The 57,671-nt window shown below is 69.3% G+C and carries 41 protein-coding genes and 1 pseudogene; 9 read left to right on the top strand and 33 right to left on the bottom strand.

Features of this window, described 5'->3' with window-relative positions; all coding sequences use genetic code 11:
- Positions 1–282: 282 nt before the first annotated feature.
- The 18 genes from OG251_RS37475 to OG251_RS37560 form a co-directional block, all read right to left on the bottom strand.
- Positions 283–1,074 (bottom strand): alpha/beta fold hydrolase, encoded by a 792-nt coding sequence (locus OG251_RS37475; protein WP_326681730.1) that lies wholly within the window; start codon positions 1,072–1,074, stop codon positions 283–285.
- Positions 1,075–1,703: 629 nt separating this feature from the next.
- On the bottom strand, positions 1,704–2,471 hold the full coding sequence (locus OG251_RS37480; protein ID WP_326681731.1) for a thioesterase II family protein: 768 nt from the start codon (positions 2,469–2,471) through the stop codon (positions 1,704–1,706).
- Positions 2,468–3,718, bottom strand: coding sequence for a cytochrome P450 (locus OG251_RS37485; protein ID WP_326681732.1), 1,251 nt, complete (start codon positions 3,716–3,718; stop codon positions 2,468–2,470). Before OG251_RS37485 ends, OG251_RS37480 begins: the two co-directional genes overlap by 4 nt.
- Positions 3,715–4,029, bottom strand: a complete 315-nt coding sequence (locus OG251_RS37490) for an acyl carrier protein (RefSeq protein WP_326681733.1) — start codon at positions 4,027–4,029, stop codon at positions 3,715–3,717. The genes OG251_RS37485 and OG251_RS37490 overlap by 4 nt, the downstream gene beginning before the upstream one ends.
- A gap of 868 nt (positions 4,030–4,897) precedes the next feature.
- Positions 4,898–5,056, bottom strand: coding sequence for a hypothetical protein (locus tag OG251_RS37495; RefSeq protein WP_326681734.1), 159 nt, complete (start codon positions 5,054–5,056; stop codon positions 4,898–4,900).
- A gap of 338 nt (positions 5,057–5,394) precedes the next feature.
- Positions 5,395–6,912, bottom strand: a complete 1,518-nt coding sequence (locus OG251_RS37500) for an AMP-binding protein (protein WP_326681735.1) — start codon at positions 6,910–6,912, stop codon at positions 5,395–5,397.
- Entirely contained in the window at positions 6,909–7,709 is an 801-nt protein-coding gene (locus OG251_RS37505) for a phytanoyl-CoA dioxygenase family protein (RefSeq protein ID WP_326681736.1), read from the bottom strand. The genes OG251_RS37500 and OG251_RS37505 overlap by 4 nt, the downstream gene beginning before the upstream one ends.
- Positions 7,710–8,101: 392 nt before the next feature.
- Positions 8,102–8,356 (bottom strand): phosphopantetheine-binding protein, encoded by a 255-nt coding sequence (locus tag OG251_RS37510; protein ID WP_326681737.1) that lies wholly within the window; start codon positions 8,354–8,356, stop codon positions 8,102–8,104.
- A gap of 14 nt (positions 8,357–8,370) precedes the next feature.
- On the bottom strand, positions 8,371–9,957 hold the full coding sequence (locus OG251_RS37515) for an amino acid adenylation domain-containing protein (RefSeq protein WP_326681738.1): 1,587 nt from the start codon (positions 9,955–9,957) through the stop codon (positions 8,371–8,373).
- A 348-nt stretch (positions 9,958–10,305) separates the two neighbouring features.
- The gene (locus OG251_RS37520) at positions 10,306–11,082 is read right to left on the bottom strand and encodes a 2OG-Fe dioxygenase family protein (RefSeq protein ID WP_326681739.1); all 777 of its coding nucleotides are present in this window, start codon (positions 11,080–11,082) and stop codon (positions 10,306–10,308) included.
- Positions 11,083–11,140: 58 nt separating this feature from the next.
- Positions 11,141–12,130: an aspartyl/asparaginyl beta-hydroxylase domain-containing protein gene (locus tag OG251_RS37525; protein WP_326681740.1), complete on the bottom strand. Its 990-nt coding sequence runs from the start codon at positions 12,128–12,130 to the stop codon at positions 11,141–11,143.
- A gap of 111 nt (positions 12,131–12,241) precedes the next feature.
- Complete coding sequence (locus OG251_RS37530) at positions 12,242–13,531, bottom strand: MFS transporter (RefSeq protein WP_326681741.1); 1,290 nt, start codon at positions 13,529–13,531, stop codon at positions 12,242–12,244.
- Entirely contained in the window at positions 13,528–17,505 is a 3,978-nt protein-coding gene (locus OG251_RS37535; protein WP_326681742.1) for a non-ribosomal peptide synthetase, read from the bottom strand. Before OG251_RS37535 ends, OG251_RS37530 begins: the two co-directional genes overlap by 4 nt.
- Positions 17,506–17,515: 10 nt before the next feature.
- The gene (locus OG251_RS37540) at positions 17,516–18,286 is read right to left on the bottom strand and encodes a thioesterase II family protein (RefSeq protein ID WP_326681743.1); all 771 of its coding nucleotides are present in this window, start codon (positions 18,284–18,286) and stop codon (positions 17,516–17,518) included.
- Positions 18,283–18,555: an MbtH family protein gene (locus tag OG251_RS37545; RefSeq protein WP_326681744.1), complete on the bottom strand. Its 273-nt coding sequence runs from the start codon at positions 18,553–18,555 to the stop codon at positions 18,283–18,285. The genes OG251_RS37540 and OG251_RS37545 overlap by 4 nt, the downstream gene beginning before the upstream one ends.
- 112 nt (positions 18,556–18,667) lie before the next feature.
- Positions 18,668–19,648 (bottom strand): helix-turn-helix transcriptional regulator, encoded by a 981-nt coding sequence (locus OG251_RS37550; protein ID WP_326681745.1) that lies wholly within the window; start codon positions 19,646–19,648, stop codon positions 18,668–18,670.
- Between the two features lie 38 nt (positions 19,649–19,686).
- Positions 19,687–27,624 carry a non-ribosomal peptide synthetase gene (locus OG251_RS37555; RefSeq protein ID WP_326681746.1) on the bottom strand — a complete coding sequence of 2,646 codons (7,938 nt, stop codon included), beginning with the start codon at positions 27,622–27,624 and terminating at the stop codon, positions 19,687–19,689.
- Positions 27,625–27,641: 17 nt separating this feature from the next.
- The gene (locus OG251_RS37560) at positions 27,642–29,423 is read right to left on the bottom strand and encodes a condensation domain-containing protein (RefSeq protein WP_326681747.1); all 1,782 of its coding nucleotides are present in this window, start codon (positions 29,421–29,423) and stop codon (positions 27,642–27,644) included.
- A gap of 209 nt (positions 29,424–29,632) precedes the next feature.
- Here OG251_RS37560 and OG251_RS37565 point away from each other — a divergent pair, with 209 nt between their 5' ends.
- The gene (locus OG251_RS37565) at positions 29,633–31,024 is read left to right on the top strand and encodes a DegT/DnrJ/EryC1/StrS family aminotransferase (RefSeq protein WP_326681748.1); all 1,392 of its coding nucleotides are present in this window, start codon (positions 29,633–29,635) and stop codon (positions 31,022–31,024) included.
- A 98-nt stretch (positions 31,025–31,122) separates the two neighbouring features.
- Here OG251_RS37565 and OG251_RS37570 read toward each other — a convergent pair whose 3' ends face one another.
- The 9 genes from OG251_RS37570 to OG251_RS37610 form a co-directional block, all read right to left on the bottom strand.
- Complete coding sequence (locus OG251_RS37570) at positions 31,123–32,097, bottom strand: transketolase family protein (protein WP_326681749.1); 975 nt, start codon at positions 32,095–32,097, stop codon at positions 31,123–31,125.
- Positions 32,098–32,108: 11 nt separating this feature from the next.
- Positions 32,109–32,918: a transketolase gene (locus OG251_RS37575; RefSeq protein WP_326681750.1), complete on the bottom strand. Its 810-nt coding sequence runs from the start codon at positions 32,916–32,918 to the stop codon at positions 32,109–32,111.
- Positions 32,915–33,979, bottom strand: coding sequence for a M20/M25/M40 family metallo-hydrolase (locus tag OG251_RS37580; protein ID WP_326681751.1), 1,065 nt, complete (start codon positions 33,977–33,979; stop codon positions 32,915–32,917). The genes OG251_RS37575 and OG251_RS37580 overlap by 4 nt, the downstream gene beginning before the upstream one ends.
- Positions 33,976–34,797, bottom strand: coding sequence for a [LysW]-aminoadipate kinase (locus tag OG251_RS37585; protein ID WP_326681752.1), 822 nt, complete (start codon positions 34,795–34,797; stop codon positions 33,976–33,978). The genes OG251_RS37580 and OG251_RS37585 overlap by 4 nt, the downstream gene beginning before the upstream one ends.
- A gap of 19 nt (positions 34,798–34,816) precedes the next feature.
- A complete protein-coding gene (gene argC, locus OG251_RS37590) occupies positions 34,817–35,848 on the bottom strand; it encodes an N-acetyl-gamma-glutamyl-phosphate reductase (protein WP_326681753.1) in 1,032 nt (343 codons plus the stop codon).
- Positions 35,836–36,702, bottom strand: coding sequence for a RimK family alpha-L-glutamate ligase (locus OG251_RS37595; protein WP_326681754.1), 867 nt, complete (start codon positions 36,700–36,702; stop codon positions 35,836–35,838). The genes argC and OG251_RS37595 overlap by 13 nt, the downstream gene beginning before the upstream one ends.
- Positions 36,699–36,863, bottom strand: a complete 165-nt coding sequence (locus tag OG251_RS37600) for a lysine biosynthesis protein LysW (protein WP_073720752.1) — start codon at positions 36,861–36,863, stop codon at positions 36,699–36,701. The genes OG251_RS37595 and OG251_RS37600 overlap by 4 nt, the downstream gene beginning before the upstream one ends.
- Positions 36,864–36,948: 85 nt before the next feature.
- Entirely contained in the window at positions 36,949–38,388 is a 1,440-nt protein-coding gene (locus tag OG251_RS37605; RefSeq protein ID WP_326681755.1) for a helix-turn-helix domain-containing protein, read from the bottom strand.
- Positions 38,389–38,558: 170 nt separating this feature from the next.
- A complete protein-coding gene (locus tag OG251_RS37610; RefSeq protein WP_326681756.1) occupies positions 38,559–38,717 on the bottom strand; it encodes a hypothetical protein in 159 nt (52 codons plus the stop codon).
- Between the two features lie 293 nt (positions 38,718–39,010).
- On the opposite strand from OG251_RS37610, the gene OG251_RS37615 reads away from it, so the two are divergent.
- Together OG251_RS37615 and OG251_RS37620 are read left to right on the top strand one after the other, a co-directional pair.
- A complete protein-coding gene (locus tag OG251_RS37615; protein ID WP_326681757.1) occupies positions 39,011–39,175 on the top strand; it encodes a hypothetical protein in 165 nt (54 codons plus the stop codon).
- A 635-nt stretch (positions 39,176–39,810) separates the two neighbouring features.
- Positions 39,811–40,863: a helix-turn-helix transcriptional regulator gene (locus OG251_RS37620; RefSeq protein ID WP_326681758.1), complete on the top strand. Its 1,053-nt coding sequence runs from the start codon at positions 39,811–39,813 to the stop codon at positions 40,861–40,863.
- A 27-nt stretch (positions 40,864–40,890) separates the two neighbouring features.
- Here OG251_RS37620 and OG251_RS37625 read toward each other — a convergent pair whose 3' ends face one another.
- From OG251_RS37625 to OG251_RS37640, 4 genes and pseudogenes are all read right to left on the bottom strand, one after another.
- On the bottom strand, positions 40,891–41,376 hold the full coding sequence (locus OG251_RS37625) for a hypothetical protein (RefSeq protein ID WP_326681759.1): 486 nt from the start codon (positions 41,374–41,376) through the stop codon (positions 40,891–40,893).
- A 394-nt stretch (positions 41,377–41,770) separates the two neighbouring features.
- Positions 41,771–42,004: pseudogene (locus OG251_RS37630) on the bottom strand (hypothetical protein); the annotation flags it as partial.
- The gene (locus tag OG251_RS37635) at positions 42,001–42,159 is read right to left on the bottom strand and encodes a hypothetical protein (RefSeq protein ID WP_326681760.1); all 159 of its coding nucleotides are present in this window, start codon (positions 42,157–42,159) and stop codon (positions 42,001–42,003) included. The gene OG251_RS37635 and the pseudogene OG251_RS37630, both read right to left, overlap by 4 nt.
- Positions 42,160–42,667: 508 nt before the next feature.
- Complete coding sequence (locus OG251_RS37640) at positions 42,668–43,231, bottom strand: TetR/AcrR family transcriptional regulator (protein WP_326681761.1); 564 nt, start codon at positions 43,229–43,231, stop codon at positions 42,668–42,670.
- Between the two features lie 105 nt (positions 43,232–43,336).
- Between OG251_RS37640 and OG251_RS37645 the strand changes: the two genes are divergently transcribed.
- Positions 43,337–44,260, top strand: a complete 924-nt coding sequence (locus OG251_RS37645; RefSeq protein WP_326681762.1) for an NmrA family NAD(P)-binding protein — start codon at positions 43,337–43,339, stop codon at positions 44,258–44,260.
- A gap of 141 nt (positions 44,261–44,401) precedes the next feature.
- Here OG251_RS37645 and OG251_RS37650 read toward each other — a convergent pair whose 3' ends face one another.
- Positions 44,402–44,968 carry a dihydrofolate reductase family protein gene (locus OG251_RS37650; protein WP_326681763.1) on the bottom strand — a complete coding sequence of 189 codons (567 nt, stop codon included), beginning with the start codon at positions 44,966–44,968 and terminating at the stop codon, positions 44,402–44,404.
- Positions 44,969–45,709: 741 nt separating this feature from the next.
- On the opposite strand from OG251_RS37650, the gene OG251_RS37655 reads away from it, so the two are divergent.
- From OG251_RS37655 to OG251_RS37670, 4 genes are all read left to right on the top strand, one after another.
- Entirely contained in the window at positions 45,710–49,090 is a 3,381-nt protein-coding gene (locus tag OG251_RS37655; RefSeq protein ID WP_326681764.1) for a CARDB domain-containing protein, read from the top strand.
- 748 nt (positions 49,091–49,838) lie between these two features.
- Complete coding sequence (locus tag OG251_RS37660; protein WP_326681765.1) at positions 49,839–51,902, top strand: galactose-binding domain-containing protein; 2,064 nt, start codon at positions 49,839–49,841, stop codon at positions 51,900–51,902.
- Positions 51,903–52,124: 222 nt separating this feature from the next.
- Positions 52,125–54,185 (top strand): alpha-galactosidase, encoded by a 2,061-nt coding sequence (locus tag OG251_RS37665; RefSeq protein ID WP_326681766.1) that lies wholly within the window; start codon positions 52,125–52,127, stop codon positions 54,183–54,185.
- Entirely contained in the window at positions 54,182–55,480 is a 1,299-nt protein-coding gene (locus OG251_RS37670) for an MFS transporter (RefSeq protein WP_326681767.1), read from the top strand. Before OG251_RS37665 ends, OG251_RS37670 begins: the two co-directional genes overlap by 4 nt.
- Positions 55,481–55,646: 166 nt before the next feature.
- Here the strand turns inward: OG251_RS37670 and OG251_RS37675 are convergent, their stop codons facing one another.
- Positions 55,647–56,270 carry a TetR/AcrR family transcriptional regulator gene (locus OG251_RS37675; RefSeq protein WP_326681768.1) on the bottom strand — a complete coding sequence of 208 codons (624 nt, stop codon included), beginning with the start codon at positions 56,268–56,270 and terminating at the stop codon, positions 55,647–55,649.
- A gap of 61 nt (positions 56,271–56,331) precedes the next feature.
- Between OG251_RS37675 and OG251_RS37680 the strand changes: the two genes are divergently transcribed.
- Entirely contained in the window at positions 56,332–57,666 is a 1,335-nt protein-coding gene (locus OG251_RS37680) for a GH1 family beta-glucosidase (protein ID WP_326681769.1), read from the top strand.
- Positions 57,667–57,671: the final 5 nt, after the last annotated feature.

Raw genomic sequence — 57,671 nt, forward strand, 5'->3', positions numbered from 1 at the left:
CGGGCGCGGACACGATCCGGTCCTGCTGGAAGCGCTCGACGGTGGCAAAGAGCCGCTTGAGGACTTCGATGTCTGTGGCGTGCTCTGTGGGTTCCGTGTTCATGTGGACCCTGGTGCTACCTCACGCACAGCGGAGATCAGGAAAGGTGATAGGTCCAAGGGATCGGCTGCGCGAATTCGGCGGGCCGTCCACTGAGGACGTACACCCGGCAGCGCTGCCCCCACTGTGGCTTTGGGCTGTTCGTGGGGGATCCGCAGCGGGAGGCCGGTGAGCGGCGACCGTCAGGTAGCCCCCGGCACCGACCGCCGGATCGGCATCATCGTCTCGACGGTCTCCTGCGCGAGGTGGTCGAGGATCAGTCGGTTGACGAGCGCCGGTTTCTCCAGCGGGGCCAGGTGCGAGGCGCCCGGAACCACGGCCAGCTCAGCGTTCGGGATCGCGCGGTACAGGGCGGTCGTGTGCTCCAGCGTCATCATGTCGTCGTCCCCGACCATGACGAGGGTGGACGCCTCGATCCGGCCCAGGTCGTCGGTCGTGAGGGTCGGCAGGGTGCGCCACATGCCGATCACCTTCGCAGCCACCACGGGCCAGTGGCCGGCGCCGTCTGGGGTGACGGGCTCGTACATCTCCCGGAAGAACGCGAGGTCGGGTCCGTCCGGCGTCATCGCGTCAAGCATCTCCGGCTCGACGAAACACTCGGATCCCGGACGGAAGTTGGCGCCGATCACCACAACCCTGCGGACGAGGTCGGGCCGGTCCATGGCGACGAGCAGCGCGACGATTCCCCCGTCGCTCCAGCCCACCAGATGAGCCGGTCCCGCGACGACCATCTCCAGGAAGGCCACCGTGTCGTCGGCCATGGCCCGGTACGTCAGCGGCCCCGCGACATCGGCGGTGTGCCCGTGCGCACGCCGCTCGGGGAGGTGGACACGGTAGGCGGCCGCGAGGTCGGCGCGCTGCGCGCCCCAGGTCTCGTTCGTGCAGAAGCCGCCGTGCAGCAGGAGCAGCGGATCGCCTGCCCCTTCGCTTTCGTACCAGGTTTTCACACCAGGCAGGTCCGCGTACTCACCCATCCCTCAAGACCTTTCCGGGTTGTTGTCGTCCTGTTCGGTATGCGCTGCAACGCGTCCGTCCCCGCCAGTGTGCACGGTCCCTCTACGGGGCGTAGGCGGTGACGGGTCGCGGATCGCCGAACTCCAGCGGCAGCTGTGCAGGCCATGGCGGGGGGAAGACCCAGGACGCATGGGACTTTGCAGTACCCCCGAACGGGTCGCGCGCTGGTGGCAGGATCCAGCATTGGTGTCGGCTTCCGATGCCATCGGACGCCGGTCGTCCTGACAGACGCTCGCCCCTCGTTCCCCCGCCGCCCGCCTCGCCCCTGTGCCGGACGGAGCTGCGCCGACCCTTGAGGTGCCGAACGATGAGCCAGACGTCCCCGAGGGCAGCGATGGGGCAGCCGACCCGGCCAGGACGGTCGCGCCGGTGAACGCTCCAGCGATACTCCTGGCGAGGAGCACATCGAAGATCGGCATGGTCAGGGGCTCCAGTTTGCTGATCGTTTCCGGCGGTCATGGTTCCCCCTGCGACCACAGTATGCGGTCTCATGAACACCTCGTCCGGAAGCACCCGCAGACTCCCCTGTCTCGGCCCACCACTCCCCCGGCTCAGGAAAGGAACGGAGAGCCCCTCCGGGTCGGAGGTGTCAACGGTGACGGGAACACTGTTCACTTCGATGCGAACGACCGGCGGCGAGCGTCTTGAGGAGCTGGGCGGGAGCGTCCATGAAGTCGTAGTGGCCGCCCTCGACGACGCGGGTCTCGACCGAGTCGGCGTAGCGACGCCAGCCCTGGAGGTCCGCCAGGCTCACGTCGGTGTCCTGGCTCCAGTGCAGCACGGTGATCGGGCAGTCGATCCGGGTGGGCTCGGTACGCCGGTAGGCGCCGGCGGCGGCCTGGTCACGCAGCAGCACGGACATGCCCATGTCGATCATGTCGGGGCGGGGTTCGATGCCCCGGCCGCGCAGGAACGTGACGATTTCGGCGCGCAGTTCGTCCTCTCCCAGAGTGAGCATTCGGTCGGCGGCTGCCTGGTGCGGGGCGGGCTGGCCGGACACGAACAGCCGCTGGGGGGTGGGCAGGCCCGCGGCGGCCAGGCGCAGCACGCTCTCGTAGGCAGGCAGGGCGCCCGAGCAGTGCCCGAAGAACGCGAACGGTGTGCCGAGCAACGGCGTGAGGGCTTCGACGAGCTGGTCGGCGAGGTTCTCGTAGCTGGCGTAGTGGGGATGGGCGAGGCGGTTCTCGCGGCCGGGGAACTGCACCGGGCAGATCTCGGCGTCGCCGGCCGTGGCGGGCCAGGCGCTGAACGCGGAGGCCCCGGAGCCGGAGAAGGAGAAGCAGAACAGGCGGGCGGACGCAGCGGCGGCGGGGGGCCGGACGAACCACGGTGAGGCGAGGGCGGGTCCGGACGTCATGGGATGAGCCGTTTCTGGGCGGCGACGGGCAGGTGGGTCATCCCGGAGATGAAGTAGGAGCGCAGGTGCTCCGGTTCGCCGGCCAGGTCGAGGGAGTCGAACCGGTGAAGGAGTTCCTCGAAGAAGACGCGCAGGGTCAGGCGGGCCAGCGGGGCGCCGATGCAGAAGTGCGGGCCGAATCCGAAGGCGATCTGGCGCTTGGCGTTGGGGCGGGTGATGTCGAAGGTGTGCGGGTCGGCGAACTGGGCGGCGTCCCGGTTGGCCGACCCGATCCACGCGACGACCGCTGCGCCGGCCGGGATGACGCCGCCCGCGACGGGGACGTCGGCCGTGGCGTAGCGCATGAAGTTGCAGGCGGCCGAGGTCCAGCGCAGCCCTTCCTCGACCAGGTTGGGGATCAGGGTCGGGTCGGCCTGGGCCTTGCCGAACTGTTCGGGCCACTCGATGAGGGCCTGCACGGTGCCGGAGACGGTGTGCGGGGTCGTCACGTTGGCGCCCAGCAGGATGCTGTAGCCGTCGAGCGCGATCTCCTGGTCGCTCAGCGGTGTCCCGCCGGGGCGCACGCTCATCAGGTGATGGAGCAGGCTGTCGTCCTCGGCTCCGGAGTCGCGGCGGACCTTGACCCACTCGGTGACGTATCCGACGAGTTCGTGGTGGGAGATGGCCAGGGTGGCGGCTTCGCTGCCGAGCTGGAAGTGCGGGTCGGAGGGGGCCGCCACCATGGCGGTGAGCTGGACGAGTTCTTCCCAGTCCTTCTCGGGGATGCCCAGCAGCGGGCCGGTGACGATCGCCGGGAGGAGCAGGGCCTTCTCGGCCAGGTCGAACACCTCGCCGTCCAGGGCCGGCTCCAGGAAGCGGGTCACCGACCGGCGGATGGAGTCCTCCCAGGACTTGACCGCGCGGGCGGTGAGCTTGGAGCCCAGCGGCCTGCGGACCTCGGTGTGCCGGGGCGGGTCGGTGGAGGTGAGCAGCACACCAGCGGCGACGTCGTCCTGGCCGAGGTGGGTGGGCACGGTGCCGCGTTCGGAGGTGAACTCGCGGTGGTCGCCCAGGACGCGGCACACGTCCTCGTAGCGGGTGACCGACCAGAATTCGCGTCCGTCGGGCAGGACCTGGTGGTGCAGGGGCGCCTTGGCGCGCATGACGTCCCAGACGGGGTGCGGGTCGCCCGTACCGTAGAGGTCGAGGTCGAACAGGTCGACGGTGTCGAGGTCGAGGTCGCGCGCGGGGCCCGGCGTCAGTCTCATGTGCCGGACCTCCCTTTCTCGATCAGTCCGGCGACGCGGGCCGGGGTCTGCGCCAGGTAGAAGTCGCGCACGGAGAGCTGGACGCCGTAGTCGCGCGCCACCCGTTCGATGATCTTGATGCCGGTCAGCGAGTTGCCGCCGAGGGCGAAGAAGTCGTCCTCCGCCCCGATCTCGGGGCAGTTGAGGAGTTCCCCCCACAGCGCGGCGATCTCGTCCACCAGCGGCACCGGGCCGCCCGAGGGCGCGTCATGGCGTTGTGCTGTCTCGTCCTGTCCACCTCGCGGGTGGATCACCTGCGGCACCGGTTCCATGGTCAATGTTTCCTTCCTCCGCCGGTCGGGAGTTCCCTCTCGGTCGGTCTCTTGCGCCCTGACGTGATGGGCGGTCATCTTCTTTGTGGCCACGGGGACTTGGTGCGCCGTCCCGCCGGCGGGACACGATCGCCTCATGGCCGGAGTGTCGCCCGCCGGGGCCCTGCCCATCCCGGTCCCGGCACCTGCCACGTCGCCGCCGGGCGGTGGGGTTGAGCGTGGCCGGGCCGGCTTGCGCACCGCCACCACACCGACGGGTCCGTTCGGAACCGGTGGGGCAGCTCCAGCAGGGCCGGCAAGGTTCTCGGATCCTCGGACCACAGCAGAGCGGGCCCTCGGTCACCGTTGGCCGCCACGCACAGGACCAGCTCTTCGACGAAGGACTGCATCGGCCGGCTCAGAGCTCGCCGTCCAGGCACAGTCATCCGATCTCACCGCAAGTCCGGGCGATGCGGGATGAATAAGGCATGCGCGGTGCCGCGGTGTCCGGACACCTTGAGAGAAAGAGAGGAGCTTTACGAGCGGCTCTGCGGCCGCGGTGCGGATTCTGCCGCCCTGACGTCGGTCCCGGCAGCCACGTGTTCGCGCGTCATCCGGCGCCCGTCGGCAGCCCGTCAGAGAGCCGTGCACGCCGGAGGCGGAACGCCCCCGACGCCCCGGCCACGGCCATCGTGCCGCCGGCGGGGTCCGGGCGCCACGTGACCGAATGCTTCTCTTTCCCGGTCACTGATATTCCGGACAGCTTCCCGTGGTCTATTACTCACGAAGTCATACACCCCTTCCCCTGCATGATTCCTGCATTCTGAGACCTTTGAACCACGGACTCGGGAACTCACCGTGGGCGGACTTCTTCCCGCGTACCCACAGGTCATTCCGGGATAAGACCCCAGCCGCTGTCGTTGCCGGGCGCGGCGGAGGACGTCGTCCGGATCTCGGCGCTGCCGGTCTCGGCGGTTGCGGTACCGGCGACGGCACCGATCATCAGCGCGCAGAGGACCGTGACCACGAACACGCGAGCAGACTTCATGACTTCTCCCAGAATTCAGAGTGACGAATGTTCGAAAGTCCCGTCCGGCGTTGTCCGGCCGTTCCCCTTCCGCTGTTCCAGGATGGTGGGCGCCCGTCCCGTAATCCACAGACGGAACCATTCACCAAGTTCCCCGGCACCAAAGCGGGGGGTGAACGAAACACCCCTGCGGTATCAAACAACGGCAATACGGATGGTCATGCCTGTCCGGAGCCCTGCCGCTGCGTATACCGGCGGGGTGTGGGCCGGAGGACGCGCCTCACCGCGCCCGACGCCCCCAAAGAGGCCTTCAGCCGCCGGCAGATGCCGAGATCACCACAGCCGGACGCGGCAACGCCTCAGCTCCGGCTCACCGAAGGCTCCTGGAACATCTCCCGGAGTTTCGCCCGGTCGATCTTCCCGTTCCGCGTAGACGGGAGCTCCTCCCGTTCAATGAAGTGCCGGGGGACCATGAACCGGGGCAGACCGGAGGCACACGCACGGATCAGGTCGTCCCGATCGACCTCCGCACCGGTCGCGCGGGTGTAGTACGCCGCCAGCTGCGTGGACGCGGCAACCCTGACCCCGACGACCGCGGCTCGGCGGACACCGGCGACCTGGGCGATCACGGACTCCACCTCACCCGGTTCGACTCGGTAGCCGTTCACCTTGAGCTGGTCGTCGAGCCTGGAGACGAAATGGAAGTCGGTGCCGTCGAACATGACCAGGTCTCCGCTGAAATAGCAGCGCCGCATGCGGCCGTCCCGGTGTTCGGCCTCCCTGAATCGCCGCGCGGTGAGCGCGTCGTCACCGGCGTACCCGATCCCGACGCAATTCCCGGCGATGACCAGCTCTCGGGTCTCGCCGGCCGTGAACGGGCGCAGCTGTCCGTCCACGTGGCACAGCAGCTCCGCATCGACGACAGCGGTGCCGATGGGCGGCCGGTCGGGCCAGCCGGTGACGTCGCCCGTCAGCCGGTACTGAGTGACCACATGCGTCTCGCTCGGCCCGTACTGATTCACCAGCGTCAGGTCACCGTCGGCGCAGAACTTCCGCACCTCCTCGTTGATCACCAACTGTTCGCCCGCCACCGAGATCTCCCGCAGACTCGGGGTTCTCACGCCCGCGACACACGCGGCGGTGGCCAGTCCGTGCAGTCCGACCACCGGCTGGAAGAGCCGGGCGACATCGTGCTCGCGAATGATGTCGACCAAGGTGAAGGGATCCAGCCTGTCCTGATCGTTCACCACGATCAGGGTCGCACCGGCCAGCCAGGTCGCCACCGTGTCCTCATAGACCATGTCGAACCCGATGGACGACATGTGCAGCGTGTTCGGGGGCCGGTCGTGGCTCCACCGCTGGACATGCCAGTTGCCCAGATCCGCCAGAACGACCGGCGGCACCGCGACAGCCTTGGGTTCGCCTGTCGACCCGGAGGTGGGGATGACGTAGCAGAGCGGTCCGGTCGTGACCTCGTCCCGTCGCGTTCCCCGAATCGATCGGAAGGTGTGCTCGGCGACACCCGCTTCGACCGGTGCGCATTCGTCGGCCCGCAGGATCATGGCGCAGCCGGCGCTGCTCACCAGTTTGCCGGTCCAGGCGGCCGGCATGGCCGGATCGATGGACAGCACGCCGGCTCCGACGCGCCACACACCCAGCACCGCCGCGCAACGGGACCACGAGCGGGTCGAATGCACGTCGACGACGTCACCGGGGCCGATGCCGTGTTCGGCGAGGCCGCCGGCGATCTCGGCCGACATTTCGTCGAGTTCGGCGTAGGTATGGGCGACGCCGTCGTCGATGACCGCGACCGCGTCCCGGTGCCGGGCGATGGAGTCGACCAGCGTCCGGATCAGAGAGACATCGAGGTTACTCATGCGATCAGACCGCCGTCGACGAGTTCCAGCGGCCGGCAGTCGCGCGACGCGACGAACTCCGGGTGCGGACTGGGCACTTCGCGCAATTCGTTGTCGACGCTGTTGTAGCTGACGAACGCCATGGTCCGGTCGGTCGGCGACATGTTCGCACCGGATCCGTGTGCGATGCAGGGGTGGAAGAACAGCAGGCTTCCAGCACGTCCGACAATGGACCGGATCTCCGACTCCGCGGTCACCCTGGCCATCTGTTCGGCGTCCAGCGCGAACTTCAGCTTCGCCGAAAGGTCGGCCTCCCATGGCGACGTGCTCTCGGGCCCGGGACGCCACGGGGCTATCGCGCCGTTTCGATGCGAACCAGGAACGACCAGCAGCGGGCCGTTGTGCTCGGTCGCGTCGTCCAGCAGCAGCGCGACATTGACCGCCCGCGGCTCCGGCATACCATCCTTGGGCCCCCAGACGCTGTAGTCCTGGTGCCATTGCCACACTTCTCCGCGAAGCGCCTGCTTGGCGTTGACCTTGCACTGGAACACATGCACCTTGCTGTCCAGCAGCTCCTCCGCCGCGGAAAGCAGCTCGGGCAGTCGCACCAGCCTGGAGAACAGCGCACCCGTGGTGTGGCAGCCGTGGATGCCCCGCACCGTGGTCCCGTCCTCCTCGAAGATCCGTCCAGGGTGCTCGGTCCCGTAGAGATCGGTCACCTCACGTCGCAGAGCGGCGATATCGCCCGCATCGAAGACGTCTTCGAGGAGCAGGAACCCTTCGGACCGGTATTCTGCTGTCTGACTTTCAGTGAGCATAATGCGATGACCTCTCTGCCTGATTCTCCTGGCTGATGTAAATCGTTACGCAGGTATGTTCGGAAAGGAAAGAGTTCTGTCCGGGCAGAACCGGCCAGGACGCTTTGCGATAGAGCGCCCGCATGGCGTCACAGTCTCGATCCCCATTCGTCCCCGCTTCGCGCTCCGCAGGACGATGGACTACCGAGGAACGAGTACCGGCCTCCACGGATTTCGCCACCGGCATCGCGTCGCCGTGGTCGCCGAGGAGATGACTCCCCAGGCGGACGGAGGCATCGCCCACCGATCGCATCTGCGTCGGGGCAAGCCTCGCGGTTTCACCGTCGGAGAACGTGGAATCAGCCTGCCTCTCGAACATCTCCCGGTCGTGGCGGCCGTCGTTCCCGGCGGTGTTACGGGGTGAGGGCGGCGTGGGAGTCGATGTAGGCGGCGATCGACGCCACGGTCGGGTTGAGGAACATCTGGTCCATGGGGACCTCGGCGCCCAGTTCCTCGATGAACGCGCCCTGAATCCTGACCATGATCAGGGACTGGCCGCCCAGGGCGAAGAAATCGTCGTCCGACGTGATGTCGTCACGCTGGAGTTCCCGGCACCAGATGGCGCGGACACGGTCGGCGGTCATCGCGTTCCTCTCGTTTGCTGTCATGGCCAAGGGCCTTTTCATGCCGCGGAGTTGCTGTCGGCGCTCTGGGTGCGGCAGATGTCCGCCAGGGCGGCGCGGTCGACCTTTCCGTGCGGGCTCAGCGGAATGCGCGGGATGTTCGTGAACCGGGACGGCACCATGTTCCGCGGCAGAGTCCACAGCAGACGGGTGCGCAGGTCGTCCTCGGCGAGGTCCTTGCCCGCGGGAACGACGAACGCGTTCAGTTCGGCTTCGCCGCCGTCGTCGTAGGTGGCCACCACGGCCGCCTCGCGGACGCCGGCCAGCCTGCCCAGAGCGCGTTCGATGTCGGTGGGGTCGATCCGCATGCCCCGCACCTTGACCTGGGCGTCCATCCGGCCGACGACGACGAGTTCACCGCTGTCGTCGATCCGGCCGCGGTCTCCCGTGCGGTACAGGCGCAGCGGCGTCCCCTCGATGTCGATGGTCGTGAACTTGGCGTTCTCGGGGCCGCCGGCGCCCAGGTAGCCCGCGCCGACGCCGGCCCCGGAGATGCAGATCTCGCCGTACTGGCCCGCCTCGACCTCGCGCAGTTCGGCGTCCAGAAGGTGGATGGCGGTGTTGTGGGCAGGCCTGCCGACCGGGGCGATGTCGTGCTCGCCAGGCCGGTAGCGGGCCAGGTCGTAGGAAGTGGCGACGTCCGTGCACTCGGCGACGCCGTACTGGTGGAGCAGGGTGCAGGTGGTGCCCGGGCGGCGCGCGAAGTGGGCGAGGCGTTCACTCTTCAGCGCCTCCCCACCGAACAGTATGTAGTCGAGCCGGGCGAGGGCGTCGCCGCCGCGCGCGTTCTCCCAGTCGACCAGCAGGTACAGGGTGCTGGAGGCGCAGTGCACGACGCGGACGTCGTACTGGTTGAGCATGCGGTAGGCCAGCATGGCGTCGAAGCTGCGGCTGGCCATCAGGTGCTGGGTGGCGCCGCAGAACAGTGGTGTCATCAGGGCGCGCTGGGACAGGTCGAAGCCGAAGGCGGAGACGACCAGGTTGTGGGAGCCGGGGTGCAGGCCGTACTCGAGCTGGAGCCAGTTCATCAGGTTGAACCAGCCCTCGTGGCGGACCGCGGTCAGCTTGGGGGTGCCGGTCGAGCCGGAGGTGAACACCGCGTAGCAGAGGTCGTCGCCGGTGATGTGGACGTCGGGGGCGGTCGCCGGGAGGGTCGCGAGGTGGCCTGCGAGCTGTTCGAGGTCCATGACCTCGACGCCCGCGGACTCGACCATCGCGGCCGTCGCCGGGGAGGCCACGATCAGGGCGAGGCCGGGCACCTGCCCGAGCAGCAGCCGCAGGCGGGCCGCGGGGTAGGCGGGGTCGAACGGCACGTAGGCCGCCCCGGCCTTCAGGGTGCCGAGGATGGCGACGATCATGTCGATCGAGTAGTCGAGGCAGACGCCGACCTTCGCGCCGCGGCCGTGGCCGCGTGCGATGAGCAGGTGCGCGAACCGGTTGGCCCGCGCGTCGAGGTCCGCGTACGTCACCTGCCGGCCGGACCAGACGACGGCGGCGGCACCGGGGGTGGCCCGCACGTGCTCCTCGAAGCGGCGGTGGACGACGGGCGAGGGCGGCAGAGCCACCCGCTTTCCCTGAAGGATCATCTACTGACTCCGATGTGCGAGGTGTCCGGTCGGTGGGCCGCCGCGGGGCAGGGGGTCCGCCCCGGGGGCGCCGGGGCGGTGCGCGCTCCGGCGTTCGGCGCTCGCCGGTATCCGGGCCGGGCCGCCCGGGCCGCATACACCCGCCGGGAGCAGCCGGCGGGCGGGCCGGGCGCCGCAGGGGCCCGGATGCGGGACCCTACGGCCTGACAGTGCGTCAGTCCGTTGCGGCGGGGCGGCGTTCAGTCCGTTGCGGCGGGGCGGCGTTCAGTCCGCCGCGATGGACTCGCGCACGCTCCGCGACGCGGGCCGGTCCAGTTCGGTTCGACGTGCTCCAGGCGCTCGGCGGTCTCAGATGTGCTGCCGCATCGGGGTGAAGTCGACCAGGACCACCGCACGCTCGCCCGTCTCCGGGCCGGACCCGCGCCGGATGGGGGACACGTAGTGGCTGACCTTCTCGTCGGTGACGCCGTAGGACTCCAGCGGCTTGGTCAGTTCGAACTCGGCCAGAGCCTCGCCCTCGGGCACCTCCTCGGGCAGCTTGCCCCGGTACTTCGGCGGCGCGATCACGTTCGAGCCGCCGACGACATTGCGGCGATAGACCAGGTGCGCGAAGACGAACGGCTCGCCGTCCTGGTGGAGCTCATTGGGCGAGGAGATGGCCTCGTGCCCGGGAGCGTCCACCGCCAGCTTGATCAGATGCACCCCGACGTGCAGCGGGAACGCCGCGTCGTCCCGCGACCATCGCGTCTGGGCGAAGTCGAAGGACAGGATCTCGTGGATGATCGGGTTGTTCCGGGCTGTTTCACTCATGGCGGGCAGCTTGCGGACCACGCCGACATAGTCGGGGTTGTGGTCGGCCTGCCAGTAACCGTTCATCCAACCCTGCTCGCCGAGGTGCGTGTCCGGAATCCAGCTGAACTCTCGCGACCAGGGGAGGAAAATGCCGCGGGCGTAGCGTCGGTTACGCCCTTCCTCCGTCGCATAGGGGTCCGGTGGCAGGTCGACGAACTCGGCGCGAAGGCTCTGGAAGGAAGCATCGGATTCGGCTATCCCGAATTCCTCGGCGAGGTCCCAGCGCGCGAATCCGTTCTCGACGAGGGCGGGCGATTCGGTCAGTGTCTGCATGACTGTCCCCAAGCAGTGGTCGTGATGGGTGGACTGTGGTGGCCGACGGTTCGGGCCGTCAGACCGCGGCGAGCCTGTGTGCCGGGCGGACGACCACCTGGCGCCGGCGTCCGCGCCGGGTGGAGAGCTCCACTCGCGGATCGTCGTCGAAGAGGTCGAGGCGGAGCAGGCGTTCCTCGCTCCAGCCGAGCAGCCGGAACTCGCCGGCGCCCAGGTGCAGCAGCTCCACCGGGGCGCGCCCTTCGACGCGCAGGACCAGGCCATCGCCCTCGGCGGTCACTTCGGCGGCGAGGTCGCTCTCCTGGTCGTCGACCACGGGCAGTCCCCACTCCATGAAGGAGAACGGCACCGCGAAGGTGCAGCTGAACTCGGCGAGCTCGCGCGACGTGAGCGGCAGTACGGGGCGGTAGTAGGCGATGTCGCTGGTAGGCAGCTCCGCTCGGAAGCTGTCCGGGAACAGGGCCAGCAGCCTGTCGTTGGTGGCGCAGTCCGCGACCAGGTGGATCCGGGTGCGGTCACCGGCGTTCCGCAGGGAATGCGGTCGCTCGAAGTCGGCGTACCAGAGCGTTCCCGGCTGCCACCGCTGTTCGGCACCGTCCATCACCAGTACCGCCCCGGGATTGGTGACCAGCGGGATGTGCAGCCGTACGTAGCCGTAGGGGAGCCCGAGCGGGGTGTCCGCGTGCTCCTCGACAGACACACCGGGGGCCAGGGCCATCAAGCGGACGCTGCGCAGTTCGGTGCCCAGTTCGGACAGGATCTGACTGAGGTAGGGCGCCTTCGCCATCAAAGGCGTGTCGGCGAACCCGTCACGTCCCGGGCCACCGGGGTCGGTTCGCTGGAGGTCCCCGCCCGGCGCACGCAGGGAGAGAACCTTCCAGTCCACATCGGATTCCTCTCCGACGACGCCGTCCTCGAAAGACCTTTGCAAGGCCCAGAATTCGGAACCGCCGAGCTCTACGAGATCCGCTTTCAGTCGATCGATATCCAGGTCGTCCCGTAGCATCACTGCGGCCGGAAGGTTTTCCAGGGAGCTTATCTCTGGCATGAAAGACCTCTCTTCGATGAGCTTTTGTTCACTTTTCCTTGATATTGAAATCTTACTTCTCTGTTGCGCCGGGAAAAGCGTCTGACGGCGGACAGAAGCGGCCAGGACTCTTTAGGACATCGCCTTTCCTGCCTCGGCCGCAAGAATTGAACGATCGGATTCGGGGAAATCACGCAGCCTTCGTATAGGACTGCACAGCAGAATGGCCGTTGCCAGTACGTGCAGGCCGGCCATCATCCACATCGTTTCCCGGACACCGGACAACTCGCCGAGCGTGCCGCCGAGCAACCCGCCGACAGCGATGGCGCCGAAGCTGATCACGGCCGCGCTGGCACTGATGCGTCCGATCAGGTCGGGTGGGCAGTACCGCTGACGGAAGGTGTCGGTGATGATGTTCGCCGCGACCACACCCGCGCCGACACCGACACCGCCGACGACGAAGAACGCGAGGCCGGCCCCCGGACCGGTCAGCGGAAAGAGCAGCGTGAAGGGCGCGGCACCTACCAGGCAGATCACTACGGCCCGCGCGGTGCCGTATCGCTGGGACACGCGGTGGGACAACAGCACTCCGACGACTCCGCCGAGACCGCACAACGTCAGGACCGCGCCGACCACGGCCTCGCCGGCCCCGACCGTTCTTACGAGGAAAGCCACTTCGATCGAGCTCAGGCCGGTCAACGCGATGTTGGACACCGCGCTGAATACCGCGAGTGTGCGCAGAATGGGATCCCGGAACAGGAATCTCAGACCGTCGGCGACTTCGGTGCGCAGTCGGCGCCGCCGGACCTCCGGAGGCGGCGAGGGCGGCGGTTCGGTGATCCGGATCGCCCGCAGGCAGAACCAGGACACCAGGAAGCTCAGCGCGTTGGCCACCAGTCCGGCGACGGCACCGAAGGCCTGCACCAGCATTCCGGCCAGACCGGGGCCGATGACCTCGGCTGTCGACTCACTGCCCTGCAACCGCGCGTTGCCGGCCAGCAGCTCCGCGTCGGAGAGCAGTGTCGGCAGATACGCACGTTGTGCGGTGGTGAAGAAGACGCTGGCGCAACCGCAGACGAAGGCGGCCGCGAGCAGATGCGGAATGGTGAGCACGTCTGCCCAGGCCGCGACCGGAACACTGATGAAGGCGACGAAGGAGACGGCGTCGGAGACCAGCATCACCGGGCGGCGGGGAAGGCGGTCCACCCAGGCGCCCGCGGGCAGACCGAGCATCAGCCACGGAAGATAGGCGACGGATGTCAGCAGTCCGACCACGAAGGTGCCCGCGTGCAGGGTGAGGACGGCGACGAGCGGCAGTGCCACCACGGCGATCCCGTTGCCGAGCAGGCTTGTGGTCTCCCCGAACCAGAACAGCCGGAACTCGCGCCCGGTCACCGAGCCTTGGCGGGTCTTGCCGCTCATCGCTCCCCCACCGTGGGCCGCGGAGTGTCCAGCAGGGCGAGTTTCCCGGCGAGGACGGCGCCGATCCGCGATATCGGCTCCGCCTGGGTGATCTCACCGTGGGCGCAGCCGATTTCATGCACCTCTAGCCTTCCGGTCACGTGGTCACGCCAGGATTCCGGTGCGGGGGCGTCCTCCGGCCTCCCCTCCGTGGCGGATACGAACACCACGTCCCCCCGGTACGTCCGGGGCTGGAGTTCCTCGTAGATCCGGTCGTTGTCCACGAACACCCGGGCCAGCGCGGCGGCTTCCTCACGCGTCAGCCATTCGAGCGTGCTGCCCGGTCGGCGGACCGTCCGCTGGTAGTCGTCGAAGCGCAGCGGTTCCTCGCCGCACTCGGAGAGGTCGTACCCCAAGGAGTCGAGGAGCTCGGTGAATGTCTCCGAACTCCCGTCTTCGAGTGGCCGGTAGCCGGGTACCGAGTCGGGCGGGTAGCCGTCCAGCAGCGCGAGCAGGTCGACCTGGGCTCCGCCGGCCTGGAGGTCGGTGGCCATGAGGTGGGCGAGCACGGCACCGAAGGACCACCCGATCAGCCGGTAGGGTCCTTCGGGTTGGACGGACCGGATCTGCTCCACGTAGTCCTTGACCATCCGGCGCCAGGATCCGCCGCATGCCCTCGCGTCGGTGAGACCTTTGGCCTGAAGGCCGTACACGGGGTAGCCGGTGTCGATGTGGCCGAGGAGGCCCGCGTAACCCCAGCTGATCCCGGCGGCGGGATGCACGCAGAACAGCGCGGGCCGATCGCCTCCTGTCCGCAGGGGGAGCAGGGGCGCCAGCGGGTCGTGCTGCGCGCCCGCGCCCAGTCGGTCCGCGAGGTCGGCGACGGTGGGCGCCTGGAACAGGTCCACGATGGTGAGTTGGCCGCCGAGCACCGCCCGTACCCGGGAGAGCAGCCTGACGGCCAGCAGGGAGTGGCCGCCCAGCTCGAAGAAACTCTCCTCGGCTCCGACCCGGCTGAGCCCCAGGACCTGCGCGAACAGGTCGCAGAGGACCTCCTCGTAGGGTCCGCGCGGGCCGCGCGACGCCGGACGGTGCGCGAAGTCCGGGGGCGGCAGCGCGTCCCGGTCGAGTTTCCCGTTGGGCGTCATCGGCAGCCGTCCCACCGGCTGGAAGAACGACGGGATCATGTGGTCGGGCAGGATCGAGGCCAGCCGGTTGCGCAGCCCGCGCGGGTCGAGCGCGTGGTCCGTGGCCGACTGCACGTACCCCACGAGCCGCTTGTCGCCCCTTGCGTCCTCGCGCACGGCCACGGCGGCCTGCACCACGCCGGGGCAGCGGGTCAGCGCGGCCTCGACCTCGCCGAGCTCGATCCGGAAGCCCCTCACCTTGACCTGGTCGTCGACGCGGCCCAGATAGTCCAGCCGGCCCTGGCGGTCCCAGCGGACCAGGTCACCGGTGCGGTACATGCGGCTGCCCTTCTCCCCTTCCGCCACGTAGGGGCAGGCGACGAACCGTTCGGCGGTCGCGGCCGGGCGGTTCAGATAGCCGCGGGCCACGCCGGGTCCGGTCACGTACAACTCGCCCGGCACTCCCGGCGCGACGGGTCGCAACCGCTCGTCGAGCACAAAGACCCTGGTGTTCCCGATCGGCCTTCCGATCAGCGGGTGCGGGCTGTCCGCGGCGTCCCACCACAGCGCGTCCAGGGTGCATTCCGTGGGGCCGTAGAGGTTGTAGCAGAGCGTGCCTGACGCCTCCCGGAGGCGCGTCCACAGCGACTGACCGGCGGCTTCCCCACCGAGCAGCAGCACCAGCGGCGCCCGTGGCCCGGACAGCAGGCCCTCGTCGAGGAGGTGCTCCGCGTAGGTGGGGGTGACGTCGAGGACGTCGATCTCGGCGGCCCTGACGTAGGCGGTCAACGCGCCTGCGTCGCGACGGACGTCGTCGCGGATGACATGGAGTTCATGTCCTGCCAGCATCCAGAACAGCGCCTCCCACGAGGTGTCGAACGACAGCGAGGCGGTGACGGCGGACCTCAGCCGCCGGCACGCCGCGGCCTCGGTGCGCGCGATCAGGCCCGCGCGGTGGAAGGCGTACAGGTTCCCCAAGGCGGAATGCGGCGTCACCACACCCTTGGGACGGCCGGTGGATCCCGAGGTGTAGATGACGTATGCGGCACTGTCCGGCAGTACACGGCACTTGAGGTCGGCCACGGGGCCGGACGGCGTCCCGATCCGGTCGGCGAACACCGTGGGCAACCCACCGAACCCGTGCGCTGCCGCGGTCGCGGTGTCCGTGACGACGGCGACCGGTGCGGCGTCACGCAGCATGTGCTCGATGCGGTCCGGTGGGTATTCAAGGTCGAGATGCAGGTAGGCCGCACCCGTCTTGAGTACCGCCAGCATCGCGACGACGGACTCGGCCGACCGGGGCAGGGCCAGTGCGACCAACCGCTCCGCCCCGGCTCCCTGAACGCGCAGACGGCGTGCGAGCAGGTTGGCACGAGCGTTGAGTTCGGCGAAAGTGAGCCTCGTGCTCCCGCACACCACCGCGGTCGCCCGCGGAGTTCGCGCGGCCTGCGCCTCGAACAGCTCCGGCACGGTGGCCGACGACGCGGGTCGGGCGGTGTCGTTCCACTCGACGAGGGCCTGGTGCCGGTGCTCGGCGGAGAGAGGGTCGGCGTCGCCGACGGGTCGTTGCGGATCCGACACGAGCTGCCGCATCAGCCTGGGCAGGGCATCGGCGATGTGGTCGATGGTGGCCCGGTCGAACAGGCCGGTAGCGTACTCGAGGGAACCGTCGATGCCGGCCGCTTCCCCGTCCGGCGTCCGGTGCTCCCGGAAGTCGGCGGACAGGTCGAACTTCGCCACCTCCCAGTCCAGTTGCTCCTCGGTACAGATCAGGCCCGGCAACGAGAACGTCGCCTCCTCTCCCCTGGACAGGGTGAGCATGACCTGGAAGAGCGGATGCCGTGCCAGTGACCGTTCCGGGTTCAGGTCCTCGACCAGCCGCTCGAAAGGAACGTCCTGGTGGTCGTAGGCGGCGACATCGGCATCCCGCACCCGGTGCAGCAGCTCGCCGAACGTCGGATCACCGGCCACGTCGCTGCGCAGTACCAAGGTGTTCACGAAGAAACCGACGACGCCGTCCAGCGCGTCGTCCAGGCGTCCCGCCACCGCCGTGCCGATGGGGATGTCCGTACCGGCCCCCAGCCGGGACAGCAGTACCGCAAGCCCGGCCTGGAGCACCATGAAGGTGGTGCATCCGTGGTCGGCGGCGACCGCGAGCAGGCGGCGATGCAGATCGCCGTCGAGCTTCAGCGGTACGCAGTCACCCCGGTGATCGGCGATCGCGGGGCGCGACCGGTCGAACGGCAGGTCCAGCTCGGCGGGCAGCCCGGCCAGCTGCTCCCGCCAGAAGGACAGCTGCGTCGCGAGCAGGCTCGCCGGGTCGTCCTCCTCCCCCAGCAGGTCACGCTGCCATACGGCGTAGTCCCGGTAACTCACCGGAATCGGCTGCCACTGAGGTGACTCGCCAGCGGCCCTGGCGCGGTACGCCGTGGCCAGGTCGGTGAGCAGCGGCTGCCAGGACCCCTCGTCGCAGGCTATGTGGTGGAGCACCAACGCCAGCACGTGCTCCCGCGGTGCCGGCGCGAACACCGTCGCCCGGATGGGGAGATCGGCCGTCAGGTCGAAGCCGCGGCCGACGGTGGCGGACAGCGCGTCGGTGAGCTCGCTCTCCTCGCACGCGACCACGTCCAGCTCGGGCCGTCGGGCGAGTACGCGCTGTACGGGTTCGCCCTCGACACCGGGGTACACCGTGCGCAGCACTTCGTGCCGGTCCGCGAGGTCGGCGAGCGCCGCCGCCAGGGCGGCGCGGTCCAGTTCGCCTCTCATCCGGATGACGAGGGGGCAGTTGTAGACCGCCGACCCGCCGTTCACACGATTCAGGAACCACAGCCTCCGCTGGGCGTAGGACACGGGAGACACAGGGGACACGGGCAACTCCTCAGGAGACAGAGCCGGTTGCGGCGGATTTGATCGAGGCGATCCGGGTCGGAAGGGTCTGCCAGATCTCCGGGGTGTAGAAGTGACCGCCGCCGAGCACGTCGTGCCGGTACGGACCTGAGGTCAGGGCGCTCCACCGGACAGCCGCGTCGGCGCTGATCAACGGATCGTCGGCACCCGAGAACACCTGAAGCGGCACGCTCACCTCGGCGCCGTCGTAGACGAAGGTGTTGCGGACGTCGATGTCGGCCCGTATCAGCTCCAGCGCCACCTCGGTCAGGCCGGCGTGTTCACGGACGTGCTGGGGCAGCAGGCCGTGGGTTCCGAGCCACTCCAGGAGTCGCTCGTCCGCGTCCTGAGGTGTGGGGCGCAGTTCGCTGTCGGTCAGGCCGCGGTCCGGGGCGTTGCAGGAGGACAGGACGAGGGCTTCGGGCTTCCGTGCCTCGTCGCTGTCGAGCCGGGCGGCCACGTCGAAGGCCATCCAGCCGCTCATGCTGTGCCCGAAGAGGATGTACGGGCCGAGATCGGCTTCGCGCAGTGTTCGTGTGACATCGGCGGCCAGTTCGTCCCAGTCACGGGCGAACTCCTCGGCGAACCGCCCCTCCCTGCCGGGGTAGCAGAGCACGACCAGGTCCGTCCCCGCGGGCATCTGCGCGGTCCACGGCTGGTACGCGGCCGTGCCACCGCCGAAGAAGCTCAGGCCGACCAGGGTCCGCTCGGCGTGCGGCGTCCGGTGCAGGGGCACCATCGTGGTCTCCCGTACGCCGCTCACTGCGACTTCCCGGTGAACGTCGGCCCGGCATCAGCGATCTCGTTCGCTGCCGGCGGTCGGACCCCGTTCATCGTGGCCGCCAGGCCGGCCGGCCGCATGTCCGTCCAGTTCTCCTCGACATGGGCCAGGCACGCGGCACGCGTTCCCGCTCCGAAGACGGTGGACCAGCCGGCGGGCACATCGATGCTCGCGGGCCACAAGGAGTGCTGTCGCTCCGCATTGGCCAGGACGAGATAGGAGCCGTTTTCGTCGTCGAACGGGTTGTTCACGGAATTGTCCTTTCACGGTGGTCAGGTCATGACGATCAAGCCGGGCGGCGGAGATCGACCGAGCTGGGGTGATGTGGCATCAGAGGCCTTCGCGGGGCGGCCCCGCCGGTAGTCAGAGCCAGCCGCGCCGGGCGGCCTTGACCCCGGCCTCGAAGCGGCTGCGGGCGCCGAGGCGCTCCATCAGCACCGCCATCATGCGTCGAGCGGTCCGGTGCGAAACATGCAGCCGGCCTGCGGCGGCTGCGTCGGTACACCCCTCGGCGACCAGCCTGAGCAGCGCCAGTTCCTTGCCGTTCACGGTGTCGTCCGTCGTCGAACGCCCGGCGTCCAGCGGTGTGGCCAACGACCAGGTCTGTTCGAACAGAAGGGCCATGGGAGCGACGAGGCCGGGATCGGTGACCTGGAGTGCGCCCGCCGCTGTGTTCTGCGGGTCGAGGGGTACCAGCGCGACCGAACCGTCGAACAGGATCATTGCCGGCAGCGGCGTCTCGAAGCCGCGGAACTGGCCCCCGTTGCCGGTCAGCCAGTGCACGTGCGCCATCGTCGCGGCGTCGTAGGAGTCGGTGTCCGTGCCGACGGTCCGGATCGACACCGAGCGGCTCAGCAACGCCGCGTCATTGCGGCGCGCTGCCGAGAGTTCCGGGGTCGACCGCGCGCCACCTGGCACGAACGTCAGCACCTCACGGATGGCCTCTCCCGCCAGCCGGTCCACCCGGCACTGCACCTCGTCCATCCCCAGGAGCCGCTCGACCTGTGCGACCCTGCCCGACCGGCCGGAGGCGTCGGACATGAGCAGGCGGACAACCTCGGCGTGTGTCTCGGCGACCCGCCGCTGCCGACGCGTCAACTCCTCGTACTGGCCGGCCAGCGACTGCTGCAGGCTCAGGACCGGGTCAACCACCGCGAATCTGCCGGGCACCTCGAAGGAACGCCGCACCAGGCCGAGTTCGAGCAGCCGGCCGATGCACGCACGGACCAGATCCGGAGCGACCGCCAGCCGGTCGGCGATCTCCTCGGCGACCGACGGAGGCGATTCGCCGATCTCCCGGTACACCGCTTCCTCCATCAGTTCCAGTCCGAACATGGTGAGCATCAGGCCGTCTCCCAGGTGTGTCGGTGAACGCCCCACTGTCAGTGGGAAGTGGCAGGCCGCAGCGCCGGCCGGGCGGGCCGGGCCTTCGCCAGGTATGCGGCGACCCCGGCGACGGTCGGGGCTCGGAAGAGTTCGCGGACCGGCAGCTCCAGCCCCAGGGTCGAACGCACCCGGGAGATCAGCTGGGTCGCCAGCAGCGAATGCCCGCCCAGGGCGAAGAAGTTGTCGTCGATGCCGACCGATTCCCGGCTGAGCACCTTGGCGAACAGCTCGCTGAGCACCTCCTCGTGTGCCGTACGCGGGCCGGTGGTGGCCGACGCCGCGTCCCGCGACGGAGCCGGGCATTCGGTGACGACACCGGACCGCCGGTCCTGGACGGGTGGTACGTCGAGGTCGGCGACCAGCCGTTCCGGGTCTCGGGCCACCTGCGTCAGCAACGTGCGCAGGCCGTCGGCGAGCCGCTCACCCGTCGCGGCGTCGAACAGCGCGGTCGAGTACGTCAGGGCCCCGACCAGCCCGGCCGGCGCTCCGTCCTCGTCGAGCCGCTCCTCCACATCGATGACCAGGTCGAATTTCGCGGTGGTCGACGGGACCGGCCATTCGGTCGCCCGCAGACCGGGGAATTCCGGACCGTCGGTCGCGTGCTGGAGCTGGACCATGATCTGGAAGAGCGGGTGGCGGCTGGGCGAGCGTGGTGGATTCACCTCTTCGACCACCCGCTCGAACGGGACGTCCTGGTGCTCGTAGGCCGCGAGGTCGGTGGCCCGGACGCGACGGAGCAGCTCCGCGAAACTCGGGTTCGCCGAGACATCGGTCCGCAGGACCACCGTGTTGACGAAGAACCCGACGACCTCGTCGACCGCGTCGTCCGTCCGGCCGGCCACCGGGGTGCCGATCGGAATGTCCGTCCCCGCGCCCACCCTGCTGAGCAGGGCAGCGAAGCCGGCCTGGAGCACCATGAACAGCGTGCAGTTGTGCTCCTTGGCGACCGCGAGCAGGCTTCGATGGAGGTCGGGGCCCCACTCGACGCCCGCCGCTCCCCCTGCGTAGTCGCTGGTCTCGGGCCTGGGCCGGTCCGTCGGCAAGGTCAGTTCCACCGGGAGATCTGCCAGCTGGGCGCGCCAGTGGCTCAGCTGACGGGACAGCACACTGTCCTGGTCCTCCTCACTGCCCAGCAGATCCTGTTGCCACAGCGCGTAATCGGCGTACTGCACCGGCAGCTCGTCCCACTGTGGAGCGTCGCGCCGCGTGCGGGCGGCATAGGCGTCGGAAAGGTCGCGCATGAGCGGTCGAAGCGACCAGCCGTCGCAGATGATGTGGTGGAACACCAGCAGCAGGACATGCTCCTGCTGGCCCGTCGTGAACAGGTGGGCGACCATGGGAGGCTGTGTGGCCAGATCGAACGGATGGTCCGCGGCCGCGCGGATCGCCGCCTCGGCCTCGGCCCCGGACACCTCTCGGTGGACCAGTTCCGGCCGGACCGCTCCGGGCTCGAGCACCGACTGCACCGGCCGGCCGTCACGTTCGACGAAAACCGTCCGCAGGCTCTCGTGCCGGTCCGTGACATCGGACAACGCCTGTTCGAGAACTCCCCGGTCCAGCGGACCTGACAGGCGCAGAGCGACCGGGAGGTTGTAGCTGGTGCCCGTCTCCTCCCACTGGCTCAGGAACCACACCCGCTGCTGGGCGAAGGACAGCGGCAGTACCTCCGGGCGTTTGCCCGGCCGGAGCGCCGGCCTGGCGGGGAGAATCCCGTCAAGGCTCTCCGCCAGCCCGGCCACGGTCGGGGTACTGAACAGCAGACGGGCAGGCAGTTCCACGCCCAGCACCGAGCGCGCCCTGCTGCTCAGCCGCACGGCCAGCAGGGAGTGGCCGCCGAGATCGAAGAAGCCGTCGTCGATCCCCACCGCGTCACGGCCGAGCACTTCCGCGAACAGCCCGCACAGGAGCTCCTCGCGGAGATCGCGCGGCGCGCGCCGGGTGCCGGTGGGGTACGCCGGTTTCGGCAGTGCGGCGCGGTCGAGTTTCCCGTTCGGTGTCAACGGCAGTTCCTCGATCACCACGATCGCGGCGGGCACCATGTAGTCCGGCAGGTTCTGCCTGGCGAACTCCCGCAGTTGTCTCACATCGAGTTCCGTGTTCCGGGCGAGCACGTATCCGACGAGGCGGTTGTCCCCGGGCCGGTCCTCCCGCAGGACCGCCACCGCGTGCGTGACGCCCTCGTGGCGGGCCAGCGCCGCCTCGACCTCGCCGAGTTCGACCCGGAAACCACGGATCTTCACCTGATCGTCGGCCCGGCCGAGGAATTCCAGCGCGCCGTCGTCGGTCCACCGGACCAGGTCACCCGTGCGATACATGCGCTGTCCCGGCCTGAACGGGTTCGCCACGAACCGCTCCGCGGTCAGGCCAGGACGGTTCACGTAGCCGCGCGCCAACTGGGCTCCCGCGACGTACAGTTCGCCGATCACCTTCGGCGGGACGGGACGCAGCCCCGGGTCGAGCACGAACACGTCCACTCCGGCGAACGGACGGCCGATCAGGGGGCGGTCGCTGTCGTCCGACGTCCAGAAGAGGGAGTCCACCGTGGTCTCGGTCTGTCCGTAGATGTTGTAGACGGTGATCCCCTCGGTTTCCCGGATCCGTGTCCACAGCTTCTCGCCCACCGTTTCCGCGCCGGTCATCAGCACCGCCGGCGGCGTTCCGGCCGGGTCGAGCATGCCCTGCTGGATCAGCTCCTCGGCATAGCTGGGCATCACGTCGAGAGCGTCGATGCCGCACCGGTCCATGTAACGGGCCATGGCGGCGGGGTCGCGGCGGGTGTCGTCGCCGATGAGGTGGAGTTCGTGGCCGACGGCCTGCCACAGCAGACCGACGACCGAGGTGTCGAAGGAGAGGGACGCGGTCAGCGCCATCCGGCAGCGCCGTGAACCTCGGGTCCGCTCGGCGGTGGCGATGACCTCCTCACGGTAGAAGGCGAGCAGATTGGCCAGCCCACCGTGGGTCACCATCACGCCCTTGGGCAGGCCGGTCGACCCCGAGGTGTACACGACGTATGCCGGATGCTCCGGGGTGAGCGCGATCCTGAGTTCTTCCGATGATTCGTCGTCGAGCGCGGGGGCGTCGACGAGCACCGGTTCGTGTGCGGGCAGCGACTCGGCGGATGCGCCGTCGGTGACGACCAGGGCGGCGGCGGAGTCCTCCAGCAGGTGGGCGATCCGCCGGGCCGGGTAAGCCATGTCGACGAAGAGGAACGCGGCGCCCGCCTTCAGTACCGCCAGTAGCGCGACCACCAGGTCCATGGACCTGGGCAAGGCCACCGCCACCACCCGGTCCGGGCCCGCGCCCCGGCTCACGAGGTGGCGGGCGAGCCGGGTGGCACGTGCGTCGAGCTCGGCGTAGGTCATCGCGGTGTCCTCGAAGACCAGCGCCGTCGCGTCCGGCGTGCGGGCGGCCTGCTCCCGGAACGCGTCGGGCAGGAACACCGGTCGCGGCGCGAGCGCGGGCGCGGGACGCGCGGCGAGGAAGCGCCGCCGTTCCCCGTCCGAGAGCACGTCGACGGCGCTGATCGGTCGTTCCGGAGCGGCGAGCACCTGTTCCAGCAGTCGTCGCAGGCGCGTCACGAGCTGTTCGGCGGTGGTCCGGTCGAACAGTTCCTCGGCGTACTCGAGGTAGCCGGTCATCCCGGCCGGTGCTCCCTCGGCATCGCGCTCGTCCGCCAGTTCAAGACTGAGGTCGAACTTGGCGACGTCCCAGGTCACGGGGGCCCGTTCGCCCTCCAGCCCGGCGAAGGCCGGGGTGGCGGGCTCGCCGTGCTGCACCTGGAGCATGACTTGGAACAGGGGGTTCCTGGACAGCGACCGCTCGGGCTGCAGGACCTCCACGAGACGCTCGAAGGGGACGTCCTGGTGTCCGAACGCCTCCAGGTCGGTGTCGCGGACCCGTCGCAGCAGTTCGGCGAACCCGGGATCGCCTGCCGTGTCGGTGCGCAGCACCAGGGTGTTGACGAAGAACCCGACCAGGTCGTCGAGCGCGCTGTCCGACCGGCCCGCCACCGGGGTGCCGAAGGGGATGTCGGTGCCCGCGCCCATACGGGTCAGCAGTGCCGCGAAACCCGCCTGCAGCACCATGAACAGTGTGCAGCCGGCGGACCTGGCGAGATCGAGCAGCCTGCTGTGCAGCTCGGGCTCCCAGTCGACAGCCACCGTCCCACCGGACTGCGCCGCCACCGCGGGGCGAGGCCGGTCCACCGGCAACGTCAGCTCCGTCGGCAGTGCCGCCAACTGCTGCTGCCAGTATCCCAGCTGGCGGGCCATCAGGCTGTCCGTGTCCTCGGCGTCGCCGAGCAGCTCTCGCTGCCACAGGGTGTAGTCGGCGTAGCGCACGGGCTGCGCCGGCCAGTCCGGTGCGCTCCCGTCGCATCGGGCGGTGTACGCCAGGCCGAGGTCGCTGAGCAGCGGACGCAGGGACCATCCGTCGGCCGCGATGTGCTGAATGACCAGCAGCAGGACGTGCTGACCCTGGCCGAGCAGGAACAGCGTGGCCCGGACGGGTGCGTGTGCGGTGAGGTCGAACCGGTGACGGACCCGCTCCGCCGTGGCATCGGCGAGGTCTGCCGGTGCCACCTCGACGACCTCGATCCCGGGAACCGAGTCCAGAACGACCGGGTACGGCTCACCACCTTCCTCGGGGAAGATCGTGCGCAGGCTTTCGTGCCGTTGCGCCACGTCGGCGAACGCCTGTGCCAGAGCCTCCCTGTCCACCGCTCCGGTGAGACGGACCGCGACGGGCACGTTGTACGTTCCTTCGTCGCGCTCCATCCGGTTCAGGAACCACAGACGTCGCTGGGCGAACGACAGCGGTACGGGCTCCTCTCCTGCCCGGGCGGTCAGCGCGGGGCGTGCGGCTCCGGTCAGCCGCGCCAGTCCGGCCACCGTGGGCTCGGCGAACAGGTCGCGGATCTCGAACCCCTCCCCCAGGACCGACCGGATCCGGGAGAGCAGCCGGAGCGCCAGCAGGGAGTGCCCTCCCAGGTCGAAGAAGTGGTCGTCGATCCCCACGCGGGGCACCCCGAGCACTTCGGCGAAGAGTTCGCACAGGATCTCCTCGCGCGGACTCCGCGGCTCCCGCACGGCGTGCGCGGCCCGGTCCGGCTCCGGCAGCGCGGCCCGGTCGAGCTTCCCGTTCATCGTGGTCGGCATGGTCTCGACCAGGACCACCGCGGCGGGAACCATGTAGTCGGGCACGCTGTCCGACACGAACCGGCGAAGGTCCCGGCCCGTGAGGCCCGAGGACCGGGCCACGGCATACGCGACCAGGCGCTGGTCACCCGGCCGGTCCTCCCTGAGGACGACCGCGGCTTGGATCACCTCGGGGTGGCCGGCCAGCACCGCCTCCACCTCGCCGAGCTCCACGCGGAAGCCCCGGATCTTCACCTGCGCGTCCGCGCGGCCGACGTACTCCAGCGCCCCGTCGGCGGTCCACCGGGCCAGGTCCCCGGACCGGTACATACGCTCCCCCGCCGAGAACGGGCAGGCCACGAACCTCTCGGCGGTCAACGCGGGGCGCCCGGTATATCCCCTGGCGAGCTGGACCCCGCCCAGGTACAGCTCGCCCACCACTCCCGGCGGCACCGGCCGCAGCCCGCCGTCCAGCACATACGCCGCCACATTGGCCAGCGGCCGGCCGATCGGCACCGAACTTCCCTCATCGCCACGGCGGCACTGCCAGTAGGTCGCGTCGACAGCGACTTCGGTCGGTCCGTAGAGGTTGTGCAGTTCGGTGGAGCCGAGCGTGCTGAACAGTTCACGTTGTGTCTCCGCGGACAGAGCCTCACCGCTGGAGATGATCCGGCGCAGGCTCGTGCAGCCGGCCGCTCCGGGCTCCCGGAGGAACGCTTGCAGCATCGAGGGCACAAAGTGTGTGACGGTCACCGATTCACGCTGGATCAGCTCGGCCAGATAGGCGGGGTCGCGGTGTCCGCCGGGCTTCGCCATCACCAGACTCGCCCCGGAGATCAGCGGCCAGAAGAACTCCCACACCGATACGTCGAAACCGGCCGGCGTCTTCTGCAGCACCCGATCGGCATCGGTGAGCCGGTACTGGGCCTGCATCCACAGCAGACGGTTGACTATCGCCGCGTGCGGGACCACGACCCCCTTGGGCCGTCCGGTGGATCCGGAGGTGAAGATGACATAGGCGGAGTGCGCCGGGCGCGGTCGCACCGGCCGGGCGGGGACCCGCGCGATCGGCTCGTCGAGCAACAGCTTCGGTACAGCGCCGGGGAGGGCGCCGACGCTCTTCGAATCAGTCAGTACGAGGATCGGCCCGGCATCCGTGACCATCGCGGCGATCCGGCCGGCGGGGTGGTCCAGATCCAACGGAAGGTAGGCCGCGCCCGCTTTGACGACAGCGAGGATCGCGACCACCAGTTCCACCGAACGGGGCAGTGCCACGGCCACGACCCGGTCCGGGCCCGCGCCTCTGTGGGCGAGCTGCGCCGCCAGCCGATCCACTCGTTCGTCCAGCTCGGCGTAGCTCAGTTGCTCGTCGGACGCCACCAGGGCCGTCGCGTCCGGCGTGCGTCGGACCTGCTCCGACCACAGGTCGGCAAGCGTCACGTCGGGCAGCTCGACCGCGGTGTCGTTCCACTTTCGTACGACCCGGTCGTGCTGCCCCGGCGACAGCATGGTCAGCGCGGAGAGCGGCCGGTCCGGATCCTCGGCCACCTGCTCGAACAGCAGCACAAGCCGGTCGGCGATCTCGGCCGCCCGGTCGGCGGTGAACAGGTCCGGGCGGTAGTGCAGGCGCAGCGCGAGCCGCTCGCCCGGTTCGACGGCGAGGGTCAGCGGATAGTGCGCGCTGTCACGGAAGGTGACGCCCACCTCCAACTCACCGTCGGGCGAGTCGACCTTGTAGTCGTGCATCGGGAAGTTGTCGAAGACGACGTTGGTGTCGAAGAGCGCGGTCGGGGATCCGGTCAGGGTCTGGATCTCCGTCAGACCGAGGTGGTCGTGGTCGAGCGATGCGGCGCGCCCCGCCTGGATCTGACCGAACAGCGCGCTCACCGAAGCCGCCCGGTCCAGCCGCGCCCGTACCGGAACCGTGTTGATGAACATCCCGATCATCGAGTCCGCGCCGGTCAGCTCTGCCGGACGACCGCTGACCGTCGAGCCGAACACCACATCGTCGCGTCCGGCGAGCGAACCGACCAGGATGGCCCAGACCCCTTGGCACACCGTGTTGAGCATGATGTGGTTCCTGCGGGCGTGCGCGGTAAGCAACGCCGTCGTCCCCGACGGCAGCAGCACTGCCACCTCCTCCGGCGGCGGACCGCTCCGGGAATCGGCGGGCGCGACGAGAGTGGGCTCGGTGACCCCCTCCAGGGCCGCCGCCCAGTGCCGCTCCGCGCCGGCCCTGTCCTGTTCCGCCAGCCATGCCAGGTAGTCCCGGTACGGGCGCACCGAGGGCAGGCCGGCGGTACCGCCGGCCCGGGAGTACACCGCGAACAGCTCCTGGAACAGCAGGGCGAAGGACCACCCGTCCAGCAGGAGATGGTGGGCGGTCACCAGCAGCCGGTGGCGGCGGGCGGTGTGCCGGACGAGGGTGAACCGGATCAACGACGATCCGCCGACGTCGATGCCCCGGGCCCAGTCCAGCTCGGTCAGTTCGGCGATCCGTTCCGGCGCGCCTTCCTGACCGACCTCGGTCTCCCGCCAGTCCAGCGGGACATCGCGGCGCACCACCCGTATCGGTTCGCCTGTCTTTCGGTACCGGAATCCGGACCGCAATGTGGCGTGGCGCCGTATCACGGTGTCCGCGGCCGTCCTCAGGAGCGCGGAATCCACCGGTCCGTCGAGGTCCACCGCGAATTGTGCGAGGTATGGGCTGTGCTTTTCCCGGTCGAACAGCGCGTGAAAGAGAAGGCCTTCCTGCAGGGGTGACAGGGGAAGGATGTCCTCGACTACCGATTGCTTCATCTTCAGTGTCAACTTCCTCAGAAGGCCCGCAGATCGGATTCGATCTCTTCGAGTTCGTGCTGGCTGAGCGAGCTCAGGGTCAGATCGGACGGGGTGAGCCCGCCCGCTCCGGGTTCGCGGGCGTGCGCGACCAGGGTCCGGAGCATCCGGAACCACGATTCCGCCAGCTCGCGGGTGTCCGCCTCGGACACGACGCTGTCGGCCCAGGTCCAGGTGGCCCGTAGCTCCGGGCCGTCCGCCCGGTCCACCGTGGCCACGTTGACCTCGACGCTGTGGGCCATGGGCATGCCTGATCCGGTGTCGTCCACACCGGTCCCGTACTCCGGTACGACCGACCAGTCGTCGTCCGAGACCTCGAAACGGCCCAGGTAGTTGAAGACGAACTCCGGCTGGGCCGCCTTCTCCAGCAGCGCACCCGTCTGCGGGTTCAGATAGCGGAGGAGGCTGTACCGGACTCCCTTGTCGGGAATGCCGCGCACCTGTTCCTTGACCCGCTTCACCGCGTTCCCCATCGCCGCCCCGGCGCCGTGCGCATCCGTCCCGTCCGGTTCGCCCAGGTCGAGCCTGATCGGGAACAGGCTGGTGAACCAGCCGACGGTCCGGGAGAGATCCGCCTCCGCGAGTGCGTCTTCCCTGCCGTGGCCTTCCAGGTGCAGCAATGCGGTGCCGTCGCCCGCCGTGCCGCGTCCGCGGTGCCAGTCGCCCATCGCCTGCACGAGACCGGCGAGGAGAACGTCGTTGATACCGGCGTTGAACAGCGACGGCACCGTGGTCAGCAACGCCTCGGTGAACTCGGCCGGCAGGGACTCGGTGAAACTCCGGTCCCGGCTTTCCACGTCCTGACCGGGCACCCTCGCCCGGTCGCCGAACCGGGCGGCGCCGGGGCGCAGCCGTTCGAGCCAGCCGGGGAGTTCCGCGACACCGGCCTGCGCGTGCGCCTGCTCGCCGAGTACTGCGGACCAGCGGCGGAACGAGGTCGGCACTGGATCGAGAGTGATCGCGGCACCCTTCTCGACGGCCTGCCAGGCCGTCGCGAGATCGGCGGCCAGGATGCGCCAGGAAATCGAGTCGACGGCCAGATGATGGACGACCAGGGCGAGCATGCCCTGGCGATCCGGTCCGGCATCGAACCACACGGCCTGGAGGACGTTGCCCTCCCGGGGGCGCAGCCTGTCGCGCGCCGCGTCCGACTCCTGTCGCACCAGCGCGGCCCACTCCTCCTCGGGGCGTCCCGCCACATCCGTCCGCCGGACGGCCGAGGCCGCTCCGGCCGCGCCCACCGGCCGGGTCTCCAGCGCCCAGTGCGTCTCGTCGACCGGCACGGACAGCCGCAGGCGCAGGATGTCGTGGTGGTCGAGCAGAGCCTGCACCATCGACGTCAGACGGGGTTCCGTCAGCCCTGAAGGCGTGCGCAGGACCGCGAACTGGTTGTAGGTGTCGACCACTCCACCGCGTTCCCGGAACCAGTGCACGATCGGAGTGGTGACGACCGGTCCCACCCCGCTGTCCGCGACGGGCGCCGGCTCCTGGTCCAGCGTGGTGGCCGTCCGTGCCAGCGCTTCGATGTCCCGCCGGGTCAGCACATCGCCGACGGTGATCCGCAGACCGGCTCTCCGGGCCCGGCTGACGAGCTGCATGGCGATGATGCTGTCTCCGCCGAGCGCCACGAACCCGTCGTCGATCCCGACGTCGCTCACTCCGAGCACGTCGGCGACCAGTTGACAAAGGACGCGCTGGTGACGGGTGACCGGGCTTTCCCCGGCCGCACTCGAATTCGCTTCACCGAAAGGCCTGGTCACGTATTCCCTCATTCCGGTTCCGGTCTGGAATCAGGAACGAAGTTAGCGAGCGGCGCTCGCCACCGGCGGCAGTCGGAGCGGCAATTCGCGGAAGCACCGCGAAGGAACGCAGGTGAGTTGCCGGTGTGATTGCCTCCGGACCCGACGGCGCACGCCGACGATGACATGCGCGACGTTCGGGCGGAATCACATGGAGAAGAGGTTCAGCGGTGACAATCCAGCAACCGGCCCAGCCGGCGGTCGATCTTGCGATGTTCGGCGGTGGCCGGGCCGTGCCCAGGGAGCTCGGGATCAGGCCCTGGCCGATGGTGACCGATCAGGACGAGCAGGCGGTCCATCGGGTGCTGAGGTCCGGCCGGTTCACCTCCGCCTCGTCGGGGGAGCAGGAGATCGCGGGCCTGGAGCGGGAGTGGGCGCAGTACGTCGGCACGGAGCACTGTGTGGCGGTGAGCAACGGCACCGCGGCGCTGTCGGTCGCGCTGAGCGCCGCGGGTGTGGAGCCTGGCGACGAGGTCATCGTGCCCGCCCTGAGCTTCATCGGCAGCGCCACCGCTCCGCTCCATCTCATGGCCGTACCGGTGTTCGTGGACATCGACCCCGTCACGTTCAATCTGGACCCCGCGGCGCTGGAGGCCGCGATCACCGGCCGGACCAAGGCGATCGTCGTGGTCCACCTGCACGGTCTGCCCGCCGATCTGGACCGGATCACCGAGATCGCCGCCCGGCACGGGGTCACCGTGATCGAGGACGCCGCGCAGGCGCACGGTGCCCGGTACCGGGGCCGGTCCGTGGGCTCGATCGGCGCGGTGAACACCTTCAGCCTCAACGTCAGCAAGAATCTCGCCACCTGCGGTGAGGGCGGCCTGATCACCACCGATGACGCGGACGTGGCGACGAGGGCGACCATGCTGCGGCAGTTCGGTGAACTCATTCCGGCGGGCGGCGAGCGCAGCTACGTGGCGCATCTGCTGGGCTGGAACTGTAAACCGAACGCGATACAGGCGGCGTTCACCCGTAGCCGTCTCGCTCAGCTCCCCGACGAAATGGCGGTCCGCGAGGAGCACGTCGGCCGACTGCTGGGACGGCTGGCCGCGTATCCCGGCTTCCTGGTGCCCGAGGTCCCGCAGGACCGCACCCATGCCTGGCACGTCCTGCGCATCCGGGTGAATCCCGCGGCCTTCGGGCTGGCCGACGAGTTCGCGGGCCCGCTGCGCTCCGTCGTACAGCGGGCCCTGCGTGCCGAAGGGGTGCCCGCCGTGCCCTACCAGCTGCAGCCGTTGCCCGCGCAGCGGGTCTTCACCGGCCGCCGCGGGTTCGGTGCCTACCCGTGGGCGTTGCCCGGCGTCGTGGACCGCCCTTACCGTCCCGAGGACTTCCCGGCCACCCTGCGAGTCCTCGACGACTCCTTCACGATCCAGAAGGCGCACCTGCATCCGGACTCAGGACCGTTGCTCGACCGGTACGCCGACGCGTTCGAGAAGGTCTGGCACCACCGCGAGGCACTGGCCGCCATCGCCGCGACGACGGACTGCACACCGCACTGGGAACGCGCCGCGGAGATCGCCGACGCCGAGTGGGCCGGAGCGTTCCCCGCCCGATGACCTCAACCCACTCCATCCCATGATCCCGGTCCGGGATCATGGGATGGAGTGGGTTGAGGGCCGGTCCGGACCGCCGGGATCGCTTCGACGCCGGGGGTTCAAGCCAGCAGCCGTCGCACGTGCTCGGTCACCGTCGCGCCGGAGATCCCGTTGCGCTCCAGTAGACGCCGGTGTCCCCCGGTACCGGCGGCGAACCGGTCGGCGACCGCCACCCGCCGTACCGGACAGGCGATACCCAGGCCGGCCACGACCTCGGCCACCGCCGAACCGAGGCCCCCGGCCGCCCAGTGTTCCTCGACGGTGACGATTCCGCGTGTGCGGGTGGCGGCCGCGACGATCGCCTCCCGGTCGAGCGGTTTGACCGTGTGCATGTTGAGCACGGCCACGTCGATCCCGTCGCGGGCCAGTTCGCCGGCGGTCTCGACCGCGATGAGCACGGGATGCGGCCCGGTGGCGATCAGCGTCACGTCGGATCCCCGGCGCAAGGACTGCGCGACCCCGATCCGCACCGGCTCCGCCCCCGGCGCAAGGCTCGGCGTCGCGCCGCGCCCGAGGCGCAGGTACACCGGTCCCGGCAGCTCAGCGCCGGCTCGGACCAGGCTCTCGGTGGCGGGGCCGTCCGCGGGCACCAGCACCGTCATGTTCGGCAGCATCCGCATGACGGCGAGGTCTTCCAGCGCGTGGTGGGTGGAGCCGAGGTGGCCGGCGGAGAGGCCGCCGTGGGTGGCGACGATCCGTACCGGCAGGTTGTTCCAGGCGATGTCGAGCTTCACCGCTTCCAGCGCCCGGGTGGCGGCGAAGGTCGCCATGGTGTTGACGAAGGGAATCCGGCCGGACCTGGCCAGTCCCGCCGCCACGCCCATCAGGTTCTGTTCCGCGATACCGAGGTTGAGATACCGACGCGCGCTCTCACCCCAGTCGGTGGCGGAGAACAGGCCGGTGTCGCTGTCCAGGCACACATGGCGTTCGTCCTCGCCGAGCAACTCGACCAGTACGTCCCGGTACACCTCCCGGGCCGCGCGGGTCTCGTCGGGCACGGTGGGTTCGGTGGCTTCGGCTGTCACGACGGACATGTCGTCTCCGTTCAGGGTCGTTCGCCGCGCATCACCGCGGCATGGGCACGCCGGTGCCCGCGCTCGGTGAGCCGGACGTAGTGGCTGCGGGCCTGGCCCTCGATATAGGGCAGTCCTTTGCCCTTGACCGTGCGGGCCAGCAGCACGGTGGGTCTGCCCGGGGTGTGCGGAATACGCGACAGGGCCGTCCGCAACTGGTCCGGCTCGTGCCCGTCGACCTCGAGTACCGACCACCCGAAACTGCGCCAACGGTCCCCGAGTGGCTCAAGGCCCACGGTCTCTTCGGTGTCACCGCTGATCTGCAGCCCATTGCGGTCCACGATCGCCACCAGCCGGTCCAGTGACTGGGCGCCGGCCGCCATCGCGGCCTCCCAGACCGAGCCCTCCTGCAGTTCGCCGTCGCCGAGCACGACGAAGCAACGCCGGTCACTGCCGTCCAACCGTGCGGCGAGCGCGAAGCCGACACCGAGCGGCAGTCCGTGCCCGAGTGACCCGGTCGGCATCTCGACCCCGGGGACGGCCGGATTCGGGTGTGCGGTGAACATGCTGTCCGGAGCGCCGTAGCCCGCCAGCAGTTCCGCGGGGAAGAAGCCCCGCTCCGCCAGGACCGCGTACAGTCCGATCGCGCCGTGTCCCTTGCTCAGCAGCAGGATGTCCCGGTCCGGTGCCTGCGGCCTCCGCGGGTCGATCCTCAGCACGTGACGGTAGAGCGTCACCAGGATCTCGACCATGGACATCGATCCGCCGAGGTGGCCGCCCTCCGGGTTGGCGCACATCCGCACAATGAGTTCCCGTGCCGTGCGCGCGTGATCGTCACTCATCGGTTCTTCCCGGTGAAATGCTCATCCAGTTCGGCCAGGGCACGGGTCAGCACCCCGATGCCGAACAGGTATTCGGACAGTTTGATGTGTTCCCGGTCGGAATGATCCAGACTGCTGTCCCCCGGCCCGTACGTGGCCATCGGCATCGTCCACGTCTCCGCCAGTGTGTTCATGTCGGAGGTACCGGTCTTCACCTTCGCCCTCGGGCTGCCGCCCTGCGCGCGGATCGCGACCGAGAGCGCCCGCACCACCGGGTCGTTGCGGCCGACACGGCAGGCGCGCACCGTGTTGACGACCTGGAGCGTGCCCAGGTCCAGCCGCTCGGACAACGCGGCCACCAGGCCCTCGCTGTCGAAACCCGGGGGAATCCGGACACTGAACTCCGCGGTGGCGGACGTCAGTCCACCGTTGATCGACGTCAAGGTCGGGCCAGGACTGTCGAATCGGGCGTGGCTCGCCTCCGGGCCGAGCAGGTCCAGCAGCTCCGTCCACGCCCGAGCCGCCAGTTCGGACGCCTTCGGCACGGCGTTGCTGGGGTGGGTCGCCTCGCACCGCACGTGGTAGCGGAGGTCGATCTTTCCCTTGTATCCCAGGACGACCGTGTCGCAGCCACTGGGCTCGCCGATGATCAGCGCGTCCGGCGGCTCGTGAGTACGGCGGATCTCCACCGCGCCCCGGGACATCGTGGTCTCCTCCTCCACCGCGCCCACGACCACGATCCGGCCGCGGAACCCAGTACTGCCGGCGGCCGCGCAGATCATCGTGGCGAGCGGCCCCTTGGCGTCGACCGAGCCCCTTCCGTACAGGCGATCGCCGTCCACGCGCACCGGGATGTCCCCCGGTACGGTGTCGATGTGTCCGAGCAGCATCACCGTCGGCCCCGGGCCGTGCCGGATCTCCCCGACGGCGTTGCCCGCCCCGTCGATCCGTGCGGCGAGACCGGCTCCACGCATGGCATCCACGACGTGGGCGGCCAGCTCCGATTCCGCGAAGGACGGTGAGGGAATCCTCAGCATGCCGTGGAGCAGTTCGATCGCGGCCCTGTCCGAAAAGATCGTCACTCTTCCTCCAGTAGCACTTCGGTGCACGAGCCCTCCAGGGCCTCCTGGACCGGATGCGGTCGACGGCCGTCCGCGATCAGGACGCGGTGCACACCGGACAGCAGTGCCTCCCGGGCCGCGATCAGCTTGATCCCCATGCCGCCGGTGACCACCGGAGGTGTCCCCCGGCGGGGAACCCTGCAGACGGGGAGCACCGACCGTTCGTCGTGCCGGTCGGCCAGCACCCCGTTCGCCCCGGTGAGCAGCACAAGGGTGCTCGCCCGGACGGCGCCCGCGACGGCCGCGGCGGCGCGGTCCGCATCCGTGTTGACCACACGGCCGTCCTCGGCCACGGCAGGCGGCGACACCACGGGCAGCAGCCCCGCCGTGAGCACCGTGGACAGCAAGTCGCCGTTGACCGCGACGATCCGTCCGCTGTGGTCGTCCCTGACCACGATCCGGCGTCCGCCGACGAGCGCGCGGTGCGCCGACTTGCGGGCGGCCACGAGGAGTCCGGCGTCCAGGCCGGTCAGCCCGACCGCGCTCACTCCGCAGGCGCGCAGGGCGGCCAGCAGACGGGGTTTGACGGAGCCGGCCAGCGCCAGCTGCACCACTTCGAGAGTTCGCTCGTCGGTGTACCGGGTCGACACCCCGTCCGGGGCGACGAGCCGGCGGGAAGGCACTCCGAGACGTTCGGCGAGCCTGTCGATGTCCGCCGAACCGCCGTGGGCGAGGATCACCGGCCGGCCGCCGCGGTGCACGGCGGCAACGTCCGCGCAGATCGCCTCCGACCGCACAGCGGCGTTCCCGCCGCATTTGACCACAAGTATGTCCCGCATTCGCTTTATCAGCCTCACGTCAGTTCGGATGCAGTCCGGGGAATTCCAGCCCTGTCCGTTCCGGCCAGCCGAAGCGGACGTTCAGGCATTGCACCGCGCCGCCCGCCCCGCCCTTGACCAGGTTGTCCAGTGCGCCGATCAGGACCGCGGTGCCGTCGTCCTCGGACACCGCGAACCCGACATCGCAGAAGTTGGATCCGGAAAGGATCTTCGGCTCGGGGAGCCGGTACAGGCCCTGCCGCTGGGCGATGACCCGGACGAACGGCTCGTTCCTGTACGCCGCGCGGAACGCGGACCGGACGTCTCTCTCCGACACGCCGGAGACCAGTTCCGTGTGGCACAGCACCTGCACGCCGCGGACCGCCTCGACGCCGGTGGCGGTCATCCGTACGGTACGGTCCGTGGCCTGCGCGATCTCGGCCTCGTGCCGATGCCCGGAGGGAGCGAACACCCGTAGGGCACCGCTGCGTTCGGCATGGGCACCGGCGGGACCGCCGGAGACGCCCGATCCGCTGGAACCGGTTCTGGCGTCCACCCGGACCGTGCTCTCGATCAAACCCGCCCGGGCCAACGGCCGGACCGCGAGAATGCCGGCGGTGGCCATGCAACCGGGGACCGCGATCCGGTCGCTCGTGGCCAGTTGGGCGCGATGCCATTCAGGCAGCCCGGTGGTGAAATCGGGGATCAGATGCGGTGCGGTGTGCGTGACCCCGTAGTAGGACGCGTAGATTTCGGGATCCCGTAGACGGAAATCGCCGGACAGGTCGATGACGGTCCCGGCCATTTTCAGGAATTCTTCCATCCTTCCCATGGTTTTCCGATGCGGAGCGGCCAGGAAGAGCACATCGAAATCGATACTCTCCAATGTGTCGTGGCCGACGAAGCACAGGTCCGTGTGGCCGCGCAGGTTGGGATGCGGGCCGTCGACCCGGCGCCCGGCCAGGCGGTCGGAGCTGGCGGCCACGACGGTTGCCCGTGGATGACCGTGCAGCAGGCGAAGCAACTCGCCACCGATGTAGCCGGACGCCCCGACGATCGCTACTCGGAGCATGAGCGTGACTTCTCCAGGAGATGGTCGACGATCCGGTCGGCGACGGAAACCGCGTCACCAAGAGCCTGCTGGAGGCCGGAGAACTCGACACCGTGGTTGACCTCCAGGACAAGGACCTCTCCCGTCTCGTCCTCGATCAGATCGACACCGGCGATCTCGGCCTCCACGGCCTGCGCGGCCATGACCGCGAGTTTCGCGATATCAGGTGTCAGGGGGCACAGTTCGCTCACCGCGCCCCGCGCCACGTTGGTCCGCCAGTGCTCACTGCGCCGGTAGGTCGCGGCCAGCGCTTCGCCGCCCACCACGATCACCCGGATGTCCCGCCCCGGTTTGGCTATCCATTCCTGCAGGTAGACGATCCGCGCCTGCGGTGCGGGCAACGCGGCGACATACTCCAGCACGGTTTCCGCGGTCTGCCGGTCCGGCAACGCGGCGACCAGCCGGCCCCACGAACCCTGCAGCGGCTTCACCACAGCCGGATAGCCGATGCTCTCCAGAGCCGTCAGCGCGGCTTCCGGGGTCAGCCCGAGGGCCGTTCGCGGTGTCGGCAGTCCGGCTTCGACGAGTGCCGCGGACGTGCGCCACTTGTCCCCGCACAGCTCGGTCGCCCGCGCGGAGTTGACCACCGTCGCACCCGCCGCCTCCAGCGCGTTGGCCGCGTACGTCGCCCTGGCGAGCCCGATCTCCCTGTTCAGCACGATCGGCTGAGGGCCGCGCTCACCGAGTTGCTGCCACCACTCACGGCTGTCGAGGTGCCGATGGGCAATCCCTCTGCGCCGGAGGGCTTCGAGGATCCGTTTCTCGCTGGCCCGCACACGCGACGCGAGGACCGCGAACGGCACGGCGTCGCTCACTCGCCCCAGTCCTCTTCGATCTCCGGCGCGAGCGCGGCCCGTATCGGATCCAGTGTGAGGATCTCCAATTCGCTGGCGCATTCACCGCATTCCACTATCTCGCCAATCACCGGAGTTCCGGCGGGAACCACCGAGTTCTCGCATTCCGGGCAGGTGACCATTTCCCATCCCTTTCCTCGACCGCCACAAGACACGGGTAAACGTATGGGCCGCGGTGGACCCCGGTAGGCAGAATCAGCGGCAGTCTCAGCCGGCCCGGGCCACCCTGGCCGGAGCTCGGTCCCGCGCGTACAGGAGCCGCACGAGTTGCAGCGCCGTGAACCGCTCCGGCATACGGGCGCCCACCGGCCGCACCAGCCCGTGGACCAGCAGCGCGTGCAGGGCAGCAGCCGGATCCGGCACCAGGTGATCGAGGTCCCCGACCGTCCAGTGCGGACGGTCCGCCACCTCAGCCAGCACGTGGCCATAGCACTCGGCCACGACGTCGACGCTGCGCGCCAGGGAACGCAGCAGGTCCTGGCAGCCGCAGCCCGCCGGGGAGGAGAGGAGAGAGGAGTCCCGGCCGGCTCGGGCCAGCAGGAGCTCGGGCGGATACACCAGGCACCAGCCCGCCGCGTACTCAAGTGCCCTGGGTACACCGTCGAGCCAGCGACACAACCGCACCACCGCGTGCGCGTTGTCCTCCCGAAGCCGGAACCCCGGCCGCGACCGGCGCATGTGGGACAGGAACAGCGCCACGGACTCGACCTCGCTCAACCGGGCGTAGTCATAGTCCCGCGCCTCCTCCGGCACGGCCATCGCGGTGAGCGGCAGTACGCGCTCACCCGGCAGATACCGCGGCGTCAGACCGGTCACCACGACGCGCAGCCCCGGACAGCGCCGAAGCAACTCGCCAACGTCCACCCTGCCGGGTCCCGAAGCGTCGCCGCCATCGATCACCAACAGTTCGTGCCTCTCACCGATCGCCCCGACGAGGTCGTCGGTCAGGTCAGCGGCACCTGGCGGCGGCCCGCCGGAACCGGAGCCCGCCGCGGGAATCGCACCGCGGCAAAGGGAATCCCCTGCGGACGCGTGCCACCCGACCCGCCAACCCCTGGCACGCAGCACTTGGGCCGCCTCAAGCACCAGATGCGTTTTCCCGATGCCGCTGATGCCGACCACGCTCACCAGGCGGTGACCGTACACGGTCACCTGATCGAGCAAAACCTGCAGCTCCGCTTCCCGGCCCACCAGCGTGCCGGGCGGAGCGGGCGGCTCGGGCGGAGCCGACGGCTCGGGCAGTTCGAGCGGTGCAACCCGCAGGTCCGCCGGGCTTCCACCGGCGGCGAGCAGTTGCAGGCGCTCAGGATCGCCCAGCCGCAACGCGTCGGCCAGCAGCCCCACACTCTCCCGCCGGGGCCGTCGGACCCGTCCGCTCTCCAGGTCCCGGATCGCTCGGACGCTCAGCGTCGCGAAGTCCGCCAGTTGCTGCTGGGTCAGACCGGACCGGCGCCGATGCCCCTTCAGCAGCTCGGCGAAGGAAACCGCTTCGCGAGGCCCCTCCGACGGTGTCGGCACCGGCCGCTGCCGCGGGCCGCCCACTGCGCATTCGCGTAACGAAAGTCCGGTTGCCGCGTTCTTTCCGACGGTAGGCGGACTGACGCTCATGCGCCGGTCGATCTCCCCGCAGGTGTCCCCGCGCACCATGTGCCCGAGTGCTTCTCTTTCCCGGTCACCGATTTTCCGGACAGCTTTCCGTAGTTTATCGCTCACGGAGTCGGGCGCCCTTTCTCTGTCTGATTCCTGCGTCCCGAGAGCTGTAGGACCACAGACTCCGGAACTGACCACGGGTCGAATTCCCCGTACGTACCCGCAGGTCATCCCGCGACACGACCCCAACCGCTGTCGTTGCCGGGCGCGACGGTGGACGTCGCACGGATGCCGGCGCTGCCGGTCCCGGCGGCAGCGGCACCGGCGACGGTGCCGATCGCCAGCGCGCAGAGAACAGCCACCACGAACACGCGGGCAGACTTCATGATTTCTCCCAGAATTCAGAGCGGGGAATGTTTGAAAGGTCCCGTCCGGTGTTGTCCGGCCGTTTCCCTTCTGCTCTTCCAGGATGGTGGGCGCCCGTCCCGGAATCCACAGACGGAACCATTCACCAAGTTCTCCGGCACCAAAGCGGGGGGTGGATGAAAAGCCCACGGAGCTGCAATCGATGGCAATACGGACGGATGTGGCAGTTCGGAGTCCGGCGGGGCCTTGACCTCTGGCCCCGGCCGTACGGGGCACCGGATTCCGAGGGCCCCAGAACGGACATCTCGTGGTCATGAAGAACTGTCCGTCGCAGTTCGAGGCGGACGCGGTCGCGCTGGACCGGTCGCTGCCCGAGGCGACGATCCGGCAGGTCGCCGCCGGTCCGGGGATCAACCCCGAGACCCTGCGTCACCGTGTCCGGGCAGCAGGTGCGAGCCGGCCCCGCCCGCTGACCTGACTCGTCAGCAAAGGGAAACAATTCCGGCCAGCGGCCGGCCACCACGACACACGCGACTACATCTTCGACGCGGCACCCTCGCCGCGATCGTCATCCGGCTCCGAGACACCGTCCAGAAGCCATCAAGAGCGACCCAGTGAGGACTCACGCGGGCGCCCCGACCCCGGAAAGGGCCGGAACGGGCCGCGTGTGGTCCGCGGCGGCGGCACCTCCTCCCCCGCACAGGGCAGGAGAAAGGGGTAATTTCGCAGGGCGAATTCAGGACCGAAGTGACCCGAACCGCGTGCTGGAGCAACCGATCCCCCGGCTTGCGGCTCTCTAGGGGCAGAGAAGCTGACAGCCCACCGGAGACTCGATCACCGCCATGAGCAGAACCAGTCACCCCCTCCTGCCCTCCTCGGACCGGCCGCGCAGGGCAGGGCTCAACTCACCGTCCTGCAAAGTCTGGTCGACCCGGCGTCCGCCAGCCACAAGATTTCCAGCGACGAACCTGCTCCCACGGTCGCCCGACCCGCACGAAGCGATCCGCGGCATGTGCGGGCAACCGGTGGGTGGCCCGTACGTGGCAGCCGGGAGACGCCGAGTGCGATGAGAGTGCGGCATGTGTCCATGTGGGTATCAGGAGCGGAGAACTGATGGTGGATCAGCAAGTCGATGACAACGTTTTCACCGTGGGAGACACACTCAGCGCCGAGGAAGTGGCCGTCTATCGTCGACTGGCTCTGCACGGTCGGTTGGACCCGGCCCTGATGGCCGAGGAGACGGGGATCGACGAGACCGCGGTGAGCGGTGCGGTGGACCACCTCGTCCGGATCGGCCTGGTGCACAGGGGCGGGGAGGGCGACGACCGCCTCTGGGCTGTCGACCCTGACCTCGTCGCGGCCGTGGCCACCGCATCGGTGGAGCGTGCCATCGCGGAACAGCAGACGCAACTGCACCTCTTCCGCGACCAGTTCGCCCAGTTGGCCGCCGACTACAACGAGGGGAGGCACGGTGTCCATACGAACCTGGAGACCATTCCCGGGCTCACCAATGTGCGGGCCGCGCTGAACCGGGCGGCCGAGCAGTGCCGCGAGGACATGGTCACCGTGCAGCCGGGCGGCACCCGCCCGCCCGAGGTGCTCCAGGACGCACTGCTCCGGGACAGCCAGATGCTCGCCCGGGGGGTGCGGATGCGGACCGTGTACCACCACACCGCACGGTTCAACAGCCCCAGCCAGGCGTACGTGGCCACGGTGAGCGCGCTGGGCGGCGAGTACCGGACCGCCCACCAGCTCGTCGGCCGGATGATCATCTTCGACCGGGAACTCGCGTTCATGACCAACCGCAACGACCGGCTGGGCGCGGTGGTGATCCGGGAGCCGTCGGTCGTGCACTTCCTGTACGAGATGTTCGAGCAGGTGTGGTCGCAGGCCCAGCCGTTCTCCGACGCGGCCACCGACGGCCTGGAGGCGGTCGCCAAGGATCTGGACCGCACCATCCTGCGACTGCTGGCGACGGGGCTGAAGGACGAGACGATCGCGCGGCGGCTCGGCATGTCCTTACGCACCACCCGCAAACACATAGGCGACATGATGCAGGCTCTCGGTGCCGAGAGCCGTTTCCAGGCCGGCGTCGCGGTGGCCACGAGGGGGCTGCTGAACGACGACGAAGAGCCGGACGCGGCACCCACGACAGCGCTCACCTGATCCGGCGGCCGCCCGGGGCACACACCGTCAGCCCGTGCCCTCCAGGTGGAGTTCGAGCAGTGTGGTCGGGGCGTGGATCTCCGACAGCCGGTAGGTGCGGTCGTGGGGCATGAAGAGAGTGCTGCCGGAACGCAGCCGCATGCCCAGCGGGTGCAGGGGGCCAGGTGCCGGGTCCTCGCCGACACGCGACAGAACACAGCGGCAGGCTCCTTCCAGGACCGTGACCGTGGACTCGGCACCGTTCGGCGCGCTCTCCACGGCGAAGGAGTCCGCCGACAGGAAGCGGAAGAGGGGACGCACCCGCAGGTGCAGCCTGCGGCCGAGCTCGGCCGCCAGTTCCTCCGCGCCCGGTCCGCCCGGCACAGCGAGATCGACGCCCGGTTTTGGACGGGCCGGGCGGGGCAGCTCCAGCAGGGCCGGCAAGGTCCTCGGATCCTCGGGCCACAGCAGAGCGGGCCCTCGGCCGCCGTTGGCCGCCACGCACAGGACCAGTTCTTCGACGAAGGACTGCATCGGCTGGCTCAGAGCTCGCCGTCCAGGCACAGTTCTCCGATCTCACCGCAAGTCCGGGCGATGCGGGATGAATAAGGTGTGCAGGGCGCCACGACGCCCGGACACACTGCGGAAAAGCGGGGAGGAACCACCTGAGCACCGCTGCGGCCGCAGTGAGGATTCTGCCGCAGGGACGCCGGTCCCGACAGTCACGTGCTCGCGCGTCATCCGGCGCCCGCGGCATCGACTCGGCACTCGATCCCGGGTTCGGCCGGACCTGGATCCGGTCGGACCTGAGTCCGGTCGGGAGGCTTCGGTCGCCAGTGGCCCCTCGACCGACAGAGCCGGCAGCAACAGAAGCATTTCGGTTCGGGGCTCCGGCTTTCGCGCGTATCCGGCATATGCAGGTGTCGACGGTATGCGGACGGACATCCATGCGCCGGGTGATCTCCCCGCGGGTGGCTCCGCGCACGACGTGTGCGAGCACTTCTCTTTCCCGGTCACTGACTTTACGGACAACTTCCCGTATTCCATCGATCAAGGAGTCGAGCGCACTTTCTCCGCATGATTCCTGCATTCCGGGATCTGATGGACCGCAGACTCCGGAACCCACCACGGGCCGGCTTCTTCCCACGTGCCCACAGGTCATTCCGGGATAAGACCCCAGCCGCTGTCGTTGCCAGGTGCGGCGGAGGACGTCGTCCGGATCTCGGCGCTGCCGGCCTCGGCGGTTGCGGTACCGGCGACGGCACCGATCATCAGCGCGCAGAGGACCGTGACCACGAACACGCGGGCAGACTTCATGACTTCTCCCAGAATTCAGAGTGACGAATGTTCGAAAAGTCCCGTCCGGCGTTGTCCGGCCGTTCCCCTTCCGCTGTTCCAGGATGATGGGCGCCCGCCCCGGAATCCACAGACGGAACCATTCACCAAGTTCCCCGGCACCAAAGCGGGGGGTGAACGAAACGCCCTTCCCGTATCAAACAATGGCAATACGGATGGTCATGGCTGCCCGGAGCCCCGCCGCCGCGGAGCCCGGCGACATGTGGGCCGAAGGCGCCCCCACCGCGCCCGACGCCCCGGGAGACGCCTTCAGCCGTCGGCAGGTGCCGGTCACGACAGCCCGGACGCGGCAACGCCTCAGCCTCCGGAAGGGCCCGCCGCGGGCCGGCCCCACTCCATCGTCGCCGCGCTGAAGCCGGGTGCCGAGGACGCCCTTCGGGCGGCTCAGGACAACGTTCGTCTGCCGGCAGGCGGTCCGCTCATGAGCCGGTCCCCCGCCGCCATGGCTCTGACGGCCGTATGCGCGTACTCAGCTGCCGTTGGCGCCGAAGCCTGCGACGGCGAGCCGGAAGGCACGGTCCGCCTGCATCGCCGGGTCGGTGTAATTCTCGGTGGCCAGGGCGATTCCGACGATCAGTATGAGCAGATCGTCGATCGTGATGTCCGCCCGGACAGTCTGGTCGTCAATGGCCCTGCGTAGCAGCAGGGCACCGGCCGCACCGATGGCCTGCGCACAGGAGTCCTGAGTGCCCTCGTCCTGGAGGGGCTGATAGGAGAGGACGTCCGCCAGACCGCGTGCGTCGAGCGAGTAGGCGAGCAGCTCCCGCAGCCATTCCACCAGCGCGGACCGGCTGTCGTGCTCGCCGAGGAGTGTATGAGCACGATCGCACAGGCCATGGACGCGCTGATTGAAGACTGCTTCGAGCAGGGCCTTACGGGTGGGGAAGTGGCGCCGCACGGTAGCTGATCCGACGCCCGCGATGCGGGCGATCTGCTCCAGGGACGCCTGGGCCCCTTGGGCCGCCACCTCGGCCTCGGCCACGGCGAGGATATGCGTGTAGTTGCGGCGGGCGTCCGAGCGCTGGCCGGTCATGATCTCCCCAACATTGAATAGTGGCGGGCCCCGCCGTATTGTAGCGAAAGCGAAACGGCGTGCCCCGCCGTTTCTGCTGTGCCTGACCGCTGAGGAGATGCACACATGGCCACTGCCACACCACCGGTTCTCGTCACCGGCGCCACCGGTCGCCAAGGCGGTGCCACCGCCCGCGCCCTGCTCGCACAGGGAACACCGGTGCGCGCCCTGGTCCGCGACCCGAACACGCCACGCGCACGGGCCGTCGAAGAACTCGGCGCCAGCCTGTTCGTCGGCGATCTCACCGAACCTGCGACCCTTGAGGCGGCCTTGGACGGCGTGCGGGCCGTCTTCTCCGTGCAGATGCCGGCATACACCGAGCAGGGGTTCGACTTCGCCGGCGAGGTCAGCCAGGCGGACAACCTGATGACGACCGCGCGGGCCGCCGGTGTGGAGCAGTTCGTCCAGTCCTCCACCAGCGGCGTGGGACAGCACGTCGAGGCCCCGGGCTGGACCGAAGGACGGTGGGCGGTGATGGAAGTCCCGCTCGGAACGAAGGCTGCGATCCAGGACCGGCTGCGCGAACTCGAATTTCCCTACTGGACGTTGCTCAAGCCATCGTTCTTCATGGAGAACTTCGAGCCGTCCATGCGGTTCTACTTCCCCCGCGGCGTAGAAGGGGGTCTGGTCACTGTCGTCAAACCGGGCACGCACCTGGCGCTCGTAGCAGCCAAGGACGTGGGCCGGGCCGCGGCGGCCGCCATGTCCGCCCCCGCCGAGTTCCACCGAGTGGAACTGGAACTCACCAGCGACTACCTGACCATGACCGAAATCGCCGAGGTCCTCTCCCGCACCCTGGGCGTCCCGCTGACGGCCCCGGACATGACCGAGGAACAGGCCCGCGCCGCCGGGATGGGAGACATGGGTGCCACGCACGAGTTCATGGAGGTCGTCGGCCAGCCGGCCCGGCCACAGTTCGCCCGTGCGCTGGGCATCGACCTGACCAGCTTCGAGGAGTGGGCGCACGAACATCTCGGGACGGCCGCCTGAGCAGGGAGGTCCGACGGTGCCGCCGTGCTCCTGCTCGACCACGTCGGAGTGAGCCTCGCGCTCGGCGTGCTCGACCGGCGCCCGGTGGATGCCGACCACCGGGGGCTGCCCCTTTGCGGTCTGCCACGTGAGTGCTGCTGCTCAGCGCCTCGTCTCGTACCTGGTCAGTAGCACACCGCCGGGAAACGTCCGCGTCTCCACCAGGTTCAGGTTCACCCAGCTGTCCAGCGCGGTGAAGAACGGCGTGCCGCTGCCCACCAGGACCGGATGCGCGGCGATCACGTACTCATCGATCAGCCCGGCGCGCATGGCCGCCCCGGCGAGCGTTGCGCCTCCGATGTCCATGGGGCCGCCGTCCTCTGCCTTGAGCCGGGTGATCTCCGCGATCGCGTCGCCGGTGACCAGGCGGGTGTTCCAGTCGACCTTGTCGATCGTCGAGGAGAACACCACCTTCGGCGTGTCCCGCCAGTTCCGCGCGAACTCGATCTCCGCCGGGGTGACGTCGGGCTGCTGGTCGCCGGTCGGCCAGTAGGAGCTCATCGCCTCCCACAGCTTGCGCCCATACAGCGACAGGCCACTCGCCTGCTCGTGGTCGAGCCACCACTGGAACAGCTCGTCACTCGGCGGCCCGCTCCAGCCGATGTCGTCGCTGGCCGCGGCGATGTAGCCGTCCAGGGTCAGGTTCATGCCGTATATCAGTTTGCGCATGGCCCATCCTTCCGTCCGTAAGTGTCCGGCGTATGGACCAGCGTGATCGGTGCACGGTCCGGGCCCGCCGGTACCCCTCACGCTCGGGGCTCAGCGTGGTGCACTCGGCCGGCCCGGAGAATGCTTGCCGCCCGGCGCGGTCGGGCCGCTGTGCATACTCCGATCCTCTCGCCGCAACCAGTCCACCGCATCCGGACCGGCCAGGCACTGCGCCTCGGATGGCCTGGAGCGCGGGACATACGGCAGTCCGATGCCCCCACATGATGATGGGTGAGCAACTGTCCTCACTGCGGGAGACCGTCGGGCGGAGGGAGTTGACGGTGCAGCTGCACCGAGCCGCCGCTCCCTCCCCGCTTACCTCCGTCTTTCCGGCTTCGACTCCGGCTCCGGCTCCGGCTCCAGGAGGCCCAACTCCTTCCGCAGCCGGGGCCGTTCCCGTGCGCGGACTTCTCGAAGCTGACCTGCGGGGACGCGTCGTACAGCGCGTGGGTTCTGTCACGGCTGTTGACAAAGCGGTGACCTGATAGAAACCTAACACCTCGACGACGCAAAAGATGAACTAAAAAGCTCAAGATGTCGGTAGGACGTCGTCATTCATTGTCAGAGTCCTGCTGGATTCCTGGCGAGAGCCGCTGTTGTTGTCCCCACCTGCAGCCGGGCGCCGTGCTCGTCGTCATCCTGTTGCGATACGGGGCCGGCAACGCAACGCCGAGCCGTGGCCCAGCGCTTGGAGAGGCCCATATGAGAGGCAAAATCCTGAGCCTGCGGCTGACGGTCGGCATGCTGATGGCCGGACTGATCGCCGTCGGACTCCTTCCCGTCCACGCCTACGCGGCAGCCGCACCACCACCGAACATCGCTCTCGGTAGAACCGTGACGGCAGGCGGCGCCCAGGGGGCGTACGTCGCCGGCAACGTCACCGACGGAAGCCAGCAGTCCTACTGGGAGGGCCCGGCCGGGGCGCTACCGCAGTGGGTACAGCTCGACCTCGGTGCAGGAACCCGGGTCGACCGTGTCGTCCTGAAGCTCCCCACCACCTGGGAGGCCCGTTCCCAGACCGTCGGGGTGCTCGGCAGCGGCGACGGCGCCGACTTCACCACGCTCGCCGGGCCCCGGTCCCGCGCGTTCGACCCGTCCGAGGCGAACACCGTCAGCATCGACCTCGGCTCCGCGGCGACCCGGTACCTCCGGATCCGGGTGACGGCGAACACCGGCTGGGACGCCGCCCAGCTCTCCGAGGTCGAGGTCTACGGCGAGAACGGTTCCGGACCGGTCGATCCACCGCCCGTCGGCACCAACCTGGCGCGCAACAAGCCCATCGAGGCTACCTCGACGACGCAGAACTACGTCGCGGCCAACGCCAACGACGACAGCACCGCCACCTATTGGGAGTCCGCCGGATTCCCGTCCGGCCTGACGGTGAAGCTCGGCGCCAACGCCGACATCACGGCCGTCGTCGTCAAGCTCAACCCCGACCAGGTGTGGGGCGCGAGGACGCAGGCGATCGAGGTACTCGGACGCGAGCAGGCCGCTTCCGGCTTCACCTCGCTCAAGGCACGCGCCGACTACGCGTTCAGCCCCGCCGCCGGGCAGAACACCGTCACCATCCCGGTGACCGGACGCTACGCCGACCTGCGGCTGACCTTCTCCTCCAACACCGGCGCCCCCGGTGCCCAGGTCGCCGAGTTCCAGGTCGTGGGCACGGCGGCCCCCGGCCCCGACCTCACCGTCACCGATCTGGCCTGGGAGCCGTCCGCCCCCTCGGAGACGGACCGTGTGACCGTCAACGCCACGGTGCGCAACAGCGGCACCGCCGCTGCCGCCGCCACCACGGTCGAGGTCAGCGTCGAGGGCGCCGTGGCCGGCTCCGGCCCGGTCGCCGCGCTCGCCGCCGGTGCCTCGGCGACCGTCCCGGTCCAGGTCGGCAAGCGACCCATGGGCCAGTACACCGTGTCGGCGGTCGTCGACCCGACCGACACCGTCCCCGAGCTGGACAACAGCAACAACAGCCGTACGGCCTCGGCGAAACTGGTCGTCGGTCAGAGTCCCGGGCCCGACCTCAGGATCACGGGCATCACCACCAACCCGGCGAGCCCCGCCGCCGGATCCGCGGTCACCTTCACCGTCGCGGTCAACAACCGGGGGACGACCGCCGCCCCGGCCGGTACGGTCACCCGGCTGACCGCCAAAAGCAGCACCCTCAACGGCACCACGGGCACCGTCGCCGCGGGCCAGACGGTCAACGTGCCGATCTCCGGCAGCTGGACGGCCACCACCGGTGGGGCGACACTCACCGCGACCGCCGACGCCTCCGGCACGCTCACCGAGACCGACGAGAGCAACAACGTCTTCACCCGCTCCCTGGTCGTGGGCCGGGGCGCGGCCGTGCCGTACACCGAGTACGAGGCGGAGGACGCCCGCTACCAGGGCACCCTTCTCACCGCCGACCAGAAGCGGACCTTCGGCCACACCAACTTCGCCACCGAGTCCTCGGGCCGCAAGTCGGTCCGCCTCAACTCCACAGGGGAGTACGTGGAGTTCACCTCCACCAACCCGTCCAACTCCGTCGTCGTGCGCAACTCCGTCCCCGACGCCCCCGCCGGTGGGGGCGCCGAGGCCACCATCAGCCTCTACGCGAACGACGTCTTTGTCCGGAAGGTGACCCTGTCGTCCAAACACAGCTGGCTGTACGGCAGCACCGACGACCCCGAAGGACTCACCAACCGGCCCGGCGGTGACGCCCGGCGCCTGTTCGACGAGTCCCACGCACTCCTCGCCCAGTCCTACCCGGCCGGCACGAGATTCCGGCTCCAGCGCGATGCCGACGACCGGGCCTCCTTCTACATCGTCGACCTGATCGACCTGGAGCAGGTGGCGCCCCCGGCCGCCAAGCCCGCGAACTGCGTCTCCATCACCGAGTACGGTGCCGTCCCCAACGACGGCATCGACGACACCGACGCCCTCCAGCGGGCGGTGACCGCCGACCAGAACGGGCAGATCCCCTGTGTGTGGATTCCCGCCGGTCAGTGGCGCCAGGAGCAGAAGATCCTCACCGACGACCCGCTCGACCGGGGCCAGTTCAATCAGGTGGGTATCCGGGACGTCACCATCCGCGGCGCGGGCATGTGGCACTCCCAGCTGTACACCCTCACCCCGCCGCAGGAAGCGGGCGGGATCAACCACCCGCACGAGGGGAACTTCGGCTTCGACATCGACGACAACACACAGATCTCCGACATCGCCATCTTCGGTTCGGGCACGATCCGCGGCGGCGACGGCAACGCCGAGGGCGGCGTCGGCCTGAACGGGCGCTTCGGCGAGGACACCAAGATCAGCAACGTGTGGATCGAGCATGCCAACGTCGGCGTCTGGGCCGGCCGCGACTACTCCAACATCCCCGACCTGTGGGGACCCGGAGACGGCCTCGAATTCAACGGCATGCGGATCCGCAACACCTACGCCGACGGCATCAACTTCGCCAATGGCACCCGTAACTCGACCGTCTTCAACTCGTCCTTCCGCAACACCGGGGACGACGCCCTGGCCGTCTGGGCCAGCAAGTACGTCAAGGACACCTCGGTCGACGTCGGGCACGACAACCACTTCCGCAACAACACGATCCAACTGCCGTGGCGCGCCAACGGCATCGCGGTCTACGGCGGTTACGGCAACACCATCGAGAACAACATCATCTCCGACACCATGAACTACCCCGGCATCATGCTGGCGACCGACCACGACCCGCTTCCCTTCTCCGGGCAGACCCTGATCGCCAACAACGCCCTGCACCGCACCGGCGGCGCGTTCTGGAACGAGGACCAGGAGTTCGGGGCCATCACGCTCTTCGCCCAGGGCCAGGCCATCCCGGGCGTCACCATCCGGGACACCGAGATCCTCGACTCGACGTACGACGGCATCCAGTTCAAGACGGGTGGCGGCGAGATGCCGAACGTGAAGATCACCGACGTCCGCATCGACAAATCGGTCAACGGCTCCGGAATCCTCGCGATGAGCGGCGCCCGCGGCAGCGCGACACTGACCGGCGTGACCATCACCGACTCGGCCGATGGCGACGTCCGTATCGAGCCCGGTTCGCAGTTCGTCGTCAACAGAACCGGCTGACGCCTGCCCCCTCCCCACCCCGGCAACGGCGGCCCGCCCCTGCGGGCCGCCGTTGCCAGGAGGTGCGCGAAGCGAGCAGGTCAGTGCGCTCAACCGCCTGACGCCCGCGATTCGATGCGGCCCGGCCCGAGGGCCGGGGCAGCCCAGGAGTCCCGGCAAGGCGGTGCCCGCGGCCGTCGAACCCAGTCTGTCGAGCGCGGACATCCACATCAGCGGGGACACGCTCTTCAGCGAGGAGATCAGCACCCGGATCAAGGTCCGCCCCGCGGTTCGCGGAAGCGCTGATGACCGCCCGGGAGATCAAGGCACGTCAGACGCTGGGCCGGAGACCGGAGTTGCCGCCTCCGCCCGTGAGTCAGCAGCCGCTGGATGAGCTGTGCGCCAAGGTGGAGCGGATCGCTGACCCGCGTAGGTACAGACCGGCCGTCCGCGCCGTGATGCCGCAGGTCACGGGCACAAGCTGCGCTGCACCCGGCTCGCGCGGGACGAAGACCTCGGACGATGGGTCACGGCGCAGCGGCTGCCCGCGCCGCAGCCACACCCGTCCCCGCAGGTTCCCGCGTGCGCGCCTCATGTCGGAGGCGCTCGTACGCTCCGTGATCTCGACAGCGGCCCGAGCACTCCGTTTCCGGTGGGGTGCTCTTCCTCATTTTCCGACGATGGCTCCGTCAGGGGCTTGGCGTTGCGGGCTCGTATCCCTAAGTTATGAGCAGAACATGAGTCCCGCTCACATTTAAGGATCTACGCGATGACCATGGTTCAACCTTCGTACCGCAGAATCAGATCCCTCACGGTGGTGTCACTGCTCCTGGCCGTGATGGCCCTGGCACTCGGCCCGATGCCCAGTTCCGCGGCGGAGCCCAACTGGTGGGATCCGACCGCCCGCCCCTCACCCGACGCCCGGATCGGCGTCACGGGCGAGCCCTTCAAAGGCACCGACGCCCAGGGGCGCGTAAGGGGCTTCGTCGACGCCCATGACCACATCATGTCCAACGAGGGCTTCGGCGGCCGACTGATCTGCGGCAAGCCGTTCTCGGAGCAGGGTGTCGCCGACGCGCTCAAGGACTGCCCCGAGCACTACCCCGACGGTACGGGCGCCGTCTTCGACTTCATCACCAAGGGCGACGGGAAGCACGACCCCAACGGGTGGCCCACGTTCAAGGACTGGCCCGCACACGACTCGCTGACCCACCAGCAGAACTACTACGCCTGGATCGAGCGGGCCTGGCGCGGCGGCCAGCGAGTGCTGGTCAACGACCTGGTCACCAACGGCGTGATCTGCTCGGTCTACTTCTTCAAGGACCGCAGCTGCGACGAGATGACCGCAATCCGCCTTGAGGCGCAGAAGACGTACGACATGCAGGCCTTCATCGACAGGATGTACGGCGGCACGGGCAAGGGCTGGTTCCGGATCGTCACCGACAGCGCACAGGCCCGCGAGGTCATCAAGCAGGGCAAGCTGGCTGTCGTCCTGGGGGTCGAGACCTCCGAGCCGTTCGGCTGCAAGCAGATCCTGGACGTCGCGCAGTGCAGCAAGGAGGACATCGACCGCGGCCTGGACGAGCTGCACCAACTGGGTGTGCGCAGCATGTTCCTGTGTCACAAGTTCGACAACGCCCTGTGCGGGGTGCGCTACGACTCCGGCGCCCTCGGTACGGCCATCAACGTGGGCCAGTTCCTGTCGACCGGAACCTTCTGGAAGACGGAGACCTGCCGCGGGCCGCAGCACGACAACCCCATCGGCAACGCGAAGGCACCCGGGGCGGAGAAGCGGCTGCCGGCGGGGGTGACCGTCCCTTCGTACGCCTCGGACGCGCAGTGCAACACCCGCGGGCTTACCGGCCTGGGTGCGTACGCGGTGCGCGGCATGATGGAACGTCACATGATGCTGGAGCTCGACCACATGAGTGTCAAGGCCGCGGATCAGGCCTTCGACATCCTGGAGTCCGAGTCGTACCCGGGCGCCATCTCCTCGCACAGCTGGATGGACCTGGGCTGGACCGAGCGGCTCTACAAGCTCGGCGGGTTCGCCGCCCAGTACATGAGCGGCTCCGAGGCGTTCAGCGCGGAGGCCGAGCGCACGGACGCGCTGCGCGAGAAGTACAAGGTCGGCTACGGCTACGGCACCGACATGAACGGTGTCGGCGGCTGGCCCGCCCCGCGGGGCGGGGACACCCCGAACCCGGTCAAGTACCCCTTCCGCAGCACGGACGGCGGCTCGGTGATCGACAAGCAGACCGCCGGCGAACGCACATGGGACTTCAACACCGACGGCGCCGCGCACTACGGCACGGTCCCGGACTGGATCGAGGACATCCGGATCGTCGGCGGCCAGGGGGTCGTGGACGATCTCTTCTCGGGCGCCGAGTCCTACCTCCGCACCTGGGGCAACACCGAGCAGTACACGTCCGGTGCGAACCTGGCCTCGGGCGCCGCCGCCTCGGCGTCCTCGTCGGAATGGTGGAACCCGTTCGTCAGCTTCGCGCCCGGCAAGGCCGTGGACGGCGACACGGGCACCCGCTGGGCCAGCGAGTGGAACGACGACCAGTGGCTGCGGATCGACCTCGGATCCTCGAAGCCGGTCGAGCGTGTCACCCTCGACTGGGAGGAGGCGTACGCGAAGTCGTACCGCGTCGAACTGTCGGGGGACGGCACGACCTGGAAGTCGGCCTGGTCCACGACCGCCGGTGACGGCGGACTGGAAACAGCGCGTTTCGCCGGAACTCCGGCGCGCTACATACGGATCAAGGGGCTGGAGCGCGGCACCCAGTGGGGCTACTCGCTTCGCGAGATCGGCGTCTACGCCAACTGACGCACCCGCGAGGCGGTGTCCAGGGCCGGGGCCGGCCGGATCAGCTCTCCTGATCCGGCCGGCCCCGGCCGGCTTTCCGGCGCGTTCGCCGACCGGGCCGCGAGGAGCGCGGGGAATTGCACGCCGTGAAATTCGATAGCCCCTGTCAGGGGCTTGGCGTTGCGGGCTCGCATGCCTAACGTATGAGCAGAACATGAGCCCTACTCACGTTTGAGGATTTTCGTGATCACTCACCACCCCGAAGCCCGCCTCTGGCTCCTGAGCACCCCAGGCACCTCGTACGCCTTCCGGCTGGACGCCGGCGACGTCCCCCGGCATGTGCACTGGGGCCGGCCGCTGACCCCGGAGCAAGCCGTCGTGATCGCGGCCGACCTGCCCGACGAGGACCCCGGTGGCGATGCCCCCGGGGGTGAGGAGTACGTGGTCGAGGGCGGCCTGCGGTTCGGGGCGCCGTCGCTGACCGTCCGGTTCGACGACGGCGTCCGTGGCTTCGAGTGGCGGTTCCTCTCGCACACGGTCGAGGACGACCTGCTCACTCTCTCCTTCACCGACCGTGTCCGCTCCCTCGGTCTCGACCTGCACTACCGGCTCCGGGACGGCCATGACCAGATCGAGCGCTGGGCCGTCCTCACCGCTGACGAGCCGGTTGACGTCCTCCGGTTCGACTCCGCCGCCTGGACGCTGCCCGCCCGCGACGACTACCGGGTCAGTCATGTGGTGGGCGAATGGGGCCGGGAGTTCCAGCTCCGGCGCGACCGGGTGCCCGTCGGGGAGACCGTGTTCACCAGCCGCCTCGGCATCACGGGACAGCACGCCGGGCCGTGGCTGATGCTCGACGCGCAGGACGCAGCCGAGGAGCACGGCGAGGTCTGGAGCGCGGCCCTGGCCTGGAGCGGCAGCCGCCGGATCACCCTCCGCCGCGACACCTACGGCCGCGCCTCCTGGACGGGCGGGTTCGGCCACGAGGGTCTGGTCTGGAAGCTGACCGCCGGTGAGCGTCTGGAGACCCCGGTCTTCACCGGGCTGTACGCCCCCGACGGCTTCGGCGGCACCAGCCGCCGCTGGCACGCCTACGTCGAACGCGAGGTGCTGCCCGCCCGCCCCGCCGAACGCCCTTTGATCTTCAACTCGTGGGAGGCGACCGAGTTCGACATCAGCGAGAAGCAGCAGACCGAGCTGGCCGGCCTGGCCGCGGGCCTCGGCGTCGAGGTCTTCGTCGTGGACGACGCCTGGTTCGGCGCCCGCACCAGCGACATGGCCGGGCTCGGCGACTGGTGGCCCAACCCCGACCGCTTCCCCCACGGTCTGGGCCCGCTCGCCGACCACATCCGCACGCTGGGCATGGGATTCGGCCTGTGGGTCGAGCCCGAGGCGGTCAACCCCGACAGCGACCTCTACCGTGCGCACCCCGACTGGATCCTCTGCCAGGACGGCCGTACCCGCACCCGGCGCCGCCATCAGCATGTGCTGAACTTCGCCCGTCGCGATGTCCGGGAATGGGCGGTCGACTGGCTGGTCAGGACCGTCACCGAGCTGGACGTGGTCTTCCTCAAATGGGACATGAACCGGCCCTTCAGCGAGGCAGGGCAGCCCGGGGCCGCCGACCCCGACCGGGTCTGGATCGAGCACACACGCGGCGTCTACGAGGTGATGGACCGGCTGCGTACCGCCCGTCCCGGCCTGTACCTGGAATCGTGCGCGGGCGGCGGCGGCCGGGCCGACCTGGGCGTACTGGCCCGCGCCGACCAGGTCTGGACGTCGGACAACACCGACGCCGCCGACCGGGTCGCGATCCAGCACGGCCACGGCCAGTTGCTGCCCGCCCGGACCATGGGCGCCTGGGTCACCGACAGCCCGCACAGCTTCAGCGCCCGCCCGACCTCGATCCGGTACCGCTTCCATGTCTCGATGGCCGGGGCGCTGGGAATCGGCGGTGACCTGCGGAACTGGAGCGAGGAGGATCTGGCCTGGGCCCGCATGCTGGTCGAGCAGTACAAGCGAATCCGGCCCGTGGTGCACGGCGGCGTCCAGTACCGCCTGGAGCACGACACCGTGCAGTACCTCACCGAGGACGAGGTCGTCGTCCTCCAGTTCCAGCCGTCCGCGCTGACCCGCTCGGTCGCCCGCACCCGGCTGAAGGGCCTCGCCCCCGACGCACGCTACCGGGACGAGACCACCGGCACCGTCCACGAGGGCGCCGTCCTGCTCAGCCACGGTCTCCCGCCGCTGCTGTCCTTCGACTGGACGAGCGAGCTCGTCCACCTCAGGAGAGTGTCCCGATGAGCCTTGCCCCCGGCCTGCCCGATCACCCCGAGCGCAGCCGGCTGTCCGAGCGTCCCGAGGCCCTCGCCGAGCCCGTCCGCCGGGTCGGCCCCGGCTGGGTCGCCCTGTACGTCCTGGCCAACGTCGGGGTGTTCATCCCGATGCAGGTACCGACCACGTTCCTGATGCCCGAGCAGATCGCCCAGATCGACCCGGCGGGGAAGGTCGGCAGCTACGCCTGGGTCAGCATGATGGGCGCGATCTCGGGCATCGTCATCGCACCGCTGGCCGGCGCACTCAGCGACCGCACCACCAGCCGGTTCGGCCGCCGCCGGCCTTGGCTGCTCGTGGGCTCGCTCTTCTGCATGGCGACGCTGGTTTTCACCGGCCTCCAGACGACCGTCGTCGGGGTCGCGCTCGGCTCCCTCGTGCTGTCCGCCTCGTTCATGATCATCGGCGCTGGACTCTCCCCGGTGGTGCCCGACCAGGTCCCGGTCGCCCAGCGCGGTGCCGTGCTGGGCTGGGCCATGGTCCCGCAGGCGGGCGCCCTGATCGCGGGCGGGCTGCTGATCGGTCTGGTCACGGGCTTCGCCTCGCAGTACCTGCTGATGGCCGCACTGCCGCTCCTGATCCTGCTGTTCGCGACCACCATGAAGGATCCGCCGCTGCCCCGCCGGACCCGCGAGCCGTTCTCGCTGCGCACCTTCCTGGACGGCTACCGGATCAGCCCGCGCGCACACCCCGACTTCGTCTGGGCGATGGGCTCCCGCTTCATGATGGGTCTCGGCTACGGCATGGGCACGCTCTACCTGCCGTACTTCCTGGACGACGTACTGCACTACGAGAAGTTGTTCCCCGGCCGGTCCACCGAGGACGGTCTGCTCATCGTGATCGGCATCAATTGCCTGGCCACGATCTCCACGGTCGTCCTCAGCGGCTGGCTCTCCGACAAGTTGGGCAAGCGGCGCATGCTGGTCTTCCTCGGCGGCATCACGATGGCCGTCGCCGCGCTCCCGCTCGCGCTGTCGCCCACGTGGACGATGACCCTGGTCGCGGCCGTCATCCTGGGCCTGGGCTACGGCGTGTATCTGGCCGTCGACACCGCCCTGGTCACCGAGGTGCTCCCCGCCTCCGCGGACCGCGGCAAGGACATGGCCCTGGCCAACCTGATGACCTCCCTGCCCTACGTCCTCGTCCCCCCGATCGCCTCGGTCGTACTCGGCGGTCCGGGAGGCTACAGCTCGCTCTTCCTCTGCTCGGCGGCCATGTCCACGCTGGGCGCGGCATCGGTCTGGAAGGTCAAGGCAGTCCGCTGAGGGCTGCCCCGTCATCCCTGGCGGATCAGCGCGCGGCGTCGGATGCGGTGTGTCGCAGGGCGGGGGGACGTCCGCGTACGGGATGCGCTCGGGCGTTCCGGCAACGCCGCGAGGTGCTAGCTGTCGTCGCGCCCGCCGGGAATGACGGGACAGCCCTCGGGGCCGGTCACCGGCGTCGATCGTTCAGATAGCTGTTGAGGACTCGTTTGCACTCAGCGATCAGCCGGGCGTCGCCCAGCGGATCGACCCGGAAGGCGAGTTGCAGCACGCTGTCGGCGCACTCCAGCGCCACCCGCACCGCGATCTCGAATTCGGCGTCGTCCTGGACCCCTATCAGGGAGGCGGTCAGTGAGCGCAGCCTTCCGGCGACCGCGGTGTTGTTGTCCAGGGTCGGCTCCAGGATGTGGTCCTGTCCCACCGCGCCGAAGTCGACCACGCCGAAACCGGTGATCGTCCGGCGCATGGTGACGAACTCGTCGACGGTCACATCCACGATGCCCGGGATGCCCTCGGGCTCCTCCTGCTCCAGCCGGTCCGCGACCCGCCCCAGGAAGGACTCCAGATTGCGGGCGGCGAGCGCCCCGATCAGCCCCTCCCTGTCGGAGAAGAACTGGTAAAGGGTGCCGATGGGCACCTCCGCCCTGCGGGCCACCTCCTTGGTGGTCAGCCCTGCATAGCCGACCTCGTCCAGGAGTTCGGCGCAGGCGTCCAGCAGCCGTTCGAAGCGTTCGGCGCTGCGCTTCTGGACCGGCAGCCGGCGCAGCGTCCCTGCGATGCGATCTTGATTCACGCTTCCATCATCCCATCGAGCGGGTTAACGTGAGCACTGCTCATGTTTCAGGAGGTTAGACGTGACACTGAACCATCTCCCCGCGGACTTCATCTGGGGCGCCTCGACAGCGTCGTATCAGATCGAGGGCGCCACCAAGGAGGACGGCCGCGGACCCTCGGTATGGGACACCTTCACCGCACGGCCAGGCACAGTCCGCGACGGGCACACCGGTGACGTGGCCTGCGACCACTACCACCGGTACGAGGAGGACATCGCGCTGATGGCCGAGGCGGGCCTCACCGGCTACCGCTTCTCCATCGCCTGGCCCCGGATCCGGCCGACCGGCACGGGCGAGGTCAATCCCCGGGGTCTGGACTTCTATGACCGGCTGGTCGACGGCCTGCTCGCACGTGGCATCGAGCCTGTCCCGACCCTCTTCCACTGGGACCTCCCGCAGGGCCTGGAGGACAGCGGCGGCTGGCTGAACCGCGACACCGCGCACCGCTTCGCCGAGTACGCCGCCATCATGGCCGACAGGCTGGGCGACCGCGTCCAGAAGTGGATCACACTCAACGAGCCGTTCATCCACATGGTCTGGGGCTACGGTCTCGGCACTCACGCACCGGGCCGCACCCTGTTCCTGGACTGCCTGCCGGTTGCCCACCATCAACTGCTCGGCCACGGGCTGGCGCTGGGGGAGCTGCGGGCGCGCGGCCTGCAGGTGATGATCGCCAACAACTGCACCCCGGTCTGGCCTGCCTCGGACTCCCCCGCCGACCACGCCGCCGCGCGAGCCTATGACAACCTGCACAACCGCCTGTTCAACGACCCGATCCTCACGGGCACCTACCCGGACCTGTCGGACTTCGGCGCGGACCCGACCCTCGGCGGCTCCGTGCGGCCCGGCGATCTCGAAGTGATCTCGGCCCCCTTGAGCGCGCTCGGCATCAACTACTACAACCCGACCCGGATCCAGGCGCCGGCGTCCGAGGGACTGCCGTTCGAAGAAGCCCCCATCGAGGGCTACCGCCGCACCTCCTTCGACTGGCCCGTCGTCCCCGACGGCCTACGGGAACTGCTCGTCGGCCTCAAGGAGCGCTACCCGGCACTCCCGCCGGTCTACATCACGGAGAACGGCTGCTCGACCGAGGACGTCGTCAACGCGGACGGCACCGTCCTCGACCTCGACCGCATCGACTACTTGGACACCCACCTCCGGGCCGTCGCCACCGCCGTGGCCCAGGGCGTGGACGTGCGCGGCTACTTCACCTGGACCCTGATGGACAACTTCGAATGGGCCGAGGGCTTCCACCAGCGCTTCGGTCTCGTCCACGTCGACCACGACACACAGGTCCGCACCCCGAAGGCGTCCTTCGCGTGGTACCGCGACCTCATCCGTGCGCAGCGCGGTTGAGCGAC

The organism is Streptomyces sp. NBC_01237, assembly GCF_035917275.1.
GTDB lineage: Bacteria > Actinomycetota > Actinomycetes > Streptomycetales > Streptomycetaceae > Streptomyces.

Excerpts from the sequence above, each read along its gene's own strand:
- OG251_RS37475 (WP_326681730.1), bottom strand. The coding sequence starts at position 1,074 with ATGGGTGAGTACGCGGACCTGCCTGGTGTGAAAACCTGGTACGAAAGC.
- OG251_RS37480 (WP_326681731.1), bottom strand. The coding sequence starts at position 2,471 with ATGACGTCCGGACCCGCCCTCGCCTCACCGTGGTTCGTCCGGCCCCCC.
- OG251_RS37485 (WP_326681732.1), bottom strand. The coding sequence starts at position 3,718 with ATGAGACTGACGCCGGGCCCCGCGCGCGACCTCGACCTCGACACCGTC.
- OG251_RS37490 (WP_326681733.1), bottom strand. The coding sequence starts at position 4,029 with ATGGAACCGGTGCCGCAGGTGATCCACCCGCGAGGTGGACAGGACGAG.
- OG251_RS37495 (WP_326681734.1), bottom strand. The coding sequence starts at position 5,056 with ATGAAGTCTGCTCGCGTGTTCGTGGTCACGGTCCTCTGCGCGCTGATG.
- OG251_RS37500 (WP_326681735.1), bottom strand. The coding sequence starts at position 6,912 with ATGAGTAACCTCGATGTCTCTCTGATCCGGACGCTGGTCGACTCCATC.
- OG251_RS37505 (WP_326681736.1), bottom strand. The coding sequence starts at position 7,709 with ATGCTCACTGAAAGTCAGACAGCAGAATACCGGTCCGAAGGGTTCCTG.
- OG251_RS37510 (WP_326681737.1), bottom strand. The coding sequence starts at position 8,356 with ATGACAGCAAACGAGAGGAACGCGATGACCGCCGACCGTGTCCGCGCC.
- OG251_RS37515 (WP_326681738.1), bottom strand. The coding sequence starts at position 9,957 with ATGATCCTTCAGGGAAAGCGGGTGGCTCTGCCGCCCTCGCCCGTCGTC.
- OG251_RS37520 (WP_326681739.1), bottom strand. The coding sequence starts at position 11,082 with ATGCAGACACTGACCGAATCGCCCGCCCTCGTCGAGAACGGATTCGCG.
- OG251_RS37525 (WP_326681740.1), bottom strand. The coding sequence starts at position 12,130 with ATGCCAGAGATAAGCTCCCTGGAAAACCTTCCGGCCGCAGTGATGCTA.
- OG251_RS37530 (WP_326681741.1), bottom strand. The coding sequence starts at position 13,531 with ATGAGCGGCAAGACCCGCCAAGGCTCGGTGACCGGGCGCGAGTTCCGG.
- OG251_RS37550 (WP_326681745.1), bottom strand. The coding sequence starts at position 19,648 with ATGCTCACCATGTTCGGACTGGAACTGATGGAGGAAGCGGTGTACCGG.
- OG251_RS37555 (WP_326681746.1), bottom strand. The coding sequence starts at position 27,624 with ATGAAGCAATCGGTAGTCGAGGACATCCTTCCCCTGTCACCCCTGCAG.
- OG251_RS37570 (WP_326681749.1), bottom strand. The coding sequence starts at position 32,097 with ATGTCCGTCGTGACAGCCGAAGCCACCGAACCCACCGTGCCCGACGAG.
- OG251_RS37575 (WP_326681750.1), bottom strand. The coding sequence starts at position 32,918 with ATGAGTGACGATCACGCGCGCACGGCACGGGAACTCATTGTGCGGATG.
- OG251_RS37585 (WP_326681752.1), bottom strand. The coding sequence starts at position 34,797 with ATGCGGGACATACTTGTGGTCAAATGCGGCGGGAACGCCGCTGTGCGG.
- argC (WP_326681753.1), bottom strand. The coding sequence starts at position 35,848 with ATGCTCCGAGTAGCGATCGTCGGGGCGTCCGGCTACATCGGTGGCGAG.
- OG251_RS37600 (WP_073720752.1), bottom strand. The coding sequence starts at position 36,863 with ATGGTCACCTGCCCGGAATGCGAGAACTCGGTGGTTCCCGCCGGAACT.
- OG251_RS37605 (WP_326681755.1), bottom strand. The coding sequence starts at position 38,388 with ATGGTGCGCGGGGACACCTGCGGGGAGATCGACCGGCGCATGAGCGTC.
- OG251_RS37610 (WP_326681756.1), bottom strand. The coding sequence starts at position 38,717 with ATGAAGTCTGCCCGCGTGTTCGTGGTGGCTGTTCTCTGCGCGCTGGCG.
- OG251_RS37615 (WP_326681757.1), top strand. The coding sequence starts at position 39,011 with ATGAAGAACTGTCCGTCGCAGTTCGAGGCGGACGCGGTCGCGCTGGAC.
- OG251_RS37620 (WP_326681758.1), top strand. The coding sequence starts at position 39,811 with ATGGTGGATCAGCAAGTCGATGACAACGTTTTCACCGTGGGAGACACA.
- OG251_RS37625 (WP_326681759.1), bottom strand. The coding sequence starts at position 41,376 with ATGCAGTCCTTCGTCGAAGAACTGGTCCTGTGCGTGGCGGCCAACGGC.
- OG251_RS37635 (WP_326681760.1), bottom strand. The coding sequence starts at position 42,159 with ATGAAGTCTGCCCGCGTGTTCGTGGTCACGGTCCTCTGCGCGCTGATG.
- OG251_RS37640 (WP_326681761.1), bottom strand. The coding sequence starts at position 43,231 with ATGACCGGCCAGCGCTCGGACGCCCGCCGCAACTACACGCATATCCTC.
- OG251_RS37645 (WP_326681762.1), top strand. The coding sequence starts at position 43,337 with ATGGCCACTGCCACACCACCGGTTCTCGTCACCGGCGCCACCGGTCGC.
- OG251_RS37650 (WP_326681763.1), bottom strand. The coding sequence starts at position 44,968 with ATGCGCAAACTGATATACGGCATGAACCTGACCCTGGACGGCTACATC.
- OG251_RS37655 (WP_326681764.1), top strand. The coding sequence starts at position 45,710 with ATGAGAGGCAAAATCCTGAGCCTGCGGCTGACGGTCGGCATGCTGATG.
- OG251_RS37660 (WP_326681765.1), top strand. The coding sequence starts at position 49,839 with ATGACCATGGTTCAACCTTCGTACCGCAGAATCAGATCCCTCACGGTG.
- OG251_RS37670 (WP_326681767.1), top strand. The coding sequence starts at position 54,182 with ATGAGCCTTGCCCCCGGCCTGCCCGATCACCCCGAGCGCAGCCGGCTG.